Annotated in this window: 51 protein-coding genes and 1 riboswitch (2 of these 52 cut by a window edge); of the genes, 23 read left to right on the top strand and 28 right to left on the bottom strand. The window is 73.7% G+C overall.

The features are described 5' to 3' along the window. A protein-coding gene (ypfJ, locus tag ACZ51S_RS25880) for a KPN_02809 family neutral zinc metallopeptidase (protein ID WP_468479767.1) crosses the window boundary here: on the top strand, positions 1-308 show its final stretch. Its footprint begins 583 nt before the window's first position; 308 of the gene's 891 nt are visible here — the last part of the coding sequence; its start codon lies beyond the left edge, outside the window; it ends in the stop codon at positions 306-308. Positions 309-368: 60 nt separating this feature from the next. After that, positions 369-764, top strand: coding sequence for a VOC family protein (locus ACZ51S_RS25885; protein ID WP_467888494.1), 396 nt, complete (start codon positions 369-371; stop codon positions 762-764). A 53-nt stretch (positions 765-817) separates the two neighbouring features. On the opposite strand, the gene ACZ51S_RS25890 is transcribed toward ACZ51S_RS25885, so the two are convergent. Together ACZ51S_RS25890 and ACZ51S_RS25895 are read right to left on the bottom strand one after the other, a co-directional pair. Beyond that, on the bottom strand, positions 818-2,230 hold the full coding sequence (locus ACZ51S_RS25890) for a hypothetical protein (RefSeq protein ID WP_468479765.1): 1,413 nt from the start codon (positions 2,228-2,230) through the stop codon (positions 818-820). Positions 2,231-2,371: 141 nt separating this feature from the next. Beyond that, complete coding sequence (locus ACZ51S_RS25895) at positions 2,372-3,502, bottom strand: alpha/beta hydrolase family protein (protein WP_468479764.1); 1,131 nt, start codon at positions 3,500-3,502, stop codon at positions 2,372-2,374. Positions 3,503-3,834: 332 nt separating this feature from the next. Here ACZ51S_RS25895 and ACZ51S_RS25900 point away from each other — a divergent pair, with 332 nt between their 5' ends. The 7 genes from ACZ51S_RS25900 (at position 3,835) to ACZ51S_RS25930 (ending at position 12,358) form a co-directional block, all read left to right on the top strand. After that, positions 3,835-5,109, top strand: a complete 1,275-nt coding sequence (locus ACZ51S_RS25900; protein WP_388944584.1) for an inorganic phosphate transporter — start codon at positions 3,835-3,837, stop codon at positions 5,107-5,109. Positions 5,110-5,137: 28 nt separating this feature from the next. Further along, complete coding sequence (locus tag ACZ51S_RS25905) at positions 5,138-5,359, top strand: hypothetical protein (protein ID WP_388944581.1); 222 nt, start codon at positions 5,138-5,140, stop codon at positions 5,357-5,359. Between the two features lie 158 nt (positions 5,360-5,517). Continuing rightward, a riboswitch (cobalamin riboswitch) is annotated at positions 5,518-5,603 on the top strand. Between the two features lie 58 nt (positions 5,604-5,661). Next, the gene (locus tag ACZ51S_RS25910) at positions 5,662-6,636 is read left to right on the top strand and encodes a cobalamin biosynthesis protein (protein WP_468886910.1); all 975 of its coding nucleotides are present in this window, start codon (positions 5,662-5,664) and stop codon (positions 6,634-6,636) included. Then, positions 6,633-8,153, top strand: a complete 1,521-nt coding sequence (locus tag ACZ51S_RS25915; protein WP_468479761.1) for a cobyric acid synthase — start codon at positions 6,633-6,635, stop codon at positions 8,151-8,153. Before ACZ51S_RS25910 ends, ACZ51S_RS25915 begins: the two co-directional genes overlap by 4 nt. A 121-nt stretch (positions 8,154-8,274) precedes the next feature. After that, complete coding sequence (locus tag ACZ51S_RS25920) at positions 8,275-10,389, top strand: putative cobaltochelatase (RefSeq protein ID WP_468479760.1); 2,115 nt, start codon at positions 8,275-8,277, stop codon at positions 10,387-10,389. Next, positions 10,389-10,988, top strand: a complete 600-nt coding sequence (cobO, locus tag ACZ51S_RS25925) for a cob(I)yrinic acid a,c-diamide adenosyltransferase (RefSeq protein WP_352212342.1) — start codon at positions 10,389-10,391, stop codon at positions 10,986-10,988. Before ACZ51S_RS25920 ends, cobO begins: the two co-directional genes overlap by 1 nt. A 5-nt stretch (positions 10,989-10,993) precedes the next feature. Beyond that, on the top strand, positions 10,994-12,358 hold the full coding sequence (locus tag ACZ51S_RS25930) for a cobyrinate a,c-diamide synthase (RefSeq protein ID WP_468479759.1): 1,365 nt from the start codon (positions 10,994-10,996) through the stop codon (positions 12,356-12,358). A 20-nt stretch (positions 12,359-12,378) separates the two neighbouring features. Here the strand turns inward: ACZ51S_RS25930 and ACZ51S_RS25935 are convergent, their stop codons facing one another. After that, the gene (locus ACZ51S_RS25935) at positions 12,379-13,131 is read right to left on the bottom strand and encodes a ZIP family metal transporter (protein WP_468479758.1); all 753 of its coding nucleotides are present in this window, start codon (positions 13,129-13,131) and stop codon (positions 12,379-12,381) included. A 119-nt stretch (positions 13,132-13,250) separates the two neighbouring features. On the opposite strand from ACZ51S_RS25935, the gene cobC reads away from it, so the two are divergent. After that, the gene (cobC, locus tag ACZ51S_RS25940; protein ID WP_468962145.1) at positions 13,251-14,660 is read left to right on the top strand and encodes an Rv2231c family pyridoxal phosphate-dependent protein CobC; all 1,410 of its coding nucleotides are present in this window, start codon (positions 13,251-13,253) and stop codon (positions 14,658-14,660) included. A gap of 360 nt (positions 14,661-15,020) precedes the next feature. Beyond that, a complete protein-coding gene (locus ACZ51S_RS25945) occupies positions 15,021-16,220 on the top strand; it encodes a CapA family protein (protein WP_388944566.1) in 1,200 nt (399 codons plus the stop codon). 3 nt (positions 16,221-16,223) lie between these two features. Here ACZ51S_RS25945 and ACZ51S_RS25950 read toward each other — a convergent pair whose 3' ends face one another. Both ACZ51S_RS25950 and ACZ51S_RS25955 read right to left on the bottom strand, forming a co-directional pair. After that, positions 16,224-17,114: an SCO1860 family LAETG-anchored protein gene (locus ACZ51S_RS25950; RefSeq protein ID WP_468478728.1), complete on the bottom strand. Its 891-nt coding sequence runs from the start codon at positions 17,112-17,114 to the stop codon at positions 16,224-16,226. A 204-nt stretch (positions 17,115-17,318) separates the two neighbouring features. Further along, entirely contained in the window at positions 17,319-18,413 is a 1,095-nt protein-coding gene (locus ACZ51S_RS25955) for an amidohydrolase family protein (protein ID WP_468962096.1), read from the bottom strand. A 67-nt stretch (positions 18,414-18,480) separates the two neighbouring features. Between ACZ51S_RS25955 and ACZ51S_RS25960 the strand changes: the two genes are divergently transcribed. Further along, a complete protein-coding gene (locus ACZ51S_RS25960) occupies positions 18,481-19,554 on the top strand; it encodes an aminotransferase class V-fold PLP-dependent enzyme (protein WP_468886930.1) in 1,074 nt (357 codons plus the stop codon). 68 nt (positions 19,555-19,622) lie between these two features. On the opposite strand, the gene ACZ51S_RS25965 is transcribed toward ACZ51S_RS25960, so the two are convergent. From ACZ51S_RS25965 to ACZ51S_RS26005, 9 genes are all read right to left on the bottom strand, one after another. Then, entirely contained in the window at positions 19,623-20,690 is a 1,068-nt protein-coding gene (locus ACZ51S_RS25965; protein ID WP_468962098.1) for an aminotransferase class V-fold PLP-dependent enzyme, read from the bottom strand. Positions 20,691-20,785: 95 nt separating this feature from the next. Then, positions 20,786-22,678: a DNA/RNA non-specific endonuclease gene (locus tag ACZ51S_RS25970; RefSeq protein WP_468962100.1), complete on the bottom strand. Its 1,893-nt coding sequence runs from the start codon at positions 22,676-22,678 to the stop codon at positions 20,786-20,788. 266 nt (positions 22,679-22,944) lie between these two features. Next, the gene (locus ACZ51S_RS25975; protein ID WP_468886936.1) at positions 22,945-23,652 is read right to left on the bottom strand and encodes a DsbA family oxidoreductase; all 708 of its coding nucleotides are present in this window, start codon (positions 23,650-23,652) and stop codon (positions 22,945-22,947) included. 61 nt (positions 23,653-23,713) lie between these two features. Further along, complete coding sequence (locus ACZ51S_RS25980; RefSeq protein WP_468478704.1) at positions 23,714-24,205, bottom strand: GNAT family N-acetyltransferase; 492 nt, start codon at positions 24,203-24,205, stop codon at positions 23,714-23,716. Positions 24,206-24,267: 62 nt separating this feature from the next. Then, on the bottom strand, positions 24,268-25,716 hold the full coding sequence (locus tag ACZ51S_RS25985; protein WP_468478705.1) for a peptidoglycan D,D-transpeptidase FtsI family protein: 1,449 nt from the start codon (positions 25,714-25,716) through the stop codon (positions 24,268-24,270). Between the two features lie 62 nt (positions 25,717-25,778). Further along, on the bottom strand, positions 25,779-26,444 hold the full coding sequence (locus tag ACZ51S_RS25990) for a response regulator (RefSeq protein ID WP_468478706.1): 666 nt from the start codon (positions 26,442-26,444) through the stop codon (positions 25,779-25,781). Then, complete coding sequence (locus ACZ51S_RS25995; protein WP_468478707.1) at positions 26,441-27,778, bottom strand: sensor histidine kinase; 1,338 nt, start codon at positions 27,776-27,778, stop codon at positions 26,441-26,443. The genes ACZ51S_RS25990 and ACZ51S_RS25995 overlap by 4 nt, the downstream gene beginning before the upstream one ends. Positions 27,779-27,884: 106 nt before the next feature. Beyond that, on the bottom strand, positions 27,885-28,976 hold the full coding sequence (locus tag ACZ51S_RS26000; RefSeq protein WP_468478708.1) for a hypothetical protein: 1,092 nt from the start codon (positions 28,974-28,976) through the stop codon (positions 27,885-27,887). Positions 28,977-29,070: 94 nt separating this feature from the next. Continuing rightward, on the bottom strand, positions 29,071-29,871 hold the full coding sequence (locus ACZ51S_RS26005; RefSeq protein WP_468478709.1) for an IclR family transcriptional regulator: 801 nt from the start codon (positions 29,869-29,871) through the stop codon (positions 29,071-29,073). Between the two features lie 136 nt (positions 29,872-30,007). Between ACZ51S_RS26005 and ACZ51S_RS26010 the strand changes: the two genes are divergently transcribed. The 4 genes from ACZ51S_RS26010 (at position 30,008) to ACZ51S_RS26025 (ending at position 33,346) form a co-directional block, all read left to right on the top strand. Beyond that, complete coding sequence (locus ACZ51S_RS26010; protein WP_468962102.1) at positions 30,008-31,534, top strand: aldehyde dehydrogenase (NADP(+)); 1,527 nt, start codon at positions 30,008-30,010, stop codon at positions 31,532-31,534. 41 nt (positions 31,535-31,575) lie between these two features. Beyond that, entirely contained in the window at positions 31,576-31,797 is a 222-nt protein-coding gene (locus ACZ51S_RS26015; protein ID WP_388945499.1) for a hypothetical protein, read from the top strand. Positions 31,798-31,850: 53 nt separating this feature from the next. Then, on the top strand, positions 31,851-33,056 hold the full coding sequence (locus tag ACZ51S_RS26020) for a TerD family protein (RefSeq protein WP_468478711.1): 1,206 nt from the start codon (positions 31,851-31,853) through the stop codon (positions 33,054-33,056). A 113-nt stretch (positions 33,057-33,169) separates the two neighbouring features. Then, positions 33,170-33,346 (top strand): hypothetical protein, encoded by a 177-nt coding sequence (locus ACZ51S_RS26025; protein ID WP_467888425.1) that lies wholly within the window; start codon positions 33,170-33,172, stop codon positions 33,344-33,346. Between the two features lie 91 nt (positions 33,347-33,437). Here ACZ51S_RS26025 and ACZ51S_RS26030 read toward each other — a convergent pair whose 3' ends face one another. After that, positions 33,438-34,895, bottom strand: coding sequence for an alkaline phosphatase PhoX (locus ACZ51S_RS26030; protein WP_468962104.1), 1,458 nt, complete (start codon positions 34,893-34,895; stop codon positions 33,438-33,440). Positions 34,896-35,160: 265 nt separating this feature from the next. Then, positions 35,161-36,654, bottom strand: a complete 1,494-nt coding sequence (locus ACZ51S_RS26035) for a hypothetical protein (RefSeq protein ID WP_468478713.1) — start codon at positions 36,652-36,654, stop codon at positions 35,161-35,163. A 342-nt stretch (positions 36,655-36,996) separates the two neighbouring features. Here ACZ51S_RS26035 and ACZ51S_RS26040 point away from each other — a divergent pair, with 342 nt between their 5' ends. Beyond that, positions 36,997-38,838 (top strand): endonuclease/exonuclease/phosphatase family protein, encoded by a 1,842-nt coding sequence (locus ACZ51S_RS26040; protein ID WP_468962106.1) that lies wholly within the window; start codon positions 36,997-36,999, stop codon positions 38,836-38,838. 237 nt (positions 38,839-39,075) lie between these two features. After that, the gene (locus tag ACZ51S_RS26045) at positions 39,076-39,330 is read left to right on the top strand and encodes a hypothetical protein (protein WP_388945515.1); all 255 of its coding nucleotides are present in this window, start codon (positions 39,076-39,078) and stop codon (positions 39,328-39,330) included. A gap of 186 nt (positions 39,331-39,516) precedes the next feature. Here the strand turns inward: ACZ51S_RS26045 and dapD are convergent, their stop codons facing one another. Beyond that, positions 39,517-40,497 (bottom strand): 2,3,4,5-tetrahydropyridine-2,6-dicarboxylate N-succinyltransferase, encoded by a 981-nt coding sequence (gene dapD, locus ACZ51S_RS26050; protein ID WP_388945519.1) that lies wholly within the window; start codon positions 40,495-40,497, stop codon positions 39,517-39,519. Positions 40,498-40,506: 9 nt separating this feature from the next. Continuing rightward, positions 40,507-41,793 carry an MFS transporter gene (locus ACZ51S_RS26055; RefSeq protein ID WP_468478715.1) on the bottom strand — a complete coding sequence of 429 codons (1,287 nt, stop codon included), beginning with the start codon at positions 41,791-41,793 and terminating at the stop codon, positions 40,507-40,509. 74 nt (positions 41,794-41,867) lie between these two features. Between ACZ51S_RS26055 and ACZ51S_RS26060 the strand changes: the two genes are divergently transcribed. Continuing rightward, on the top strand, positions 41,868-42,743 hold the full coding sequence (locus ACZ51S_RS26060) for a winged helix-turn-helix transcriptional regulator (RefSeq protein WP_468478716.1): 876 nt from the start codon (positions 41,868-41,870) through the stop codon (positions 42,741-42,743). Between the two features lie 269 nt (positions 42,744-43,012). On the opposite strand, the gene ACZ51S_RS26065 is transcribed toward ACZ51S_RS26060, so the two are convergent. The 8 genes from ACZ51S_RS26065 to ACZ51S_RS26100 all read right to left on the bottom strand — a co-directional run bounded on the left by ACZ51S_RS26065 (position 43,013) and on the right by ACZ51S_RS26100 (position 49,596). Beyond that, positions 43,013-43,357: a metal-sulfur cluster assembly factor gene (locus ACZ51S_RS26065; RefSeq protein ID WP_007263433.1), complete on the bottom strand. Its 345-nt coding sequence runs from the start codon at positions 43,355-43,357 to the stop codon at positions 43,013-43,015. After that, on the bottom strand, positions 43,354-43,815 hold the full coding sequence (gene sufU / locus ACZ51S_RS26070; protein ID WP_388945526.1) for a Fe-S cluster assembly sulfur transfer protein SufU: 462 nt from the start codon (positions 43,813-43,815) through the stop codon (positions 43,354-43,356). Before sufU ends, ACZ51S_RS26065 begins: the two co-directional genes overlap by 4 nt. Before the next feature lie 22 nt (positions 43,816-43,837). Continuing rightward, positions 43,838-45,094, bottom strand: coding sequence for a cysteine desulfurase (locus ACZ51S_RS26075; protein WP_388945530.1), 1,257 nt, complete (start codon positions 45,092-45,094; stop codon positions 43,838-43,840). Further along, on the bottom strand, positions 45,091-45,858 hold the full coding sequence (gene sufC, locus ACZ51S_RS26080; RefSeq protein ID WP_007263436.1) for a Fe-S cluster assembly ATPase SufC: 768 nt from the start codon (positions 45,856-45,858) through the stop codon (positions 45,091-45,093). The genes ACZ51S_RS26075 and sufC overlap by 4 nt, the downstream gene beginning before the upstream one ends. A 7-nt stretch (positions 45,859-45,865) precedes the next feature. Next, entirely contained in the window at positions 45,866-46,183 is a 318-nt protein-coding gene (locus tag ACZ51S_RS26085; RefSeq protein WP_427716286.1) for a bifunctional 3-phenylpropionate/cinnamic acid dioxygenase ferredoxin subunit, read from the bottom strand. Continuing rightward, complete coding sequence (sufD, locus tag ACZ51S_RS26090) at positions 46,183-47,361, bottom strand: Fe-S cluster assembly protein SufD (RefSeq protein ID WP_468478717.1); 1,179 nt, start codon at positions 47,359-47,361, stop codon at positions 46,183-46,185. Before sufD ends, ACZ51S_RS26085 begins: the two co-directional genes overlap by 1 nt. A gap of 85 nt (positions 47,362-47,446) precedes the next feature. Continuing rightward, complete coding sequence (gene sufB, locus ACZ51S_RS26095) at positions 47,447-48,862, bottom strand: Fe-S cluster assembly protein SufB (protein WP_030846245.1); 1,416 nt, start codon at positions 48,860-48,862, stop codon at positions 47,447-47,449. Next, positions 48,859-49,596 (bottom strand): helix-turn-helix transcriptional regulator, encoded by a 738-nt coding sequence (locus tag ACZ51S_RS26100; RefSeq protein ID WP_388945542.1) that lies wholly within the window; start codon positions 49,594-49,596, stop codon positions 48,859-48,861. Before ACZ51S_RS26100 ends, sufB begins: the two co-directional genes overlap by 4 nt. Positions 49,597-49,970: 374 nt before the next feature. Here ACZ51S_RS26100 and ACZ51S_RS26105 point away from each other — a divergent pair, with 374 nt between their 5' ends. The 4 genes from ACZ51S_RS26105 to ACZ51S_RS26120 all read left to right on the top strand — a co-directional run bounded on the left by ACZ51S_RS26105 (position 49,971) and on the right by ACZ51S_RS26120 (position 53,865). Beyond that, positions 49,971-50,897 (top strand): ABC transporter ATP-binding protein, encoded by a 927-nt coding sequence (locus ACZ51S_RS26105; RefSeq protein WP_388945545.1) that lies wholly within the window; start codon positions 49,971-49,973, stop codon positions 50,895-50,897. Further along, positions 50,894-51,661 carry an ABC transporter permease gene (locus ACZ51S_RS26110; RefSeq protein WP_468478718.1) on the top strand — a complete coding sequence of 256 codons (768 nt, stop codon included), beginning with the start codon at positions 50,894-50,896 and terminating at the stop codon, positions 51,659-51,661. The genes ACZ51S_RS26105 and ACZ51S_RS26110 overlap by 4 nt, the downstream gene beginning before the upstream one ends. A gap of 73 nt (positions 51,662-51,734) precedes the next feature. Next, positions 51,735-52,871, top strand: coding sequence for a hypothetical protein (locus ACZ51S_RS26115; protein WP_468962109.1), 1,137 nt, complete (start codon positions 51,735-51,737; stop codon positions 52,869-52,871). Between the two features lie 4 nt (positions 52,872-52,875). Then, the gene (locus ACZ51S_RS26120) at positions 52,876-53,865 is read left to right on the top strand and encodes a COX15/CtaA family protein (protein ID WP_468803170.1); all 990 of its coding nucleotides are present in this window, start codon (positions 52,876-52,878) and stop codon (positions 53,863-53,865) included. A 65-nt stretch (positions 53,866-53,930) separates the two neighbouring features. Here ACZ51S_RS26120 and ACZ51S_RS26125 read toward each other — a convergent pair whose 3' ends face one another. Then, a complete protein-coding gene (locus ACZ51S_RS26125) occupies positions 53,931-55,025 on the bottom strand; it encodes an amidohydrolase family protein (RefSeq protein WP_468478720.1) in 1,095 nt (364 codons plus the stop codon). Between the two features lie 105 nt (positions 55,026-55,130). Continuing rightward, positions 55,131-55,280, bottom strand: partial view of a hypothetical protein gene (locus tag ACZ51S_RS26130; protein ID WP_468478721.1) — the 3' end only. 219 nt of this gene lie beyond the right edge of the window; 150 of the gene's 369 nt are visible here — the last part of the coding sequence; the start codon falls outside the window, past its right edge; the stop codon is at positions 55,131-55,133.

The following is a 55,280-nucleotide window of genomic DNA, read 5'->3' on the forward strand; positions in this document are numbered from 1 at the left end:
AGGGCGCGAACAGCAACGCGGTGAAGGTCGAGCTCCAGGCCGACTGCTACGCGGGGGTGTGGGCGCACAACGCGACGAGGACGCCGGACGAGTCCACCGGGCGGCCGCTGATCACCAGCCTCACCGAGCAGGACATCAGGGACGGGCTGGACGCGGCGGCCGCGGTCGGCGACGACCGGATCCAGGAGAGGCTCCAGGGCCGGGTGACCCCGGAGTCCTGGACCCACGGCTCGGCCGAGCAGCGCCAGCAGTGGTTCCACCAGGGCTACCGCACGGGCGACATGGCCCAGTGCAACACCTTCCGCTGACTGCCGGCGGCGCCTGCCATGCTGTGACGTGGGTCACCGTCACGAGAGGGAGTGATCGTCATGGCAGGCGTTCCGTCCATCTGCCCCGCGCTGGTCTACCGCGACGCGAAGGCGGCCATCAAGCTGCTGACCGAGGCCTTCGGCTTCAGCCAGGTCGCGGTGTACGAGGGTGAGGACGGCTCGGTGGTGCACGCGGAGCTGGCGTACGGCAACGGCGTGGTGATGCTGGGCAGCAAGGGCACCGGCGGGGTCTTCGACAAGGCCATGGGCGACGCGGGGCCCTCGGGGGTCTACGTCGTGGTCGAGGACGTCGACGCCCACCACCGGCGGGCCGTCGAGCACGGCGCGGAGGTCCTGATGGAGCCCACCGACCAGGACTACGGCTCCCGCGACTACATGGCCCGGGACGCCGAGGGCAACATCTGGAGCTTCGGGACGTACGCGCCGCAGGTCTGAGACCCGCGGCGGGCACGCCGCCGCCCTTGCCGCCGCTCCCGCTCCCCCGCGGGCTACGCGCCGCCGGTGTGGACCTGGAAGGCGGCCCGGCGGACCGCCTTGGCGAGGGCCGGGTCGGGGTGTGCTGCGGCCAGCGCGACCAGGACCTGCACGGTGCGCGGGTGGCCGACCGCGCGGACCTCGTCCAGCAGCCGGGGGACGGTGGTGCGGACGGCGGAGTCGAGGTGCCGGGCCAGCAGGCCGGCCTCGCCGTGGTCGGCGATGGCGGCGGCCGTGTCGACCCAGAGCCAGGTCGACTCCTCGGGGGTGAGGACGTCCTGGGCGTCGTCGGGGTCGGCCCCGTCGTGCTCGGCGAGCCAGAGCAGGGCGTACGGCCGCAGCGCGGGCTCGCGCAGGGCCGCGCGCACCTCGGGCTCGGCGGGGGCGCCGACCACGCGCAGGGCCTCGAAGGCCAGGCCGCGCAGCAGGGCGTCCTCGCCGCGGGCGGCGTGCAGGAGCTCGCTGACGGCGTGGCCGACGGGCCGGGCGGCGAGCCAGGCCTGGTACTCGGCGCGGGCCGGTCCGGGGGTGAGCCGGGCGCAGCCGTGCAGCATGGCGGCGGCGGACTGCTCGATGTTCCCGGCCGGGCTCTGCGCGGCGACGCAGATCTGCTCGAGCTTCACCCACACGGCCCAGCTGCCGAGTGGGGTCAGGGTGGCCCGGGCGGGACCGAGGGTGACGGCGTCCACGGCGGCGAGTCCCCCGAGGGCCCAGCGCAGCAGCCGGGCGAGCGGGAGCGGCCGGGGTTCGGCGGTGGCTGAGCCGGTGGCGGGCTCCGGGCCGTAGGGGATCTCGCAGCGCTCGCCGCGCAGCTCGGTGACCCGCTGGCCGAGGAGGTCGAGGAGGTCCGGGACGGACACCGGGCCGGCGGACAGCTGGAGCAGCGACAGCAGCTGCGGCATGGCCTCGACCACTTCGGCGACGGCCGAGGGGGCGATGTCCGCGGGGGCCGGGTGGACGAGCGACCAGGCGTCGAAGAGCGCGACCCAGCCGCGCAGCACGGCGGTGTCGTCGCGGCCCCAGGCGCGCAGCCGCCAGCCGGGCCGGGCGTGTCCGCCGTGCACCTCGACGAGGCCGGAGAGGCGGGCGCGGTCCCAGCCGACCTGGATCTGGCCGTGCGTCAGCCCCAGTTCCGCGGCGGCGCGTTCGACGTCGGGAGCGGGCAGCGCGCCCGCCGGTGCGGGGCGGCCGCCGTCGCCCGCGCCGAGGTTCAGCTCGGCCCAGCGGGCCAGCCGTACCGCGTCGGCGAGGGAGGCGCGGGCGCGGTTCGCCAGGTCTGCCGTGGCGGGGGTGCCCGCCGGGGGCCGGGTGGCCGGCCGGGTTCGCCGGTCGGTCACCGCCTTGCGCGCCGTGGCGACGGAGCGCTGGGAGACGAGTCGGAGTCTGGAGTCGCGAGCCAACTGCTCATCAGGCTTTCGGGACGTCACGGAAGCAGTCTCGCCCGTCACTGGCCGAAAGCCCAAACGGAACCGGTCATTTCCACAGGTCACGGGGCGGAGGAACCGGGATGAATCACCCACCCCGTCCCGTCCGCCCCAGGGCCCTTCACCGTGGCGCCGCGCCGCACGTCACATAAGCGGGGTCAGGAAGCGCCGCAGCGCCTCCTCGTACCGCAGCGGGTCGGCGTTCCACATCGCCCCATGCCCGGCGTCCATGACGGTGTGCAGGGTGACCAGGTCGGGCCGGGCGGCGGCGAGCCGGCGCGAGGGCTCCCAGGGGGCGATCGCGTCGGCGGGCCCGTGGAAGACCAGGACGGGCACCCGCAGCGCGCCGGGGTCGGCCCCCGGGGCGAGGTGGTCGGCGCGCAGCCCGGCGCGGCCCTCGGCGGCCCGGACCGCGAGCGGGAGCAGCGGGGCCGGGGTGCGGCGGCCGGCCGCGAGGGCGCGGAGGGTGGCGTGCCAGTCCAGGACGGGCGAGTCCAGCACCACCCCGGAGACCCGCCCGGCCAGGGCGGAGCGCTCCAGGACGCGCAGGGCCATGGCCGCCCCGGTGGACCAGCCGTACAGGACCACGCGGCGGGCCCCGTAGCGCACGGCGTAGCGGATGGCGGCGTCCAGGTCCCGCCACTCCGACTCGCCCAGGTGGCCGAGGCCGTCCGGGGAGGCGGGGGCGCCCAGGTCGCCCCGGTAGCCGAGGTCGAGCACGGGGAGACCGTGGCGGTGCAGGAAGGGCATGACCACCATCGGGTGCTCGCGGCCGGTGCCGAGCCCGTGGACGGTGATCACCCAGGTGCCCCGGGCGCCGGGCAGGAACCAGGCGGGGAGCGGGCCGAGCTCCCCGGGCACGTCCACGTCGGCGTGGTCGAGCCCGAGGGCGGTGCGCGGGTCGCCCCGGTGCACCTGAGGGGTGAGGGCGACCCGCGTGCCGGGGGTCAGGCTGCCGTGGGTGACGGCGAGGAGGCGGCGTACGACGGTGTCCGCGTCGTGCGGGACGTCGGTGAGGACGGAGCCGACCACGGCGTGCGCCCCGGGCGCCTCCAGTCCGTGGACGCCGGGGCGCAGGGAGGCCAGCGAGCGGGTGAGGACCACCCGGCCGGGGCCGGTGGAGTGGACGGTGAGGCGGGGGCCGCCGGGCAGCGGGCGGCCGGGTTCGGGCCGCAGGGCGGCGTCGGCGGCGTACCGGCCGGCCGCGACCGCGGCTGCTCCGGCACCGATCAGGGTCGTGGTGACGGCCGCTGCCGTCGCTGTGGCGGTACGCACCGTTCCAGTCTCGGCGCGCGACGGCGCGGGGGCCACCGGAGGAGATCGTTCCGCGAATGGCGCACCCCGAGCCGGGGGCGGCCCCGGGAGGAGTGATCTACCTCTCTTCCGGGGGCCGGCGGGCGGTGCTCCGCGGGGCGTCCGATCGGCCCGGAGGGATCCGTTCACCCCCCTTTGACGTGCATGAACCGGGATGGCTGCGAAAGAATCGGGACGAATGGCCTGATGGTGTGGCGCGTGGGGACACCGTGCCGCCCGCGTCAGTTCATCTTCCGTTCACCCAGGTTGCCTACGGTCGCCGTGCCACTGACGCCAAACAGAAGCCTGGGTAAATGGAGCACATAACGCTTCTCCTCGGGATCGTGATCATCACCGCTCTCGTGTTCGACTTCACGAACGGTTTCCACGACACAGCCAACGCGATGGCCACCACCATCTCGACCGGCGCCCTCAAGCCCAAGACGGCGGTGGCCATGTCCGCCGTGCTCAACCTCGTCGGCGCGTTCATGTCCGTGGAGGTCGCGAAGACGATCTCCAAGGGCCTGGTCAACGAGGAGGGCATTCAGCCGGAGGTGATCTACGCGGCCCTGGTCGGCGCGATCCTCTGGAACCTCGTCACCTGGCTGGTCGGCCTCCCCTCCAGCTCCTCCCACGCTCTGATGGGCGGCCTGGTCGGTGCGGCCGTCGCCTCCGCCGGCCTCGGCGCCGTCAACGGCGGCGTCGTCGTCACCAAGGTGCTCATTCCCGCCGTCGCCGCCCCGATCGTGGCCGGCGTGGCCGCGATGCTGGCCGCGAAGCTCACGTACAAGCTGAACGGCCACGTCGGCGAGAAGACCTCCGCCAAGGGCTACAAGGCCGGCCAGATCGCCTCCGCCGGACTGGTCTCCCTCGCGCACGGCACCAACGACGCGCAGAAGACGATGGGCATCATCACCCTGGCCCTGGTCGCCGGCGGCGCGCTCGCGCCCGGCTCCAACCCGCCGGTCTGGGTCATCGTCTCGGCCGGTGTGGCCATCGCCCTGGGCACGTACCTGGGCGGCTGGCGCATCATCCGCACCATGGGCTCCGGCCTGACCGACCTCCAGCCGCAGCAGGGCTTCGCCGCCCAGACCTCGGCCGCGAGCGTCATCCTGGCCTCGTCCAGCCTCGGCTTCTCCCTCTCCACCACGCACGCCTGCTCCGGCGCCGTCATGGGCGCGGGCCTGGGCCGCAAGGGCGGTGTGGTCCGCTGGTCCACCGCCACCCGCATGTTCATCGCGTGGGGCCTGACCCTGCCGGCCGCCGCCCTCGTCGCCGCCGGCGCCGAGCTGGTCATGCGCACCGGTGACGTCGGCGTCGCCGCCGTCACGGTCTTCCTGGTCGCCTCCTGCGTCGCCATCTGGCTCATCTCCCGCCGTCAGGTCGTCGACCACACCAACGTCAACGCCACGGACACCGACCTCGCCGGGGCCGAGCAGCCCGGCGTGGTCACCACCGCCATGGCCGCCGTCGCCGTCCCGCCGGCCGCCGGCACCACCGCCGCGGTGACCGACGAGGACCTCAAGGCCACCATCCCGGCCGCGACGGCCGCTCCGACGACCCCCACGGCTCCGGCCGCGGCGGTCTGAGCCCGAGAACGACAGAGGAAACGGCAGTATGAAGATCGACTGGGCAGCACTCGGCTCCGTCTTCGGGGTCAGCCTCTCCGCCACCGTCGCCCTCGTGGCCCTCTTCACCCTCGGCCTGGTGGGCCTCTCCAAGCACGAGACCGCCACCGAGCAGGGCGGAACGGCCGGCCTGGCCCGCAGCGGCGCCTACGCCTGCTTCGCGCTCTGCGCGGCGGCCGTGGCCTACGGGATCTACCTGATCGTCAGCTGACACCGGCGCACCGCGTACGAAAGCTCCCTCCGGGATTCCGGGAGGGAGCTTTCGCGCACCCGTGCCCCTTCTCCGCCGTCCGTCCCACCAGGTCAACGGCAAGTTGACGGGCGTTCGCAGGCCGTGGTGGACTGCCCGAGCCAATACGGCGGCATGGAGAGGAAGTCCGGTGCGAATCCGGCGCGGTCCCGCCACTGTCACCGAGGAGCTCACGCGACGCGTGCGCCCCGGGAGCCAGGAACTCTCGCCGCCGGACACGTCGAACCAGGGCGCGGACCCTGAGTGAGGACATACCTGCCACCATGCGTGCCGACCGCGTCTTCGCGTACGGCGTCACGGCGGGGCTGATCGGCGACCGGATCCTCGGGGATCCGCGCCGGGGGCACCCCGTGGCCGCCTTCGGACGAGCCGCCGCCGCAGTCGAGGGCGCCCTGTGGCGCGACGACCGCGCGCGGGGCCTCCTGCACACCCTCCTCTGCGCGGGCGGCGCCGCCGCCGCCGGCGCGCTGGGCGCGCGCGCCGTGCGCTCCCGGCCCGCGGCGGCCCGTATCGCCCTGACCGCGGCGGCCACCTGGGCAGTCGTCGGCGGCACCTCGCTGGGCCGGGAGGCCCGCGCGATCGGCGGGGCGCTCGCCGCCGGGGACGCGGAGGTGGCCCGGGAGCGGCTCCCCCACCTGTGCGGGCGCGACCCCCAGGCCCTGGACGAGCAGCAGATGGCGCGGGCCGTCGTGGAGTCCGTCGCCGAGAACACCTCCGACGCGGTGGTCGGGGCCCTGGTGTGGGGTGCCGTCGCCGGGGTCCCCGGGCTGCTGGCCTTCCGCGCCGTGAACACCCTGGACGCCATGGTCGGCCACAAGTCGCCCCGCTACCTGCGCTACGGCTGGGCCTCCGCCCGCCTCGACGACGTGGCGGGCTGGCCCGGCGCCCGGCTCACGGCCCTCGCCGCCGTGGCGGCCGGCCCCGACCGGCGGGGAGCCGTACGGGCCTGGCGCGCGGACGCCGCCGCCCACCCCAGCCCCAACGCCGGGCCGGTGGAGGCCTCCTTCGCCGGGGCGCTCGGTGTGCGGCTCGGCGGGACCCTGTCCTACGGGGGCCGCGTCGAGCACCGCGCGGTGCTGAACGGGGAGCGGGGGCGGCCCGTGGAGGTCGCGGACATCGAACGCGCGGTACGGCTGTCACGGCGGGTGACCTGGCTGGCGCTGGGGGCCTGCGTGGCGGCCCGGACGCTGGCAGCCCGCGCACGCGAGGGCTGCCGCACGAGGAGGGCGGGGAGATGAGCGGCACGAAGCGCGGCGGCGGACTGCTGGTCGCGGGTACGACATCGGACGCGGGCAAGAGCGTGGTCACGGCGGGCATCTGCCGCTGGCTGGCCCGGCAGGGCGTGAAGGTGGCCCCGTTCAAGGCGCAGAACATGTCGCTGAACTCGTTCGTGACGCGCGAGGGCGCCGAGATCGGCCGCGCCCAGGCCATGCAGGCCCAGGCGGCGCGGGTGGAGCCGACCGCGCTGATGAACCCCGTGCTGCTCAAGCCCGGCAGCGACCGCAGCAGCCAGGTGGTGCTGCTCGGCAAGCCGGTGGGCGAGATGAGCGCCCGCGGCTACCACGGCGGCCGGCAGGAACAGCTCCTCGGCATCGTCACGGACTGCCTGGAGCAGCTGCGGGGCACGTATGACGCCGTGATCTGCGAGGGGGCGGGCAGTCCGGCCGAGATCAACCTGCGCCGGACCGACATCGTGAACATGGGCATCGCCCGGGCCGCGCGGTTCCCGGTGGTCGTGGTCGGTGACATCGACCGAGGCGGGGTCTTCGCCTCCTTCTTCGGCACGACGGCCCTGCTGTCCCCCGAGGACCAGTCGCTGATCGCCGGATACCTCGTCAACAAGTTCCGCGGTGACGTTTCCCTGCTGGAGCCCGGCATGGAGATGCTGCGCGGCCTGACCGGACGGGCGACGTACGGGGTGCTGCCCTACCGGCACGGGCTGGGCATCGACGAGGAGGACGGCCTGAGAGTCTCCCTGCGCGGCGCGGTGCGCGAGTCCGTGGTCGCACCGCCGGTCGGCGAGGACGTGCTGCGGGTCGCGGTGTGCGCGGTGCCGCTGATGTCGAACTTCACCGACGTCGACGCGCTGGCGGCGGAACCGGGCGTGGTCGTGCGGTTCGTGGACCGGGCCGAGGAACTGGCCGACGCGGACCTGGTCGTCGTACCGGGTACGCGCGGCACGGTGAAGGCCCTGGAGTGGCTGCGGGAGCGGGGACTCGCGGACGCGCTGGCGCGCCGCGCCGCCGAGGGGCGCCCGGTGCTCGGCATCTGCGGCGGCTTCCAGGCCCTGGGCGAGCACATCGAGGACGAGGTCGAGTCCCGGGCGGGCTCGGTGGCGGGCCTCGGGCTGCTGCCGGTCCGGGTGCGGTTCGCGCCCGAGAAGACCCTGGCCCGGCCGACCGGTACCGCCCTCGGCGAGCCGGTGGACGGCTACGAGATCCACCACGGCGTCGCCGAGGTCCTGGGCGGAGAGCCCTTCCTCGACGGGTGCCGGGTCGGATCGGTGTGGGGCACCCACTGGCACGGCTCGCTGGAGTCGGACGGCTTCCGCCGGGCGTTCCTGCGGGAGGTGGCGGTCGCGGCCGGACGGCGTTTCGTCCCGGCCCCGGACACCTCCTTCGCCGCCCTGCGGGAGGAGCAGCTGGACCTGCTGGGGGACCTGATCGAGGAACACGCCGACACCCGCGCGCTGCTGGCCCTCATCGAAGGGGGCGCCCCGTCCGGCCTCCCCTTCCTCCCGCCGGGTGCCCCGTGAGGGCCTCCGGCGTCCCCCTGCGCGCGGGGACCAGAGAAGCGGTTCGGTCAGGTGCTCGCACTGCGGGCCACTCTCGCTCCATGGGCAGCGGGCGCATTCCACTCGAAGGAGCGATCAGCGGATGAGCATCACCCACTTCCCGTTCACAGCGGTGGTCGGTCAGGACGACCTGCGGCTGGCCCTGCTGCTCAACGCCGTGAGCCCCGCGGTCGGCGGCGTGCTCGTACGCGGGGAGAAGGGGACCGCCAAGTCCACCGCCGTGCGCGCGCTGTCGGCGCTGCTGCCGCAGGTCGACGTCGTCCCCGGCTGCCGGTTCTCGTGTGCGCCGGCCGCACCGGATCCGGCCTGCCCCGACGGGCCGCACGAGCCCGGCCCCGGCCAGGCCAGGCCCGCCCGCATGGTAGAGCTGCCCGTCGGCGCCTCCGAGGACCGGCTCGTCGGCGCCCTGGACATCGAGCGGGCCCTCGCCGAGGGCGTGAAGGCCTTCGAGCCGGGACTCCTCGCCGACGCGCACCGCGGGATCCTGTACGTCGACGAAGTGAACCTCCTCCACGACCACCTGGTGGACGTCCTGCTCGACGCGGCCGCGATGGGCGCCTCGTACGTGGAGCGCGAGGGCGTCTCCGTACGGCACGCCGCCCGCTTCCTGCTCGTCGGGACGATGAATCCCGAGGAGGGCGAGCTGCGCCCGCAGCTCCTGGACCGCTTCGGCCTGACCGTCGAGGTCGCGGCCTCCCGGGAGCCCGAGCAGCGCGTCGAGGTGGTGCGCCGCCGGCTCGCGTACGAGGACGACCCCGCGGGCTTCGCCGCCCGCTGGGCCGCGGACGAGCACGAGGTGCGCGCCCAGGTGGTTGCGGCGCGGGCGCTGCTCCCGCGGGTACGGCTCGGGGACACCGCGCTGCTGCGGATCGCCGCCACCTGCGCCGGCTTCGAGGTCGACGGGATGCGCGCCGACATCGTGATGGCCCGTACCGCGACCGCGCTCGCGGCCTGGGCGGGGCGGACCTCCGTACGCAAGGAGGACGTCCGCCAGGCCGCCCTGCTGGCCCTCCCCCACCGCCGCAGGCGGGCCCCCTTCGACGCGCCGGGCCTCGACGAGGACAAGCTCGACGAGATCCTGGACCGGTTCCCCGACGAGGAGCCCGACCCGGAGCCCGAGCCCGGCCCGGAGCCCGAGGGCCCGGACGACGGCGGTGACGGCGGTGATGGCGGCGGGGGCGGCGGGGTGCCCCCGCAGAGCGGCGGGCCCGAGAGCGGGCCCGAGACCGCGCACGCGCCGGACACCCCGGACGAGCCCGCCGGAGCCGAACCCGCGGGCGAGGCCCCCGAGCCGGAGCCCTCCGCCCCGCGGGGCGGGGCCGGCGGCGCCGAGCAGGCCGCCGTACGGGCCGCCGAGCCGTTCCGCACCAAGATGCTCAGCGTGCCCGGCCTCGGCGAGGGCGCGGCCGGGCGGCGTTCGCGCGCCCGCACCGCGCACGGCCGCACCACCGGCGCCCAGCGGCCCCGGGGGCAGCTGACGAAGCTGCACCTGGCGGCCACCGTGCACGCCGCCGCACCGCACCAGAGGGCGCGCGGGCGCGCCGGGCGCGGCCTCGTCGTGCGCAAGGACGACCTGCGCCAGGCCACCCGGGAGGGCCGCGAGGGCAACCTCGTGCTCTTCGTGGTGGACGCCTCCGGCTCGATGGCGGCCCGGCAGCGGATGAGCGCGGTCAAGGGCGCGGTGCTCTCCCTGCTCCTGGACGCCTACCAGCGCCGCGACAAGGTCGGCCTGATCACCTTCCGCGGGGCCGGTGCCGAGCTGGCGCTGCCGCCCACCTCCTCGGTGGACGCGGCGGCCGCCCGGCTGGAGAAGCTGCCGACCGGCGGCCGCACCCCCCTGGGCCCGGGTCTGCTCAAGGCCCACGAGGTGCTGCGGATCGAGCGGCTGCGGGACCCCTCGCGGCGCCCGCTGCTGGTGGTCGTCACCGACGGGCGGGCCACGTCGGCCGGGACCCTCGGCGGTGACCCGCGCGAGCTGTCGGGGCGCAGTGCCCGGCTGCTGGCGGGCGCGGGGATCGCCTCGGTGGTCGTGGACTGCGAGTCCGGGCCGGTCCGGCTCGGGCTGGCGGGGGCGCTGGCCGCCGATCTGGGCGGGCCGGCCGTGACCCTCGACGGGCTGCGGGCCGATTCGCTGGCCGGGCTCGTGAAGAACGTACGTACCGCAGTGACATCCGAATCCTCCAGGAGGGCCGCGTAATGCCGCAGGGACAGCCGACCGTCGTTCCCGACGACGGGCTCACGACGCGTCAGCGCCGCAACCGCCCGCTCGTGTTCGTGCACACCGGCCCGGGCAAGGGCAAGTCGACGGCCGCGTTCGGCCTGGCGCTGCGCGCCTGGAACCAGGGCTGGCCGATCGGGGTGTTCCAGTTCGTCAAGTCGGCGAAGTGGAAGGTCGGCGAGGAGAACGCGCTGAAGGTGCTGGGCGCCTCCGGCGAGGGCGGTTCCGTCGTCTGGCACAAGATGGGCGAGGGCTGGTCCTGGGTGCAGCGGGACGCGCAGCTCGACAACGAGCAGGCCGCCAAGGAGGGCTGGGAGCAGGTCAAGCGCGACCTGGCCGCCGAGACGCACCGGCTGTACGTGCTCGACGAGTTCGCGTACCCCATGCACTGGGGGTGGATCGACGTGGACGAGGTGATCGAGGTGCTGCGGAACCGCCCCGGCACCCAGCACGTGGTCATCACGGGCCGCAACGCGCCGGAGAAGCTCGTGGAGTTCGCGGACCTGGTCACCGAGATGACCAAGGTCAAGCACCCCATGGACGCCGGCCAGAAGGGCCAGAAGGGCATCGAGTGGTGACGTCCGTGAGCGTGCCCCGGCTGGTCATCGCCGCGCCGTCCTCCGGCAGCGGCAAGACCACCGTGGCGACGGGCCTGATGGCGGCCTTCGCGGAGCGCGGCCTGGCCGTGTCCCCGCACAAGGCCGGGCCCGACTACATCGACCCCGGCTACCACGCGCTGGCCACGGGCCGGCCGGGCCGCAACCTGGACGCCTTCATGTGCGGGCCGGAGCTGGTCGCGCCGCTGTTCGCGCACGGCTCCGCCGGGTGCGACCTCGCCGTGGTCGAGGGCGTGATGGGGCTGTACGACGGGGCCGCGGGGCGGGGTGAGCTCGCGTCGACGGCGCAGGTGGCGAAGCTGCTGCGGGCGCCGGTGGTGCTGGTGGTGGACGCCTCCTCGCAGTCGCGTTCTGTGGCGGCGCTGGTGCACGGCTTCGCCTCCTTCGACCCGCAGGTGCGGCTCGGCGGGGTGATCCTCAACAAGGTGGGCTCCGACCGGCACGAGGCGATGCTGCGGGAGGCGCTGGAGGAGGCCGGGATGCCGGTCCTCGGTGTCATGAGGCGGGCCCCGCAGGTGGCGACGCCGTCCCGGCACCTGGGCCTGGTCCCGGTGGCCGAGCGGCGGGCCGACGCCGTGGCGGCGGTGGCGGCGCTGGCCGGGCAGGTGCGGGCCGGCTGCGACCTGGACGCGCTGATGGCGCTGGCCCGGACGGCCCCGCCGCTGGACTGCGCGGCGTGGTCGCCGCGGGACGCCGTCTCCGCCGTCCCGGACGCGGGGGGCCGGCGGCCCGTCGTCGCCGTCGCGGGCGGGGCCGCGTTCACGTTCTCGTACGCCGAGCACGCGGAGTTGCTGACGGCCTCCGGAGCCGAGGTGGTCACCTTCGACCCGCTCCGGGACGAGGCGCTCCCCGAGGGGGCCTCCGGACTGGTGATCGGCGGCGGGTTCCCCGAGGTGTACGCGCCGGAGCTGTCGGCGAACGAGCCGCTGCGCAAGGCCGTCGCGGACTTCGCGGCGTCCGGCGGGCCGGTCGCCGCCGAGTGCGCGGGGCTGCTGTACCTGGCCCGTTCCCTGGACGGGAAGCCGATGTGCGGGGTGCTCGACGCCGACGCCCGGATGTCGGAACGGCTCACGCTGGGCTACCGGGAGGCGGTGGCGGTGACGGACAGCTCGCTCGCCGCCGCGGGGACGCGGCTGCGGGGGCACGAGTTCCACCGGACGGTGATCGAGCCGGGTGCCGGAGCCGAGCCGGCGTGGGGGTTCACGCATCCCGAACGCCGCGTCGAGGGCTTCGTACGGCAGGGCGTGCACGCCAGCTACCTGCACACCCACTGGGCGGCCCGGCCCTCGGTCGCCCGGCGCTTCGCGGAAGCCGCGGCAGCCCACCGGTGACCGCCCGCCCCGGCCGGCGGTCATTCGGCGAGGCCGACCACGAGCCAGATCCCGGCCACCCCGCCCACCGTGCACATCAGCGTGGACAGGGCGGGGTGCCTGTGGTGCGCCTCGGGGAGGATCTCGGCGGCGGCCAGGTACAGCAGAGCGCCGCCGAAGAATCCGAGGTACGCCCCGAGGGGTTCCTCCGGAAGGGTGAACAGCAGGGTGGACGCGGCGCCCACGACCGGCGCCACGGCGTCCGCGAAGAGCATCAGCAGGGCCTTGCGGCGGGCGTTCCCGTAGAGGCGGGTGAGGGTGTACGTGTTGAACCCGTCGGCGAAGTCGTGGGTGATGACGGCCAGCGCCACGGCCACGCCCATGCCGCCGCCGACCTGGAAGGCCGCGCCGAGGGCCACTCCGTCGGCGACGCTGTGGCCGACCATCGCGGCGGCCGCGGTGAGACCGACCTGCGGGACGCGGCCGCCGCTGGGGCCGTGGGGGTCCTCGCCCGGGGCCGCGGCGCCGTGCGCGGCCTGGCGCACGGCGAGCAGGCGCTCCACCACGTGGGCCGTCAGGAAGCCGCCCACGAAGAGCAGCAGGGCCAGCGGCACGCCGAACACCTCGTCGCCGGCCGCGTGCATCGCCTCGGGCAGCAGGTCGAGGCCCACCACGCCGAGCATCAGCCCGCCGGCGAGGCCGAGCACCAGGTGGCGGCGGTCGGTGACGCGTTGCGCCGTCCAGCCGCCGGCCAGCGTCATCAGGAACGCGCCCAAAGCCACGATCACCGCCATGTGCCCCTGCATACCGACTGGCGGCCGGGCGCGCACTTCCGTGCCCGGGGGGCGGGCGGCAGCGTGTTGACGACGACAGACGGACGACGGACGGAGGAGGGATCGCTGTGGGCGAATACGTGACGCGGCTGGTGGTCGGGGTCGGCGGGCGTGCGGGGGTCTCCGTCGAGGAGGTCTGCGCACTGGTGGAGGAGACGCTCCGGGGGGCCGGGCTGGCCCCCGGGGCGGTGGCGGCGCTGGCCACGGTGGAGTCGAAGACCGGGGAGCCGGGGATCGCCGGTGCGGCGAAACGTTTCGGCGTGCCGTTGGTCGGCTATCCGGCGGAACAGCTCGCGCGCATACCGGTACCGCATCCGTCGGCGGCGGTGCGGGACGCCTCCGGCACGGCCTCGGTGGCGGAGGCGGCGGCACTGGCCGGGGGCGGGGAACTCCTCGTGCCGAAGCGGCGCTCGGTGGCGGCGACGTGCGCGGTGGCCGGCACCGAGGAGCACGACCTGCGCCACCACGGGGACGCGGAGGTGGCGGACGCGGGCGGCGCGCTGGTGGACCTGGCGGTGAACGTACGCGCCGGCACGCCGCCGCAGTGGCTCAAGGAGCGGATCGCGGCCTGCCTGGGCGACCTGGCGGCCTACCCCGACGGGCGGGCGGCGCGGGCGGCGGTGGCGGCCCGTCACGGGCTGCCGGTGGAGCGGGTGCTGCTGACGGCGGGGGCGGCGGAGGCGTTCGTCCTGATCGCGCGGGCTCTGGGGGCGGTACGGCCGGTCGTGGTGCATCCGCAGTTCACCGAGCCGGAAGCGGCCCTGCGGGACGCCGGGCACCGGGTGGAACGGGTGCTGCTGCGGGCCGAGGACGGCTTCCGGCTGGACCCGGCGGCGGTGCCGGAGGAAGCCGACCTGGTGGTGGTCGGCAACCCCACCAACCCGACGTCGGTCCTGCACCCGGCGGGGGTCCTGGCCGAGCTGGCCCGGCCGGGGCGGATCCTGGTGGTGGACGAGGCGTTCATGGACGCCGTCCCGGGCGAGCGGGAGGCGCTGGCCGGGCGGATGGACGTACCCGGGCTGGTCGTGCTGCGGAGCCTGACGAAGACGTGGGGGCTGGCCGGTCTGCGGATCGGCTACGTGCTGGCGGAGCCGGAGGTCATCGCGAAGCTGGCCGGGGCGCAGCCGCTGTGGCCGGTGTCGACGCCGGCGCTGGTGGCGGCGGAGGCGTGCGTTTCGCCGGCGGCGCTGGCGGAGGCGGAGGACGCGGCGCGGCGGATCGCGGTCGACCGGGAGCACCTGCTGGCGGGGCTGGCGGAGTTCGAGGAGGTGCGGGTGTCGGGGGTGGCCGAGGGGCCGTTCGTGCTGGTCCAGGTCCCCGGCGCGACGGAGGTCCGCACCCGGCTGCGCGCGCTGGGCTTCGCGGTGCGGCGGGGAGATACCTTCCCGGGGCTGGACGCGACGTGGCTGCGCCTGGCGGTCCGCGACAGGGCGACGACGGGGAGGCTGCTGCAGGCGCTGGACCACGCGCTGGCGCTGGCCGCGCGGTAGGGAGGGGGCGGGGGCGTGCCGTTGCCGTTGCCCTGGCCGGGCGGGTGGTGGTGCCGTTGCCCCCGTTGGGCGGGTGCCGTTGCCCTTGCCCCCATCGGGCGGTGGCGGTGCCGTTGCCCTGGCCGGCGGGGTGGTGGGGCGGGGTCGGTGCCGGGGTGGGGTGTCGTCCGGGACGGGCTTCGATGTTCGGCGCCTGTCCGGGTGTGAGGTGTGCGGGGTACCGCGCGCCGAATTCATCTCGTTTCAGTCCCGGACGACACCCCACCCCGTCCCCGACCCCTCGCGCCGGTTGTCCGGCTGCGCCGGGTGGGCACGGGACGCCTACCATGGCCGGAACTACGGGATGACGGGGGACGGTCCATGAAGGTGGCGGCGCGGATAGGGGTCGGGCTGGTCGGGCTGGCCGTGGTCGGCGGGGGTGTGTACGCCGCGCCGCGGCTGTTGGGGGACGGCGCCTCCGCCCCCGAGCAGCGGCTCGGGGCGAAGCCGGGGACGGACCGGGCCGCGCCGGGCGGGACGCCGTTCACGCTGGTCGCGACCGGGGACATCATCCCGTACCCCTCGATCATCCAGCGCTCGGCGGACGACGCCGGCGGCAAGGCCGGGGAGTACGACTTCCGGAAGATACTGGCGGGCGTGAAGCCCATCGTGTCGGCCGCCGATCTGGCGATATGCCACCACGAGATACCGTACGGGCGGCCCGGCGGCCCCTACACCGGCTACCCCGCCTTCAAGGCCCCGCACCAGCTGGCCGACGCCCTCAAGGACGCCGGTTACGACAGCTGCTCCACCGCTTCGAACCACACCCTCGACGACGGCTACGACGGCCTCACCCGCACCCTCGACCACCTCGACCGGGTCGGCATCAAGCACGTCGGCTCGGCGCGCAGCGCCGACGAGGCCAAGGCGCCGGCCGTGCTCTCGGCCGGCGGCGCGAAGGTCGCCCAGTTGGACTACACGTACGGGACGAACGGCATACCGCTCCCGGCGGGCAAGCCCTGGGCCGTCAACCTGATCGACCAGGGCCGGATCATCGCCGACGCCCGCGCGGCCCGGGCGGCCGGCGCGAACGTCGTCGTCCTCAGCATCCACTGGGGCACCGAGTGGCAGACGGCGCCCGACCAGCAGCAGCGCGACCTGGCGCAGGCGCTGACGGCCTCGCGCGGGGCGGACGGCCTCCCCGACATCGATCTGATCCTCGGTACGCACAACCACGTGCCGCAGCCCTACGAGAAGATCAACGGCACCTGGGTGGTGTTCGGCATGGGCGATCAGATCGCGAGCTTCTACGAGGCGGAGAAGGCGCGGGGCAACATGTCCTCGATCCCCCGGTTCACCTTCGCCCCGGCGGCGGGGCGCCCCGGCCGCTGGGAGGTCGTCAAGGCCGAGTACTTCACGCAGTACTCGGACATGGGCCCGCCCTTCCGGGTCGTGTGCACCTCCTGCGCGGCGGACGGCGCCGCCCGGCGGTCCGACTACGCCCGGGCCGACAAGGAGATCACGGCGGCCGTCACCTCGCGCGGCGCCGTCGGCCAGGGGCTGGAGCGCGCCTCGCGCTGACGGTCAGCGGGTCCTGCCGCGGCGGGTGACGACGAGGGCGCCCGCGCCGATGCCGAGCAGGAGGAGGGCGCCGCCGGCGACGTACGGGGTCACCGAACCGGCGCCGGTCTCGGCGAGGTTGGCCTGTGGCACGGTCTGCGGCTTGACGTCCGGCTTCGCCGCGGGGCCGGGGCCCGGGGCGGCTCCCCGGGGGGACTCGCAGTGCGCTTCGGCGAGCACGACCTCGCCGTCGACCTCAGCCACGTTCAGGTTCAGCGGGTTGACCGACACCTTCAGGCGCAGCGCGGACGCGGCGGCGGTGGTGGAGGTGGTCCGGGTACCGGAGAGCTCCAGGGAGACCAGGCCGACGCCGGGTACCTCGACCTTGGTGGGGCCGCCGGAGGTGAGGGTGACCTTCTTGCCGAGGGCGGTGACCGTGCCGAGGACGTTCGAGGAGGCGACGGGCTTCTTCCCGGCCTCGCAGACGGCCTTGGAGGTGACCTTCTCGACCTCGATGAGGGAGAGCGCGGGCAGGCCGGGGACGTGCACCTTGGCGTGGGCGAGGTGCGATTCGGCCTCGGCGCGGCTCTTGTCGGCGCTCGCCCTGGCGGTGGCGACGTCCGCCCGCAGGACGCTGACCGGCCGCCCCTGTTCGGCCCCGTCGAGGGTGACGGTGAGGGCCGTCTTCGCGGCGCTGGCGGGGGCGGTGACCTCGTTGAGGGTGGCCTTCAGCGGGACGTGGACGGCCTTGTTGAGCAGGCCCACGTCCAGTCCGGTCCGCAGGACGACGGCGCCGGACGTTCCCTCGCTCCCGGTGCCGCCGCCCGTGGCGAGGGCGGGCGGCGCGGCGAGCAGGGCCACCGCTCCCGTGGCGAGCAGAACGGCCGCGGGCATGCGGAAGGTGTTGCTGTTCAAGATGGTGGAACCCCCGGGGAGTTGGGTGCCGTCGCGGCGCCAATGGGGGACATCGCGCACGCCGACGGCTTCGACGTTCGAATCCTTGCGCACGGGGAGTGAACGGTCAGCAACCTGACGTCACTTCACCCCAAAGGGTGGTTTCCATGCATGTATTCGAATTTCCGCGCATCGCCCGGCCCAGGAGTCCCGCCGGCCCCACAACTAGGCCCGGACCACCCCGTTCACGACGACCCGCTCCGGCTGCGCCAGGGCCCGTACGTCGGCCCGCGGGTCGGCGGCGTAGACCACGAGGTCGGCGGGGGCGCCCTCGGTGAGGCCGGGCCGGCCGAGCCAGTCGCGTGCGGCCCAGGCCGTCGCCGAGAGGGCGTCCAGCGGCGGGATCCCGGCCTTCACCAGCTCCGCGACCTCGGCGGCGACCAGGCCGTGCGGCAGGGAACCCCCGGCGTCCGTGCCGACGTACACCTGGATGCCCGCGTCCCAGGCCGCCCGGACCGTGTCGTAGCGCCGCTCGTGCAGCCGCCGCATGTGCGCCGACCAGCGGGGGAACTTCGCCTCGCCGCCCGCCGCCAGCTTCGGGAACGTCGAGATGTTCACGAGGGTCGGCACGATCGCCACGCCGCGTTCCGCGAACAGCGGGATGGTGTCCTCGGTGAGCCCCGTGGCGTGCTCGATGCAGTCGATGCCCGCCTCGGCCAGGTCCCGCAGCGAGTCCTCCGCGAAGCAGTGCGCGGTGACCCGGGCCCCGAGCCGGTGCGCCTCCGCGATGGCGGCCTCGACCTCGGCGCGGGGCCAGCAGGCCGTCAGGTCACCGGCGTCGCGGTCGATCCAGTCCCCCACCAGCTTCACCCAGCCGTCGCCGCGGCGGGCTTCCCGGGCGACGTACTCCACGAGCTCGGGCGGCTCGATCTCGTGGGCGTAGTTGCGGATGTAGCGGCGGGTACGGGCGATGTGGCGGCCCGCCCGGATGATCTTCGGGAGGTCCTCGCGGTCGTCGATCCAGCGGGTGTCGGAGGGGGATCCGGCATCGCGGATGAGGAGGGTGCCGGCGTCCCGGTCGGTGAGGGCCTGCCGTTCGGCGGTGGGGGCGTCCACCGGGCCGTGGGCGTCGAGGCCCACGTGGCAGTGGGCGTCGACCAGGCCGGGCAGGGCCCAGCCGGTGACCGTGGTGACCTCGCGGGCGGCGGCCGGCCGCTCGAAGGAGACCCGTCCGCCGACGACCCACAGCTCGTCGCGCACCTCGTGGGCCCCGACCAGTACCCGCCCCTTCACATGGAGCACACCGTTGTGATCACTCATGCCCGCACTGTACGTGCGGGCTGGGTAGGCTCGGCCGGTAACCCCGGATGACGAAGAGAGCACCGACGTGACCCACCCCCTGCTGGACCTGCCGCCGCTGACCGCCGAGCACTTCGCGTCGATCGAGCGGGGGGTCGCGCGGCTGCTGGACACCCGCAACGACGTGGTGGTCACCCAGGGCGAGGCGCTGCTCCCGCTGGAGGGGTGCATCCGCTCGGGGGCACGGCCGGGTTCGACGGCGCTGAACATCGTCACCGGGCCGTACGGGACCACGTTCGGCAACTGGCTGCGCGACGCCGGGGCGAAGGTGGTGGACCTGGCGGTGCCCTTCGACACGGCCGTCACCGGTGAGCAGGTCGCCGGGGCGCTGGCCGCTCACCCGGAGATCGATTTCGTCTCGCTGGTGCACGCCGAGGCGGCCACCGGCAACACCAATCCGGTCGCGGAGATCGGTGAGGCGGTACGGGCCCACGGGGCGCTGTTCATGCTGGACGCGGTGGCGTCGGTGGGAGCCGAGCCGCTGCTGCCGGACGCGTGGGGCGTGGACCTGTGCGTGATCGGCGCGCAGAAGGCCATGGGCGGCCCGGCGGGGGTGTCGGCGGTGTCGGTGAGCGGGCGCGCCTGGGAGCGGTTCGCGGCCAACCCGGCCGCCCCGCGCCGTTCGTACCTCTCGCTGCTCGACTGGAAGGAGCGCTGGATCGACGGCGGCCGCAAGGCGCTGCTCCACGCGCCCGCGCAGCTGGAGATGCTGGCACTGGAGGCCTGCCTGGACCGGATCGCGGCCGAGGGGCCCGCGGGCGTGCTGGGGCGGCACGCGGCGGCTGCCCGGGCCACCCGGGCGGGCGCGGCGGCGCTGGGCGTCGCCCCGTGGGTCGGGGACCCGGCTCAGGCGGCGCCGGTGGCGACCACGCTGCGGGTCGCGGACGCCTCGCCGGTGGTGGCGAAGGCGCTGGCGGCGGACCCCTCGGCCCCGCTCGCGGCGGGCGGCGGGGCGCTGGCCCGGGAGATGGTGCGGGTCAACCACTACGGCCCGGCGGCCTCGCCCGAAGCGGTCGGGGCCGCGCTGGGGGCGCTGGCCCGGGCCCTCGGCGCGGATCCGGCGCCGGCCCTGGCCGCGGCTTCGGCGGCCTGGGCGGCGTAGCGGACCGGATCCGGCGCCGGGTCGGTCCGGCTCGGCGGTCCGTTGCCGCGGTCCCGGTCCGGCGCCGGTCAGCCGGACAGCACGTCCAGCAGCCGGTCGACGTCCGCCTCGGTGTTGTAGAGGTGGAAGGAGGCCCGCAGGGCGCCCTCCCGGGCGGAGGTGTGGATCCCGGCGGCCGCCAGGGCGGGCTGGCGGTGGGCCAGGCCCGGTACGGAGACGATCGCGGCGGCGCCGGGGACGGGCTGGTGCCCAAGGCGGGCGAGCCCGGCCCGGTAGCGGGCGGCGAGTGCGATGTCGTGGGCGTGGACGGCCTCGACGCCGATGCGCTCCAGCAGTGCCAGGGAGGGCTCGGCCGCGTAGTAGGGGAGGAAGGCCGCCGACTCGTCGAAGCGGCGGGCGTCGGCGGCGAGTTGCCGCATGGGGCCGTAGACGGCCTCCCACTTGGACTCGGCCGCCACCCAGCCCGCGTGCAGCGGGGTCAGTCCGGGCTGGGCCTCCGCGGAGACCGTCAGGTACGAGGCGCCGCGGCCGCCGAGCAGCCATTTGTAGCCGCCGGTGACGGTGTACTCGTACGGCGAGGCGTCGAAGGGCAGCCAGCCCGCGGCCTGGGTGGCGTCCACGAGCATCCGCGCGCCGTGCGCGGCGGTCGCGGCGCGGACGGCGGCGAGGTCCGCCGTACGGCCGTCGGCGGACTGTACGGCGCTCAGCGCGACCAGGGCGGTGTCCGGGCGGACGGCTTCGGCGAGGGATTCCAGCGGGGCGAAGCGGACCTTGAGGTCGCCGCGCAGCACGAACGGGTTCATGACGGAGGCGAAGTCCCGCTCCGGCACGAGGACTTCGGCGCCGACGGGCAGGGAGGCCGCGATCAGGCCCACGTGGGTGGCGACGGACGACCCGACGGCGACGCGCCGCGGGTCGACCGTGACGAGCCGGGCGAAGGCGGCCCGCACCCGCTCGACGCGGTCGAAGTCGCCGGCTCCGGCCGGGAGTCCGGCGCCGGCCGCCTCGGCGAGCCCACGTACGGCGGCGACGGCGGACCGGGGCAGGACGCCTGCGCCGGCGGTGTTGAGGTAGGTGGTGGAGTGCGCGAACTCGGCGGCGCACGCCCGGGTCACGTCGGAGAGCGGAAGATCCATGCCGTCCACTCTGCGGCGACTCCCTCTAAAAGTCCATTGCCGAGTTTTGCTCACTTTCCCAAAGGCGGGCTTATGGGGGCCGAGGCCCGCTCCGCTCAGCTCCAGTCGATGTCCGCCTGGCTTTCCAGCGGGGCCCGTTCCTCCAGGGATTCCGGTACCACCAGGGTGTCCGCGTCCGTCATCACGGCGGGGAAGCGGATGTGGGCCGCCTTCTGGACCTCCGCGACCTTGACCTGGAACACCCGGAACTCGTCCAGTTCGAGGGCTTCCGGCAGGACGATGTTCTGCGCCAGCAGGAAGGCCTTGGCCTTGAACGTGCCGTGTTCGGAGTAGGCGATGACCTTCCAGAACGCGCGCGGGATCCGCACGTCGCGGAACTCCCGGTCGTCCTCCTGGAAGACCGGCCCGCCGAACACGCTGACCTTGAGGTCGTCGACGTCGACGTCCTCGAACACCGCGTCCTCCAGCCTTCCCCAGATGCCGCCGCGCTTGCTCTGGTTGAAGTCGTCCATCTGCGGGGCGATGTTGGTGTAGAAGAACGAGTCCTTGTTGGCCCGCTGCGCCTCGGGAAGCGGGCCCCAGCAGAGGTCGGCGCGGCGCGCTATGTGGCCCCGGTCGAGGCGGTTGACCTTGCCGCCCTTGTCCTTGTACAGCTCGTTGTCGACCTGGACCCCGGACGGCAGGCGCGGGTCCTTGAAGAAGTCCCTCGGGCGTTTGAGCGCCTTGAGCGCGCCGCCGTCTATGTTCCAGGCCACCCAGATGGCGAAGCGCCGCGGCCTGCTCAGCGCCAGCGAGAAGTGGGTGTACGCGATCACCTCGGAGCCGTCGAGCCGTACCGCGGTGTCCTTGACCGACGGGTTGAGCGACGGCGTGCCGACCGGTACGGCGAGGAAACCCGGGTCGTACCCGGTCAGGGATTCCAGCGAGGCGGTGGACGGCGCCTCCAGGGTGACCTTCAGCTGCTCGAACACCGCGCGCGGGAAGCAGGCGAGCGCCCGGTCCACGGGATCGGATTCGTCCTCGCCGCCGAAGTGCAGGCCGGCCAGTACGTCCGAGGGCCTGCCCGAACGCGTCTTGAACATCCAGGCCGAACCGGAGTCGCCGAAGGTGCTGATCTCACCGCCGGCCGGCGGATGGCGGGGGTCGGGGCCGATCTCGAAGCACTCGATCTCCTTCGTCCCGATCGGCGGGCCGTAGGGGACGCGGACCTTGACGAAGGGACGGGTCACGATCCCGTGCGTGACGCCGGTGGTCCGCCCGGACTTGACGACCTTGTCGCCGATGTGCGGCTCGCCCAGCTGTTTCGGCGTGACCCCGAGGCCGAGGATGTCGGTCTCGACGCCGCGGTCGGTGATCGTCGACACGGCGCAGTCGCCGACCGTGCCGAGGTGGGCGCGCCGCAGGGCGCCGAGGCGGTTCGCGGCGAAGCGGCTGTCGTCGTCCGTGCCCGGCTGGACGATCTCGTCGCCCGCCTGGCCCTCCCGGCCGTTCAGGACGTGCCAGTTGCTCAGCAGGCAGGTGGCACCGTCGTTCTTGTCGAAGACGATGCATCCGAGGGTGCCGGCGTGCAGACGGACGCTCCCGACGCTCACCCCCGGACGGACCGGGTCGACGCGCTTTTGCCGCTCCGGCGTCTGCGGCTCGGCGACGACGAGGAAGTGCGGCTGGTAGCTGCGTTCGATCACGTCGGTGTGCAGCACGAGGCCGTCGCCGATGTCGATGGCCTCGGGTATCTCCGTGGTGCCCAGCGCCCTCATCCCCTCGGGCCGCACCTTGGTGTCGACCGTGAACTGGAGGGTGAGTTCCTTGGTCCGCTTCCCCTTCTCCGTCTCCTTGTAGCCGATGCCGATCGAGGAGATGTTCGGGTCCTTGAGGTACGCGGACCCGTGGGTACGGATGTACTGCTTGGCCAGGACGATGAGCCTGTCCTGCCCGTCCGCCGATGTGGCGGCACGGGGCTTGGCGGACGAACGCTTCTTGGCGGCCATCGGGGTCTCCTTCCGCAAAGGAGTTCGGATCCCCGAGTTGGTTGAAAGCGAAGCGAACTGAGGCGCCCCCAGCTACCGCTGGGAGGTGCCCCGGCGAGCAGGCCGGGGCGCGCGCCATGCGTGTGTACGTCCAGCCTACGGCCGGGCCGCCGGGCGAGCGCGCCGAGCGGCCGTGGGCGCTGCGGGCGCTGCGGGTGGTGCGAGGGGCGGTGCGACGGGGCGCCCGGTACGGGTGGTACGCGGGCGCCCTGGGGAGGGATCGGCGGTCAGGCCCCGGGGACGGCGCAGGCGCCGTCGGGCTCGCAGGCACCGGCGTCCGCGGCCGTCTCCACCGTCTCGCGCCCGGCCCAGGCCTGCTCCAGCGCGCGGGTGAACACCTCGGCGGGCTGCCCGCCGGAGATGCCGTAGCGCCGGTCCAGGACGAAGAACGGCACGGCGTTGGCTCCCAGTTCGGCCGCCTCGCGCTCGTCGGCCCGTACCCGGTCCGCGTAGGCGGAACCGTCGGCGAGGACCGTACGGGCCTCCGCCCCGTCGAGCCCGGCCTCCACGGCCAGCGCGAGCAGCACCTCGGAATCGAAGACGGACCGTTCCTCGGCGAAGTGGGCGCGGAACACCAGGTCGAGGAGCTCCTCCTGCCGTCCCCGGGCGGCGGCCAGGTGCAGCAGGCGGTGGATGTCGAAGGTGTTGCCGTGGTCGCGGCCCTCGGTCCGGTACTCCAGCCCCTCGGCGCGGGCGCCGGCGGCGACGTGCTCCTCCATGCCGCGCGCCTCCTCGAGGGTGCGGCCGTACTTGCGGGCGAGCATCTCCAGAACGGGGGCGGTGACGCCCTTGGCGCCGTTCGGGTCCAGCTCGAAGGACCGGAAGACGACCTCCACCTCGTCGCGGTGAGCGAACTCGGCCAGCCCCTTCGTGAACCGGGCCTTGCCGATGTAGCACCACGGGCAGGCGATGTCGCTCCAGATCTCGACGCGCATGTTCCTTCTTCTCTCCAGGGAGGACCAATCGGTTTGCGATTCAACCAACTGCTGTTCCGTCTCATTCCCCGGACGCCGGGCCCACCTCCAGCCAGAGCGTGCGGTGGGAGCCTGCGGGCCCGCCGTCGGGCTCCGGCCGCCAGCCGCGGGAGGCGTAGAAGGCCTGGGCGCGCAGGTTGTGCTCGTAGACCTCCAGGCGGACCCGCTCGATCCCGGCCCGCCGCCACCCGGCGAGGCAGGCGGCGTGCAGGGCGGCTCCGGTGCCGCGGCGCCAGTGGCCGGGGTCGACATGGAGCTGGGTCAGGGTGGTCACTCCGTCGGCCGTGAGGTAGGCCGCCACCCCGATGACCTCGCCGTCCCGCTCCGCGCACAGGACCCGCCCCTGGGCGGCGGGCCGGGCCACCGCCCGCGACCAGCCCTCGCGGGTGCGGGCGAGCTCGGTCTCGCCCGCGTAGGCCTGTTCGGGGACGCGGCCCCGGTAGTAGGTGGCCCGGGCCCGGGTGTGCAGGGCAGCGATGGCGTCGAGGTCGGAGGCGCGTGCGGTCCGGATCATGAGAAGGGGAACGCGCCGGGAACCGTGTCGGTTCCCGGCGCGCGGGCCCGTGGGCGGGGCGGTTACTTCTTCAGCCAGGCCGCCATCATCTTCTGGGCGATCGGCGCCGCCAGCTTGCCGCCGCCGATCTCGGAACGGTCGGTGTCCGAGTTCTCGATCATCACGGCCACCGCGATCTGCTTGCCGCCCGCCTTGCCGTACGAGGTGAACCAGGCCAGCGGCGGGATGTTGTTGTTGACGCCGCGCTGGGCGGTACCCGTCTTGCCGCCGACCTCGGCGCCCGGGACCTGCGCGGGCTTGCCGCCGCCCTCGGTGGCGACCGTGCGCATGGCGTCCTGGAGCATGGAGGCCGTCTTCGGGCTCATCACCTGCTCCGTCTTCCGGTCCTTGAAGTCCTCCAGCACGTTGCCGTCGGCGTCGGTGACCTCGGAGACCATGTGCGGGGCGACCAGCTTGCCGCCGTTCTGGATCGCGGCGGTCACCATGGCCATCTGCAGGGGGGTGGCCTGCACGTCGAACTGGCCGATTCCCGTCTGCGCGACCTGGTCGACCGACAGCTTCTTCGTGGGGTACGTGCTCGGCGGGTTGGTGCGGACCGGGGTGTCGATCTGCGTGTTGAAGCCGAGCTTCTCCGCCGTCGCCCGCATCTTGTCCTGGCCGAGCTTGGAGGCGAGCTCGGCGAAGACGTTGTTGCAGGACAGCTTGAGGGCGGTGCGCGCCGAGACGTTGTTGCAGGCCTCGTCGCCCGCCTCGCTGGGCAGCTTGGTGCGGGTACCGGGAATGGTGTACGCGCCCGGAACGCCCGTCGGCGTGTCGATGCTGGTCACCAGGCCGTTCTCGATCGCCGAGGCGAGGGTGACCAGCTTGAAGGTGGAGCCGGGCGCCTGGGGCTTGCGCAGCGCCACGTTCTCCATGGCCTTGCCCTTGTCGGCGGCCAGCTCCTCCCAGGCGGCGGAGTCGTTGGCGCCCGTGATCCGGCCCGGGTCGTAGGAGGGGTTGTTGACCACGGCGAGGATCCGGCCGGTCGCCGGGTCGATGGCCACGGCCGCCCCCTGCTTTCCGCCGAGGGCGTCGTAGGCGGTCTTCTGCACACCCTTGTCGATGGTGGTCAGGACGTTGCCCGGATCCGCCCGCTTGTTGGTGAGCATGTCCATCATCGTCTTCAGCCGGGTGTCCGAACCGTTGAGGATGTTCTTGTAGACGCCCTCCAGCATGGTCGTGCCGAAGGCCTGGGAGCTGTGTCCGGTGATCGGGGCGTAGAGCGGACCGTCCACATAGGTCCGCTTGTACGCGAAGTCCTTGCCGCCCGTCTGCGTGGAACCGGTGATCGCCTCACCGCCCACGATGATGTTCCCCAGTGGGTTCTCGTACTGCCCGATGAGGTTGCGCCTGTTGTTCTTGTCGTCTGCGAGGGCCTGGCCTTGGTACGCCTGCACCCAGGTGACCCGCACCATGAGGGCCAGCACCAGAAGCAGACAGAAGACCGACGCACGCCTGATCGTTTTGTTCATCCCCCAGAAGGACGTACGAGCGGCCGTGGGCGTTCCGCCGCGCCCCGATTGTGGCCGGGTTCTCAGCCTTTCCTCATGATGAAGCCCCCCTCGTAGGCGGCTATGACGGCCTGGGTGCGGTCGCGGGAGCCGGTTTTGGCGAGGACCGCGGCCACATGGGTCTTGACCGTCTGCGGGCCGACGCCGAGGTGCTCGCTCATCTCGTGGTTGGACAGTCCGGTGGCCATCAGCCGCAGGACGTCCGCCTCCCGGTCGGTGAGGCGGGCCGCCCAGGCCGGGGCCGCGGGCGGGGCGGGCGGCGTGTGGGCGGCGGCCAGGGAGCGCACGGCCGCCGGGAAGAGCAGCGAGTCCCCCCGGGCGACGAGGCGGACCGCGCCGATCAGCTCGTCGGGGTCGGCCCGCTTGAGGAGGAACCCGGAGGCGCCGGCGCGCAGCGCGTCGTAGACGTAGGAGTCGTTCTCGAAGGTGGTGACGACCACGATCCGGGGCGGGTCGGTCATGGACCGCAGGATCTGCCCGGTGGCGCGGATGCCGTCGATCTCCGGCATGCGCACGTCCATCAGCACCACGTCCGGGGACAGGGAGCGGACCAGCGGGACGGCCTCCGCGCCCGTGGCCGCCTCGCCGACGACCTCCATGTCGGGCTCCGCTTCGAGGATGACCCGCAGGGCGGTACGGACCATCCGCTCGTCGTCGGCGATGACGATGCGCAGCGGCGGCCGGCTCATCGCCCGGCTCCGGTGGCGGCGCCGAGCGGCAGCACCGCGCGCAGGCGCCACCGGCCCTCGTGCGGACCGGCCTCGACGCTGCCGCCGAGCAGGGCGGCGCGCTCGGCGGCGCCGCGCAGTCCGCGGCCCCCGGTGGTGCGCCGCCGTTCGCCCTCGGGGGCGGCCGGGGCCTGGGCCGGCGGGTTGGTCATGGTGATCTCCAGTTCGCGGTGGCGGTCGGGGGTGTGGACGCGGATCAGCAGGGCGACGGGGCCCCGGCCGTGGCGCAGGGCGTTGCTCAGGCCCTCCTGGACGATCCGGTAGGCCTCGCGGGAGGCGATGGCGGGGAGCTGCTCCCAGTCCCCGGCGGGCCCGGGGTCCTGCTGGACGGTGACGGTGGTACCGCCGGCCCGGGTGCGGGACAGCAGCCCCTCGAGGTCGGCTGCGAGGGTCGGCGCGGGTGCGGCGTCGGCCCGGGCGGGGTCGCCGTCCCGCAGCAGGCCGAGCACCGTGTCGAGCTCGCCGACGGTGCGCCGGGTGGTCTCCTCGATCGCGGCGAGCGCCTCCCGTACGAACTCCGGATCGCGGTCGAGCACCCGCCGGGCCGCGCCCGCCTGGAGGGTGACGGCGCTCAGGGCGTGCCCCACGGCGTCGTGCAGCTCCCGGGCCAGCCGGTTGCGTACGGCGAGGTCCGCGGCCCGTTCCTCGGCGGCGGCCAGCCGGTCCGCCGCGGTCGGTCCGAGGAGTACGGGCGCGAGCCGGGCGAGCAGCGCCCCCGCCGCCGCGGAGCTCAGGACGACCAGGGTCAGCAGCCCCACCCCGAGCAGCGGGGAGGCGTAGCGGTACGCCCCGGTGACGAGCCAGCCCGCCCCGACGGACGCCCGGCGCAGGGAGCCGGAGAACGGCAGCAGGATCAGCACCAGCGCGGCGGGCGTCGCCGCGAGGGTCATCCCGCTGATCACCGCCCCGACCCCCAGGTGCAGGGTCCACCAGGCGGAGGCCCGCCACCGCGCCCCCCACGACCGGGCGGGCCCGTCGGCCGGCGGCTCCCCCGGCACCTCGCACAGGGTCCGCACCGCCGACGCCGACAGCGGCCGGACGAGCCCGTACAGCCCGGTGACGGCGACCAGCGGCAGCGCGGCGGCGTACGCGACCAGGGCCAGGGGGAAGGAGGACAGAGCATTGACCCCGCCGGCGGCGATGCCGACCACCACCTGGCTGAGCAGGAAGTACGGCATCAGCAGGGCCCCGCCGAGTACCAGGTGCACCCAGCGCAGCCGGGCCCGCGTCCCCAGCACGATCCCGCACCACCGGCGCACCGCCCCCGTCCCGCGCACCGCTCCGGTCCCGCTCATGCCCTCCCCCTTTCCCCCGCGGGCCGCTCGTCCCGGCCCGCCCGTCCCCCGCCGCAATGCCGCCCCCGGGCCTCCGCCCCGCGCCCCGGGGGCCGCCCGCACCGCCTCAGCGCGCTCGGCGGGAGGGGAGGTGGCGGACGAGGACCGCTGCGGCGAGCAGCCCGGTGATCATCTGGCCAGCGTAGGTCAGGTACGTGACGGCGGTGGCCTGTTCGCCGGTCCCGAAGTCCACCCCGAGAGCGGCGCTCAGCAGCCACGCCCCCCAGCTCAGCGTCGCCGCCGAGCCGATCCAGGTGAGGGCCAGCGGCCACCGCGCCGGGCGCCCGCCCCGGGCCAGCAGCACCGCCCCCAACGCCGCGGCGAGCGCGCACACCGCGTGCGCCGCCGACACCACGCCGGTCTCCGCCGAGTAGAGGGCCACCCGCTGGGCGGGCAGCCCGGCGCTCCCGCCGAAGGCCCAGTAGAGGAACGCCGCGCCCACCGCGCCGCCCGCCAGCGCGGCGGTTCCCGCCACCACCCCCGTGGGAGACGGGAGCCGCCGCTCCGGCGCGCCCTGCCGGCCGTCGCCCCAGCGCTCCCGCGCATAGGAGACGAAGAGACCGGCGAGGGCGATCCCCTGGAGGATGAAACCGCTGTAGACGACGGTGAACACCCAGGGGTCGAGGAAGGGTTCCCGGGCCGCCTCCACGGCTTCCCCGGCCCCCATGCCCAGGGCCTTGACGAGGACTTGGGCCGGGAACCCCAGGGCTATCGGGGTGAGCAGCCCGGAGGCGACGTACGCCGGAACGGCCAGCAGCCATCCCGGCAACCGTCTGCCCCAGGGCATGGTGAGCGCCAGCACGAGCACGATGAGGGTCGCGTCCATGGCCAGCGTCACCGCGTTGCCCACGGTGACCTGCAGGCCGCCCTTGAGCAGTACGCTGCCCGCCGGTATGCCGATGTCGCTCCCGCTCAGCCAGGCCGTCTTGAGCGTCAGGTACGGCAGGGTGGCGGCCAGCGCCACGGCCCGCAGGATCCGCCGCCCGGTCCGCCCGGTCCGCCCGGTCGTCGTGCCCGTCGCGGTGGTCGCGTTCCCCGCGGCCATCGCCGTGGTCGCGTTCCTCGCGGCCGCCGGGTTCGAGGCGTCGGTGGCGTGGATGGGGTCGATGAGGTCGATGGGGCCGGTCGGCTGCTCCGCGTGGACTGCTCCTGTGGTCATGTCCCCACGGTCGCCCGTACCCGCCCCCCGCCACCTCCCCCACGAAGGTGAACCGTCTCCCCCGCACGGGGGAGGCGGTGTCCGGCGCGGCTCCTCACATGCGCCGCGTCACGACCGACAGCCGGTCCCGCGCCTCGAACAGGGCCGCCTTGATGACCCGTTCGTGCCCGTCCGTCAGCCGCGCCACCGGCACCGAACAGCTCACCGCGTCACGCGCCGGCGTCCGGTAGGGGATGGCCACGCCGAAGCACCGCAGGCCCAGCGTGTTCTCCTCCCGGTCCACCGCGTACCCCTGCTCCCGCACCAGCGCCAGCTCCTCCACCAGCTGCTCCCGGTCGGTGATGGTGTGCTCCGTGACCGCCTCCAGCCGCTTCGGCAGCAGCGCGCGCACCTCGGCGTCGGTGTGCGTGGCCAGCAGGGCCTTGCCGAGCGCGGTCGAATGGACGGGCAGCCGCCGCCCCACCCGGGTGAAGGGCCGCAGGTAGTGCTGGGACTGCCGGGTGGCCAGGTAGACCACGCTCGTCCCGTCCAGCCGCGCCAGGTGGATGGTCTCGGTGGTGTCGTCGGAGAGCCGGTCCAGGGTGGGCCGGGCCGCCGCCACCACCTCGTCCCCGTCGATGTACGAGCTCCCGACCAGCAGGGCCCGTACGCCGATGCCGTACCGCGTACCGGTGGCGTCGGTCTCCACCCAGCCCAGGTTCACCAGCGTGCGCAGCAGCATGTAGAGGCTCGACTTGGGCAGCGAGAGGTCGTTCTGGATGTCGGCGAGGCTGTGGAGGCCGGGCCGTGCCGCGAAGTGCTCCAGGAGCATGACCGTGCGCACCGCCGACTTCACCGGCGCCGCCGTCGCGGGCACCCCCGGCTCGGCCGGCCCGGCCGTCTCGGCTGTCGTCATACGCCTCTTCCCCTCTGGTCGGCTCTGATCGCCTCTTGTCACCCGGTGGGCGCGGAAATAGAGTCCGCAACAGAAGTGATCATTCATCCACCGGAACGCCGTTCAGAATACTGAACGGTCCAGGAGGTAGCGGGCCATGGCAGCGACACCAATCTGGAGTGTGGACCCCCGCACCGGGAAGCAGCGCGAACCGGTTGCGGTGGAAGCCACACCCGAGGACGTGGACCGGGCCGTACGCGCGGCCCACGCCGCCCGCGGCTCCCTGGCCGACGCCGCCGTCCGGGCCCGCTTCCTGCGCACGGCCGCCGGGCTGCTCGACGAGGCCGGCCCGCTCGTGGTGGAGACGGCCGACGCGGAGACGGCGCTGGGCCCCGGCCGCCTCAGCGGCGAACTGGCGCGCACCACCGGCCAGCTGCGCGCCTTCGCCGACGCCGTCGAGGAGGGCTCCTACCTCGACGTCCGGATCGACCGCGCCGACCCCACCCTCAGCCCGCCGCGCCCCGAGCTGCGCCGCTACAAGGTGCCGCTCGGCGTCGTCGCCGTGTACGCCGCCTCCAACTTCCCGCTGGCCTTCTCCGTGCCCGGCGGGGACACCGCGAGCGCGCTGGCCGCGGGCTGCCCGGTGGTGGTCAAGGCCCACCCCGACCATCCGGCCACCTCGGAGCTGTGCGCCTCGCTGCTGCGCCGGGCGGCGGTGGCGTGCGGGCTGCCGGCGGAACTGGTCGCCCTGGTCCACGGCTTCGACGCCGGGCTGGAGCTGGTCCGCCACCCGCTGGTGGCCGCCGCCGGGTTCACCGGTTCCCTCCGCGGCGGGCGGGCACTGTTCGACGCGGCCGCCGCGCGGCCGGTGCCGATCCCCTTCCACGGCGAGCTCGGCTCCCTCAACCCCGTCGTGGTCACCCCGGCGGCCGCCGCCGAGCGCGCCGAGGAGATCGGTGCCGGACTCGCGGGCTCGGTCGCCCTGGGCGTCGGCCAGTTCTGCGTCAAGCCCGGCCTGGTCCTGGTCCCCGACGGCCCCGACGGCGACCGGCTCACCGGCGCGCTCGCCAAGTCCCTCGCCGAGACCGGCCCCGGGGTCCTGCTCGACCACCGGATGCGGGACGGCTTCCTCGCCGGCGTCCGGGAGCGGGCCGCCCTCCCCGGTGTCACCGCGCCCGTCACCCCGGGCCCGCACGGCGAGCACGCCGTCGGCGCCGGTTTCCTGAGCGTGCCCGCGGCCGCCCTGCTGGCGGACGGCGCCCACGAGGTGCTGCTGGAGGAGTGCTTCGGCCCGGTGACCGTCGTCGTCCGGTACGCCGATCCGCGGGAGGCCGCCGGAGTGCTGGGCCGGCTCGGCGGGAACCTCAGCGCCACCCTCCAGCTCTCGCACGCCGAGACCGAGGGCGCACCCGGGCCGGCCGCCGCGCTGATCGCGCAGGTCACGGGGCTGGCGGGGCGGATCGTGGTGAACGGCTGGCCGACCGGCGTCGCGGTGGCCCCGGCCCAGCACCACGGCGGCCCGTACCCGGCGGCCACCTCGCACTCCACCTCCGTCGGCGGCACCGCGATCGAGCGGTGGCTGCGCCCCGTGGCCTACCAGTCGGTGCCGGACGCGCTGCTTCCGCCCGAGCTGCGCGAGGCCAACCCGCTGGGCGTGCCGCGCCGCGTGACCGGCGCCGGGTAATTGCGTTGCCGCCCCGCTCCCGGCGGGGCAGGCTGCGCTCCATGCCAAAGCCGCAGGGGTTCACGTACGAGGTGCACGGCGACCGCACCGTCCGCATCACGCACCGGGGCCGCGCCGCGGGCACCCTTCGGGGCGCCCGGGCCGACAGGTTCCTGGCCGAGGTCGAGTCCGGCGACGCGCAGCTGGTGATGGCCCGCTGGACCGGCGCCTACAAGTTCGGCAACGAGCGCACCGCCCGGAACCACCCCCGCAACCGGCGCTGAAATCCGGGCCGAGGGTAAGGGAACGGCAAAGGGCCTCCGGTCGTTCTCCGGGCATGACCGCTATGACCCCTGGTTCCAACCTGCCGCTCGACACCGCCCGTGTGACGGTGGACGTGGCTGCCCCGGTGCGTCTCGACGTGTCGGGGCTGCTGCTCACGGCCGACGGCAAGGTGCGCTCCGACGCCGATTTCATCTTCTACAACCAGCCGTCCGGGCCCGGTGTCGAGTACCGGTCCGGCGGCGGTTCGGCGCCTGACTCGATCACCGTGGACACCGGCGCGCTGCCGCCCGGCATCGAGCGGATCGTGGTCACCGCCAGTCCCGACGCGGCCGGGCAGACGTTCCAGGGCGTCGAGCCCACCGCCACCGTGCGGGACGCGGCCGGCGGTGCGGTGATCGCCACGTTCACCCCGCCGCGGCTGGGGTCGGAGACCGCCCTCGTGGTCGTCGAGATCTACCAGCGCGGCGGTGTCTGGAAGGTGCGCGCGGTCGGCCAGGGGTACGCCAACGGCCTCGCGGGCATCGCCACCGACTTCGGGGTGTCCGTGGAGGAGGAGCCGGCCCCGCCCGCGGCCGCCGCCCCGGCCGCCCCCGCCCCCGTGACCCCGGCCGCGCCCGTGACCCCGGCCGCCCCGCCGGTGCCGGCGGCGCCCCCCGCCGCGCCCGCGCCCCTGGGCGCCGGGAAGATCAACCTCGACAAGGGCCGGGTCAGCCTCCAGAAGAACCAGACCGTCTCGCTGGTCAAGGGCGGCCGCCCGCTGCTGTCCCAGGTGAAGATGGGGCTGGGCTGGGAGCCGGCCTTCCGCGGCCGCGACATCGACCTCGACGCGTCCGTCATCGCCTACGGCCCGCAGCGCAACCACATCGACAGCTGCTACTTCGGCAAGCTGTCGATCCTGAACGGCGCCATCAAGCACTCCGGGGACAACCTCACGGGTGAGGGCGCCGGGGACGACGAGGTCATCGTCGTGGACCTCGGCCGGCTGCCCGCCGACGCCACCGGGCTGGTCTTCACGGTGAACTCCTTCTCCGGCCAGAAGTTCACCGAGGTCGCCAAGGCCTACTGCCGGCTGATGGACGCGGCGAGCGGGGAGGAGCTGGTCCGCTTCGACCTGACCACGGCCGAGCCGCAGACCGGGGTCATGATGGCCAAGCTCATCAAGCAGTTCTCCGGCGAATGGGAGATGACGGCCATGGGCGAGTTTGTGAAGTCCCGCACAGTGCGCGGCATGGTCAAGCCCGCCTCGCAGGCACTCTGAGCAGGTGGGCGGGCATATGCCGGCACCGGTGAGCCGGGCGGCGGCGATCCGGGTGATGGATGCCACGCGTAATCCGGAGGTGGCTGTCAGTGCCCGCCCGTAGCCTTGGAACCATGCAGAACACACTCCGGCCCGCGGGTCCCGCGCGTCCGTCCGCCGCCGAGGCGAACGAGGCGATACGGCACCTGGTCGAGACCTGGGACGGTGAGTGGCCCTCGGAGGCGTACGAGTTCCTGCTCGAGGAGTGGGCAGCGGCCTCGCGCGCCGAGGAGATGGCCACCGTCCGGTGAAGCGTTCCCGGGGCACAGGGGTGCCCCGGGACGCCGTCCTGCCCTTACGGGAGCGCCACTTCGGCCGGGGCGCGGCCGCCAGGCGTCCGCGTCAGCGCGGGGAGCGCCGCCAGGGGCCGGTGATGGCCACCATGACGCCCGGGTCCTGGATGCAGGCGTACAGGGTGCGCCCGTCCGGGGAGAAGCAGACCCCGGCGAATTCCGAGTACTCCGGCTCCTCGGCCGTCCCGATGTTGAGCTCGTTGCGCGCCAGCGGGTAGACGCGGCCCGACTCCGTGGCGCCGAGCAGGTGTTGGCGGCCCTCGCCGTCCTCGGCGATGACCAGACCCCCGTACGGCGACACGGTGACGTTGTCGGGGCCGTCGTGGCCCCCCTCGGCGGACGGGTCCCGGTTGACGCCGATCAGGACGACGAGGCGGACCGTGCGCCGCTTGGGGTCGTAGAACCACACCTGGCCGTCGTGCGCGGCGCCCGGGCTCTCCTCCCGCGCGTAGGAGGAGACGAAGTAGGCACCCCCGTCGGCCCACCACATCCCCTCCAGCTTGCGCCCCCTGGTGACGGCGCCGGCCGCGAACTGCTTGCGCACCGGAAGGCCGCGCGCGTCGCGGTCGGTGACCTCCACCCAGTCCACCCCGTACACGGTGCCCGTCTTCGTGGCGCGCGAGAGGTCGTCCACGAACCGGCCGTGGCTGTCGAAGCACTTGGCGGCCGCGAGCACTCCGGCGTCGTCGGCGAGGGTACGCAGCCTGCCGCGCCCGTGCCGGAAGCCGTGCGGCGGGGTCCAGCGGTAGAGGAGCCCGTTGGGGCCCGAGGCGTCCTCGGTCAGGTAGGCGTGGCCCTGGCGCGGGTCGATGACGACGGCCTCGTGCGCGTACCGGCCGAACGCCTTGACGGGCCGCGGGTCGCGGTTGGCCCGGCGGTCGTGCGGGTCGACCTCGAAGACGTAGCCGTGATCCTTGGTCATGCCGTTCTTCCCGGCCAGGTCCTCGGTCTCCTCGCAGGTCAGCCAGGTGCCCCAGGGGGTGGCGCCGCCGGCGCAGTTGGTCGACGTACCGGCGATGCCCACCCATTCGGCGACCTCACCGCCGCGCCGGACCTCCACGACGGTGCAGCCGCCGGACGCGGCCGGGTCGTAGACGAGGCCCTCGGCGAGCGGTACGGGGTGCGCCCAGCGGCTGCGCGGTCCCTTCAGTTCGTGGTTGTTGACGAGCAGGGTGACTCCGCGGTGCCCTTCGAAGGCGGCGGTCCCGTCGTGGTGGGACGGGGTGCTCTCGCCGGAGTCGAGGGTGGTGACGCCGGTGCGGGTGATCACGCGGTAGCCGAAACCGGCGGGCAGGGCCAGCAGTCCGTCGGGGTCCGCGACGAGCGGTCCGTAACCGGGGGCGTGCGGGCCGCCGTGTGCGTCGGGGGTGTCGGTCCCGTCGGTGCGGGGGTCGTCGGCGGCCAGGGCCCCGGGGGCGGTGGCGAGGGCGCCGACCGTCCCGGTGAGCGCGACGCCCGCACCGGCGAGTGCGGTGCGGGCGGTGAAGTCTCTGCGGCTGAGGGGCATCGGGTCTCCAGGGGTGGGGAGGTGGTGCGCCTGACGTACGGTCGCAGGCGCACACGCTCCCGCCCGTACGTGAACGGCGGCTGAACTACCCGCGAATGCGGACCGAGCCCTTGCCGGTCGGCGGAATGGCGAGCTCCGGCCCCGGATTCGGCCTGTTGTCCACCACCGGCGGACCCCGGCGGACACCCCGGCCCGCCCGGTCCCACGGCGCGACGCGCGCCGGATCCCCCGTCCGGCCGCCCGCCCCCACCACAGCCCCGCCGGGTCAGGGCTGCCGGGAGCGGGCCTTGAACGCGGCCTTGCGCGCCTCCTTCGCGGCCTTCTTGTCCGGGTGCAGCCGTCCCATCGCCTCCAGGACGTACGCGGTGGCGGGGTGCTCCACCCGCCACGCCTGCTCGAAGAAGCCGGTGTGGTGCTCCGTCAGGCTCCGCATCAGCAGCGGCAGCTCCTCGGTCTCCCCGTCCGCGGCGAGCTGCGCCGCGATCGTGTCCACCGTCAGCCAGAACACCATCTCCCCGTCCGGCGCCGGTACGCCGGTCACCCCGTGCTCGGCGAGCCAGACCCGGGCGAGCCCGCCCAGCTCCCGGTCGTCCAGGACGGCGCGGACCGCCGGCTCGGCCTCCGGCCCGGCCGGGGCGAGCGCCTGCTGGCAGCGCAGCCGGCGCAGCGGGGCGCCCTCGTCGTCACCGCGGGCGGCGGCCAGCAGTTCGGCGACGGCGTCCGGCAGTTCGCGCCCGGCCAGCCACTGCTCGATCTCGGCTTGGGCGGCCTCCTCCGGGTAGAAGGAGACGGCGTCGAGCAGCGCGTCGGCGCCCTTGTCGGCCAGCTCGCCGACGGCGGGGGCCTCGACCCCGGCTTCGAGCATCCGGGCGCGGACGCCGTACAGGCCGAGCGGGGTCAGCCGTACCATCCCGTACCGGGACACGTCCTCGTCGTCCTCCTCCCCCGGCCCCGCGGCGGCGGTGTCCCCGAGCTCGTCCGCCTCGGCCAGCAGCGCCTCGTCCACGGGGCGGTACTCGACGAGCCCGATGGGCTCCAGCTGCCGGAACTGGTCGTCGAGGCGCATCATCGCGTCCGACACCTGTTCCAGCACGGCGTCGGTCGGGTCGCCCATCTCGTCCGGCACGATCATCGACGCGGCGAGCACCGGCAGCGGCACCGGGCCGTCGCCCGCCCCGCCTTCGGTGACGGTGAGCAGGTAGAGGTTGGCGAGCACTCCGTCGAGGAAGTCCGCTTCGCGCTGGGGGTTCCAGTCGAGGCGGTCGAAGTCGATCTCGCCGCCCGCGTCGAGGGCGTCGACGAGGTCGTCCAGGTCGGGTACGGCCGCGTCCGCGAGGACGGTGTCCAGGGCGGCCAGCCACAGGTCGAGCACGTCGCCGGGCGCCCCGCCGGCCAGCAGGGCGAGGTCCTCGCCGGGGGTCGCGGTGCCGTATTCGGGCTCGCCCGCCTCGGCTCCGTCGCCGCTGTCCTCCTCCGGCTCGGTCACGTCGACGAGGCCGGTGTCGACGGCCACCCGCCAGGCCTGGCTCGCGTGCACGGGGGAGTCCTCGTCGGCAGCGTCGAGGCCGAGCACCTCGGCGGCCTCGGGCAGCTGGTCGGGGGCGAGTTCGCCGCCGACGTCCACACGGGTGTCGGGTCCGGCCCAGCGGGCGAGGCGGACGGCGCGGGCGAACAGCGGGGCGACGAGGGCGTCGCGGGCCAGCTCCGCATCGGAGTGCAGCCGTACCGGCGGCAGCGTGGGGTGCGGCTCTGCGGACATGGGGTGGTTCTCCTCGGACGGGACGCGCGGGGCGGTGGGGCGGCTGAACGGTGGGCGAGCGGTGGGACGGACGGGGTGGCGGCGTCCGCCTGGCGGGATGCCATTCGGACGTGTGGCCGAAAACACACGCGGACGGGCCGTCAGGCCCGTTGCGGCGACCCAGCGTAGACGCAATCGGGGCAGGCCCGGCGGCCATGGCCTTTGGTTCATCCCACAGTCAGCCTCCGTATCCCCTGGAGGCCTTGACAACGTCCGTGGTCACCCAGGAAATTGACGCGCGTAGATGTACATGGGCCGTCAAGAGCCCGCACCCCCCTCCTCCACACACCGGAGTTCCCGCCCATGCGCTCCTCGCATCCCCGTTCCGCCGCCGTCGCCGCCCTCGTGGCCACCGCCCTGGCCACCGGCCTGCTCGTGGGCACGGCCGACGCGGCCGAAGGCGCCGTGTCCGCCGATCCGATACGCATCCACGACATCCAGGGCACGACCCGGATCTCCCCCTTCAACGGCAAGCAGGTCGCCGACGTCGAGGGCATCGTCACGGGCGTGCGCACCTACGGCTCGCGCGGCTTCTGGATCCAGGACCCGGACGCCGACGACAACCCGGCGACCAGTGAGGGCGTCTTCGTCTTCACCGGCTCCGCCCCGACCGTCTCCGTCGGCGACGCCGTCAAGGTCTCCGGCACGGTCGGCGAGTACGTCCCCGGCGGCGCGAACTCCGGCAACCAGTCCGTCACCCAGATCAGCAAGCCCGCGGTGACGGTCGTCTCCTCGGGCAACGCGCTGCCCGCCGCCACCGCGATCACCGAGTACACCGTCCCCGCGGAGTACGCCCCGGCCGGCGACCCGGCCGCCGGCGGCAGTGTCAACGGCCTGACCCTGGAGCCGTCCCGTTACGCCCTGGACCACTACGAGTCCCTCGAGGGCATGAACGTCCGCATCGGCACCTCGCGCGTGGTCGGCGCCACGTCCCCGCACGCCGAGCTGTGGGTGACGGTGAAGGGCTGGGAGAACGCCGCCAAGCGCGGCGGGACCGTCTACGGCTCGTACGAGTCCCAGAACACCGGCCGCCTCCAGATCCAGCAGCTCGCGCCGCTCGCGCAGCAGCCCTTCCCGGTGGCCAACGTCGGCGACCGGCTGACCGGCACCACCGAGGGCCCCCTCGACTTCAACCAGTTCGGCGGCTACACGCTGGTGGCGCGCACCCTCGGCACGGTGAAGGCCGGCACCCTGGCCCCCGAGAAGACCAAGCCCCAGTCGCCCGGCGAGCTCGCGGTGGCCACGTACAACGTGGAGAACCTCGACCCGACCGACCCGCAGGAGAAGTTCGACAACCTCGCCAAGGCGGTCGTGACCAACCTGGCCTCGCCCGACATCGTGACCCTGGAGGAGATCCAGGACGACAACGGCGCGAAGAACGACGGCACCGTCTCCGCCGAGCAGACGCTGACGAAGTTCACCGACGCGATCAAGGCGGCGGGCGGCCCGGCGTACCAGTGGCGCTCCGTCGCCCCGGAGAACAACAAGGACGGCGGCGAGCCCGGCGGCAACATCCGCCAGGTGTTCCTGTTCAACCCGGCGCGCGTCTCCTTCACCGACCGCGCCGCGTGCGACGCGGCGACGGCGACCGGTGTGACGACGGAGAAGGGCAAGGCCGCCCTGACCCACTCCCCCGGCCGGATCGACCCGGCGAACCCGGCGTGGGCCGACAGCCGCAAGCCGCTGGCGGGTGAGTTCGTCTTCCGCGGCCGCACGGTCTTCGTGATCGCCAACCACTTCGGCTCCAAGGGCGGCGACGAGGCCCTGACCTCGCACCACCAGCCGCCGGTGCGGAAGTCGGAGGAGAAGCGGCTCCTGCAGGCGCAGGCGGTGAACGGCTTCGTGAAGCAGCTCCTGGCCGTCGACAAGAACGCGTCCGTGCTCGCGCTCGGCGACATCAACGACTTCGAGTTCTCCGCGACGACGCAGGCGCTGGAGGACGGCGGCGCGCTCTACTCGGCGATCAAGTCGCTGCCGAAGACGGAACGCTACTCCTACGTCTTCCAGGGCAACGCGCAGGTGCTGGACCAGATCCTGACCAGCCCGTCGATCAAGAACTTCAGCTACGACAGCGTGCACATCAACGCCGAGTTCGCCGCGCAGAACAGCGACCACGACCCGCAGGTGCTGCGCTTCCGCCCGTAACCCGCACCCCAGGGGCCCGGCCGTCCTCCCGGCGGCCGGGCCCTGGTGGAGGCGGTACGGATCCGCGCGGACCGGCGGGGCGGTGGCCCGCCGCGGCTTCGCGCGCAGGGGAGTCGGGGCTTTCGGCCCTGGCGTGACGCTGGACACACCGGGGCCAAAATCTTCCGGTTGTGGTGTTGAGTGTCCCCACGCCCGAACTTGCCCTCCTTGTACCCCCGCACTCCGGGAGGACCGCTCGTGTTCCCCTCCATCTCGCTCGTCCAGGAGATCGGCCTCGCCGTCCTCGCCGTGGCCGCCCTCGTCTGGGTCTTCGGTCTCGGCCACATGCTGTGGGACAGCCGCTTCCACCAGCCCGAGCCGGCCGTCCACGAGGGCCTGCCGGTGATCCCGGCCCAGCGCCGCGCGGACACGCACCCGATGGAGTCGGTGCAGCTGACCGAGGCGGAGGAGCAGGCCTTCGCGGGCCTGATCCGCACGATCGCCCCGAGCTGACGGGCCCCGCCCGAAGCCTTCCGGAACGCCCCTCGCCCCTTTGGCGCGAGGGGCGTTCCGGCATGTGCACGCGGCGCCGACCGCAGCCCGGCCGGGGGCGGCCCGCCGGACCAACGGCGAGTGCCCTCCCGCGTCCGGCGGGAGGGCACTCGGTGGTGACGGACGGCGGGCGCGGCCGGCCGGGCGTCAGTTGTGGCTGTGCAGGACCTCGTTGAGGCCGCCCCAGTTCGCCTTGTACGGGCGGGCCTCGACGGCGCCGGTGACCGAGTTGCGGCGGAAGAGGATGTTGTCGGCGCCGGAGAGCTCCAGGGCCTTGACGATCTGACCGTCCGGCAGGGTCACGCGGGTGCCCGCGGTGACGTAGAGGCCGGCCTCGACGACGCACTCGTCGCCCAGCGCGATGCCGATGCCCGCCTCGGCGCCGACCAGGGTGCGCTCGCCGATCGAGATGATCTGCTTGCCGCCGCCCGAGAGGGTGCCCATGGTGGACGCGCCGCCGCCGATGTCGGAGCCGTCGCCGACCACGACGCCCGCCGAGATGCGGCCCTCGACCATGGAGGTGCCCAGGGTGCCGGCGTTGAAGTTGACGAAGCCCTCGTGCATGACGGTGGTGCCCTCGGCGAGGTGCGCGCCGAGGCGGACGCGGTCCGCGTCGGCGATGCGCACGCCCTTGGGGGCGACGTAGTCGGTCATGCGGGGGAACTTGTCGATCGAGGTGACCTGGAGGTGCAGGCCCTCGGCGCGCGCGTTCAGGCGGACGGTCTCGACCTGGTCGACGGCGACCGGGCCCAGGGAGGTCCAGGCGACGTTGGCGAGCAGGCCGAAGACCCCGTCCAGGTTCTGGCCGTGCGGCTTGACCAGGCGGTGGCTCAGCAGGTGCAGGCGCAGGTACGCGTCGTGCGCGTCCAGCGGCTTGTCCTCCAGGGAGGCGATGACGGTGCGGACGGCTACGACCTCGACCCCGCGGACCGCGTCCGAGCGGATGGCCTTGGCCGCGGCCGCGCCGAGGAGCTCCACGGCCTGCTCGGCGGTGAGGCGCTCGGTGCCGGCCGGGCCGGGTTCGGCGGCCAGCTCGGGGGCGGGGAACCAGGTGTCGAGGACGGTGCCGTCGGCGGCGATGGTGGCAAGTCCGGCGGCGACGGCGCCGGTGGTACGCGTAGCAGTCATGCCCGAAACCTAACCGGCGACGGGCCGCGGTCGCGAACCGGTCTCAGGTGCCGGGCGCGCGGCGTGCGGCTGCGCGCCCTCCCCGGGGGGCCCGGCGGCCGGGCGCCGCTGCCGTACCGACAGCCGGAGCAGCACCGCCCCGGCCCCCGCCGCCAGCGCCGCGCACAGCGGCCACAGCAGCCAGGGCGCCGCCGTGTAGAGGGCGCCGCCGGCCGGCGGGCCGAGGACGACCCCGCTGACGGAGACCCCGGCGTACAGGCTCTGGAACCGTCCGACGGCGTGCGCGGGCGCCTGGTCGGCGACGTACGCGGTGGCGGTGCTCTTGTAGAGGATCTCGCCGACGCTCAGCAGCACCATCATGGCGACGCCGGTCGCCACCCCCGCGCCCAGCAGCAGTGCCGCGTACCCCGCGCCGACCAGCACCAGCCCCGCCCCGACGACCGCCAGCGGCGGGCGGGACCGCAGGGCGACGGCGGCGGGCAGCTCCAGCAGCAGGACGACGGCCCCGTTGAGGGCGATGACCAGCCCGAAGGCGCGGGCGTCGAGGCCGTGGTCGGCGAGGAACACCGGGAAGGTGTAGTAGTGCTGGCGGTAGACCACGTCCGCGACGAGGATCGCGCCGAGCAGCACCAGGACCGCGGGCCGCGCCCGCAGCTCCGCCCACACCCCGCCGCGGCCCAGACCCCCGTCCGGGGCCGCGGCGGGCGTGCGGGAGGCTCCGCGCGCGGGGACGACGCGGGCCGTCCAGAGGGCCAGCAGCAGGGTGCCGAGGCCTTCGCCGAGGAAGAGCCAGTCGTACGAGAGCCCGGCCGCGACCAGGGCGCCGAGCGGCGCGCCGAGGGTGAAGCCGCCGTTGGCCGCGCTCCGCACCAGGGCGAAGGCCTGGCGGCGCGCTCCCCCGGGGACGGCGACGGCCACCAGCGCGGAGTTCGCCGCCCGCACCGTGCCGGAGGCGTACTGGGCCAGCGGCAGGGCCGCGTACAGCAGCGCCGTCGGCAGCGCCGGGAGGACCGTGAGGGTGAGGCCGCCGAGGGCGGAGGCGGTGAGCAGCACCCGGCGGTGGCCGAAGCGGTCGCCGTACCAGCCGCCGGTGAAGTTGCCCGCGACGAGGCCGATGCCGCCGATGCCGGTGACCACGCCGGCCTGCACGGCGCCGAGGCCGCGCGGACCGGTCAGGTAGAGGAAGACGAAGACGAAGGTGCAGCTGACGACGGCGTTGACGAAGACCCCCGCAGCCAGCAGCCGCACGACCCTCGGTATGTCCTTGAACCCCTGCAGCACACCGTTCCCCCGCACCCTCGTAGTAAGTTCCTTTTGGGAACGGACTATGTCACCATGACAGCCTTGGGTCAACGGACAAAGGAGTTCCCATGGCCCAGCGCACGCACCTCGGCGATGCGGACTGCTCCATCGCCCAGGCCCTGGACGTCGTGGGCGACTGGTGGACGCTGCTGATCGTGCGCGACACCGCGCGCGGCCTGTACCGCTTCGACGAGCTCCAGCGCGAGCTCGGCGTCTCCCGCAAGGTGCTCGCCGAGCGGCTGAAGCTGCTGGTCGAGGCCGGGGTGCTGACGCGCGAGCCGTACCAGGAGCGCCCGGTGCGGCACGAGTACCGGCTGACCCCGCGCGGGCGGGGGCTGCTGCCGGTCCTGGTGGCCCTCCAGGACTGGGGCGACACCTGGGTCCTGGGAGAGGGAGAGATGACGGCGACGACCGAGGAGGCCTCGAAGGAGGCCGTACGCGTCCACGCGCTGCGCGGCACCCGGCTGCCGGAGCTGCTGCTGCCGGACCGGTTCGGCGAGCTCCGCGACCCGGTGGCGGACACCCCGTTCACCGTCCTGTACTGCTTCCCCGGCGCGTACGCCCGGGCCGAGTCCTACCCGCCCGGCTGGGCCGGGATCCCGGGCGCGAAGGGCTGCACGCTCGAATCGTGCACGTTCCGCGACCAGCTCGCGGAGTTCACCTCCGCCGGCGCCACCGTCCACGGAGTCTCCACGCAGCGGCCGGACGAGCAGCGGGAGTTCGCCGAACAGGAGCGGCTGCGCTTCCCGCTCCTGTCGGACGCCGGACTGGACCTGGTGACGGCGCTGCGGCTGCCGACGTTCCGCGCGGCCGGGGTGAGCCGCATCAAGCGGCTGACGCTGGTCGTGGACCGGGACCGCACGGTGCGCGAGGTGATCTACCCGATCACGGACATCGGCGCGAGCGTGACGGCGGCCCTGGAAGCGGTCCGCGGCACCGCCTGACCCTTCCGGCCGCGCCCCGGTGCACCGGGGCGCCGTACGGGCGCCGGACCGGTCCAAGCCCCAGACCGCGCAGGAGGACCTGTCGATCGGCCCGGTCACCGGCGAGGCGAGGCCGCCCTCCGGCACCAACCGTAACCACTGGGTGGGCTACGCCGACAAGGGCGCCGGGGCGACGACGGTGCCCGTACCACCCCGGGAACGGGGAGGGCCCCCGGCACGACCGTGCCGGGGGCCCTCACGCGTACGCGTACGCGTCCGCTCAGCGGTTCTCAGACGTTGAAGCCGAGCGCGCGCAGCTGCTCACGGCCATCGTCCGTGATCTTGTCCGGGCCCCACGGGGGCATCCAGACCCAGTTGATGCGGAGCTCGTTGACGATGCCCTCCGTCGCCGACTTCGCCTGGTCCTCGATGACGTCCGTCAGCGGGCAGGCCGCCGACGTCAGGGTCATGTCGAGGGTGGCGATGTTCGCGTCGTCGATGTGGATGCCGTAGATCAGGCCCAGGTTGACGACGTCGATGCCCAGCTCGGGGTCGACCACGTCGTAGAGGGCCTCGCGGACCTCCTCCTCGGTGGCCGGCTTGATCGACGCCTCGGGCGTCGCGTTCTCGGTCATGCCGTCTTCCTCTCCGCGTCGCCCAGCACCTGGGCGGTCGCGTCCTTCCACGCCATCCAGCTCAGCAGAGCACACTTCACGCGCGCCGGATACTTGGAGACACCGGCGAACGCGACCGCGTCCTCCAGCACCTCCTCCATCTCCTCGTCCGGCTCCAGCTTGCCCTTGGACTGCATGAGCTCCAGGAACACGCCCTGGATCTTCTGCGCCTCGGAGAGCTCCTTGCCGACCAGCAGCTCGTTGAGCACGGACGCGCTGGCCTGGCTGATGGAGCAGCCCTGACCCTCGTAGGAGACGTCGGTGAGCGTCTGCCCGTCGTATTTCACGCGCAGCGTGATCTCGTCGCCGCACGTCGGGTTGACGTGGTGCACTTCGGCGTCGCCTTCGCGAAGGCCGCGCCCGTGCGGGTGCTTGTAGTGGTCCAGGATCAGTTCCTGGTACATCGAATCCAGCTTCACAGCCTCGTCCTCGTCGCCTTCGTCAGCCGAAGAAGTTCCGTACGTGCTCCAGCCCGTCGATCAGCGCGTCGACCTCGGCGGGAGAGGAGTACAGGTAGAAAGACGCTCGCGTGGTCGCGGGAATTCCGTACCGCAGGCAGACGGGACGCGCGCAGTGGTGTCCCACGCGGACCGCGATGCCCTGCTCGTCCAGCACCTGGCCCACGTCGTGCGGGTGGATGTCACCGAGCGTGAACGAGATCGCGGCGCCGCGGTCCTCGGCCGTGGTCGGGCCGATGATCCGCAGGTCGGGCACCTCCAGGAGGCGCTTGACCGCGTACTCGGTGATCGCGTGCTCGTGCGCGGCGATGTTCTCCATGCCGATCGAGGTCAGGTAGTCCACGGCCGCGCCGAGGCCGACGGCCTGGGCGATCGGGGGCGTGCCGGCCTCGAACTTGTGGGGCGCCGGGGCGTACGTCGAGGCGTGCATCGACACGGTCTCGATCATCTCGCCGCCACCGAGGAACGGGGGCAGGTCCTCCAGGAGCTCCTGGCGGCCCCAGAGGACGCCGATGCCGGTCGGACCGCACATCTTGTGGCCGGTGAAGGCCACGAAGTCGGCGCCGAGCGCCTGCACGTCCAGCGGCATGTGCGGAGCGGCCTGGGAGGCGTCGATGAGGACCAGGGCGCCCACGTCCTGGGCGCGCCGGACGATCGCCTCGACCGGGTTGACGGTGCCCATGATGTTGGAGACCAGCGTGAAGGAGACGATCTTCGTCTTCTCCGTGATGACCTCTTCGATGTTGGACAGGTCGAGCCGGCCGTCGTCGGTGAGGCCGAACCACTTCAGCTTGGCGCCGGTGCGCTGCGCGAGCAGCTGCCACGGCACGATGTTGGAGTGGTGCTCCATCTCCGTGATGGCGATCTCGGTGTCGCTGTCGACCCGGTAGGGCTCGTCCGCCCAGCCGAGCATGTTCGCGACCAGGTTGAGCGACTCCGAGGCGTTCTTGGTGAAGATCACCTCGTCGCGGCTCGGCGCGTTGATGAAGGCGGCGACCTTGTCGCGGGCGCCCTCGTACAGCGCCGTGGCCTCCTCTGCGAGCACGTGCACGCCGCGGTGGACGTTGGCGTTGTGCTGCTCGTAGTACTCGTTCAGCGCGTCGAGCACCTGGCGCGGCTTCTGCGAAGTCGCCGCGTTGTCCAGGTAAACGATCTTCTTCCCGTCGTGGACCACACGATCCAGCAGGGGGAAGTCCTTGCGGATCGCCTCGATGTCGAGGAGGCCAGGCAGCTGTGTCACGCGGTCGCGCCACCCTTCGTGCTGTACGACTCGTAGCCTTCCGCCTCCAGCTTGTCGGCGAGCTCGGCGCCGCCGGACTCGACGATGCGGCCTTCCGAGAAGACGTGGACGAAGTCGGGCTTGATGTAGCGGAGGATCCGCGTGTAGTGCGTGATCAGCAGCGTGCCGACCTCACCGGTCGCGCGGACGCGGTTGACGCCCTCGGAGACCTGGCGCAGCGCGTCGACGTCCAGACCGGAGTCGGTCTCGTCGAGGATCGCGATCTTCGGCTTGAGGAGCTCCAGCTGGAGGATCTCGTGGCGCTTCTTCTCACCGCCGGAGAAGCCCTCGTTGACGTTGCGCTCGGCGAAGGCCGGGTCCATCTGGAGCTGCTCCATCGCGGACTTGACCTCCTTCACCCAGGTGCGCAGCTTGGGGGCCTCGCCGCGGATGGCGGTGGCGGAGGTGCGCAGGAAGTTGGAGACCGAGACGCCGGGGACCTCGACCGGGTACTGCATGGCGAGGAAGACGCCGGCGCGGGCGCGCTCGTCGACGGACATCTCCAGGACGTCCTCGCCGTCGAGGGTCACGGTGCCACCGGTGATGGTGTACTTCGGGTGACCGGCGAGCGAGTACGCCAGGGTGGACTTGCCGGAGCCGTTGGGGCCCATGATGGCGTGCGTCTCACCCTGCTTGACGGTGAGGTCGACACCCTTGAGGATCTCGCGGGCGCCGTTCTCGGCCTCGACGGAGACGTGCAGGTCGTGGATTTCAAGCGTTGCCATGGGTACCTCAGGACTCCTGGGCGAGGGAGACGAGCACGTCGTCCCCTTCGATCTTGACGGGGTAAACGGGGACGGGGCGCGTCGCGGGCAGACCGGAGGGCTTGCCGGTGCGCAGGTCGAAGGCCGACCCGTGCAGCCAGCACTCGATCATGCAGTCCTCGACCTCACCCTCCGAGAGTGAGACGTTCGCGTGCGAGCAGATGTCGTTGATCGCGAACACCTCCCCCTCGGTGGAGACGATGGACACCGGCGTGCCGTCGAGTTCCACCCGCTTGGGGGTGTTCTCCTCCAGCTCGCTCAGCGCACAGGCCTTGACGTACGTCATCAGACGGCCGCCGCCAGCTCGGCCTCGATCTTCGCGATCAGGCGCTCCTCGATGTCCGTGACACCGATCTGCTGGACGAGCTCGGCGAAGAAGCCGCGCACGACCAGGCGGCGGGCCTCGTCGGCCGGGATGCCGCGGGCCTGGAGGTAGAAGAGCTGCTCGTCGTCGAAGCGGCCGGTCGCGGAGGCGTGGCCGGCGCCGACGATCTCGCCCGTCTCGATCTCCAGGTTCGGCACCGAGTCGACGCGGGCGCCGTCCGTCAGGACGAGGTTCCGGTTCATCTCGTAGGTGTCGGTGCCCTCGGCGGTCTTCTCGATGAGCACGTCACCGATCCAGACGGCGTGGGCGTCCTGGCCCTGGAGCGCGCCCTTGTAGACCACGTTCGACTTGCAGTGCGGGGCGTCGTGGGTGACCAGGAGGCGGTGCTCCTGGTGCTGGCCGGCGTCCGTGAAGTACACGCCGAGCATCTCGGCCTCGCCGCCGGGGCCGGCGTAGCTGACGCGCGGGTGCAGGCGGACCAGGTCGCCGCCGAAGGTCACGACGACGGACTTGAAGCTGGCGTCGCGGCCGATGAGGGCGTTGTGCTGCGAGGTGTGCACGGCCGTGTCGTCCCAGTCCTGGACGGACACGAAGGTCACCTTGGCGCCGTCGCCGACGAGGATGTCGACGTTGGCGGCGCGCACGCCGTCGCCGGTGTGGTCGATCACGATGATCGCCTCGGCGAAGGGCTTGATGTCGAAGACGGTGTGCCCGAAGGTCGTGCCGCCCTCACCGTGGAGCGCGACCCGGATGGGCTCGGCGAGCACGGTCTCCTTGGGCACGGTGACGACCGTGGCCTTGGCGAACGAGGAGAAGGCCTGCGCGGAGACGCGGTCGACGGGGGCGCCGGCCTTGCCGATCCGCTCGTCGCCGCGCTGCACGGACTCGACCGTCACGCCCTCGGGGGCATCGATCTGGGCCTTCATGGTGCCGTTGGCGACCGCGGTGCCGTCGTGCAGACCCTTGAGGCGGGCCAGCGGGGTGAACCGCCACTCCTCCTCGCGGCCGTGCGGAACGGGGAAGTCGGCCACGTCGAAGGACGGGGGCGCGCTCATCCGGGTGGCGACGGTGGACTCTGCGGCCACCGCGATCGCGCCGGCGGTGGTGGAGCCCGCCGGAATGTTCTGAGCCTCAGCCATGGCTGTCGTCTTGCTCTCTTCCTACGTACGTCTAACGAATGTGCTGCGGGGCGGGGGCGGCCGGCGGGGGCCGGCCGCCGTCGGACTAGCCGACCGAGCCCTCCATCTGCAGCTCGATGAGCCGGTTCAGCTCCAGCGCGTACTCCATCGGCAGCTCCTTCGCGATCGGCTCCACGAAGCCGCGCACGATCATGGCCATGGCCTCGAACTCGGTGAGCCCGCGCTGCATCAGGTAGAAGAGCTGGTCGTCGGAGACCTTGGAGACGGTGGCCTCGTGGCCCATCGTCACGTCGTCCTCGCGGACGTCGACGTAGGGGTAGGTGTCCGAGCGGGAGATGGTGTCGACCAGGAGCGCGTCGCACAGCACGTTGGACTTGGAGCCCGCGGCGCCCTCGCCGATCTCGACCAGACCGCGGTAGGAGGTGCGGCCGCCGCCTCGCGCCACCGACTTGGAGACGATGTTGGAGGAGGTGTTCGGCGCCATGTGGACCATCTTGGAGCCGGCGTCCTGGTGCTGGCCCTCGCCCGCGAAGGCGATGGACAGGGTCTCGCCCTTGGCGTGCTCGCCCATCAGGTAGACGGCCGGGTACTTCATGGTGACCTTGGAACCGATGTTGCCGTCGATCCACTCCATGGTCGCGCCCTCGTACGCCACGGCGCGCTTGGTGACCAGGTTGTAGACGTTGTTCGACCAGTTCTGGATGGTCGTGTAGCGGCAGCGGCCGCCCTTCTTCACGATGATCTCGACCACGGCGCTGTGCAGCGAGTCCGAGGAGTAGATCGGGGCGGTGCAGCCCTCGACGTAGTGGACGTAGGCGTCCTCGTCGACGATGATCAGCGTCCGCTCGAACTGGCCCATGTTCTCCGTGTTGATGCGGAAGTAGGCCTGGAGCGGGATGTCCACGTGGACACCCTTGGGGACGTAGATGAAGGAGCCGCCCGACCACACGGCGGTGTTCAGCGAGGCGAACTTGTTGTCGCCGACCGGGATGACCGTGCCGAAGTACTCCTGGAAGAGCTCCGGGTGCTCCTTGAGCGCGGTGTCCGTGTCGAGGAAGATGACGCCCTGCTCCTCCAGGTCCTCGCGGATCTGGTGGTAGACGACCTCGGACTCGTACTGGGCCGCGACACCGGCGACGAGGCGCTGCTTCTCCGCCTCCGGGATGCCGAGCTTGTCGTACGTGTTCTTGATGTCCTCGGGCAGGTCCTCCCAGGAAGCGGCCTGCTTCTCGGTGGAGCGCACGAAGTACTTGATGTTGTCGAAGTCGATGCCGGAGAGGTCGGAACCCCACATGGGCATGGGCTTCTTGCCGAAGAGCTTGAGGCCCTTGAGCCGGAGGTTCAGCATCCACTCCGGCTCGGACTTCTTCGCCGAGATGTCGCGGACGACGTCCTCGGACAGACCCCGCTTGGCAGCGGCACCGGCCGCGTCGGAGTCGGCCCAGCCGTATTCGTAGGTGCCCAGGCCATCGAGCTCAGGGTGAGCAGTCTCCGTGGTCATGCGGGGTTCCTCCCGGCCGTACTTGCAGATGCTGATGTGTCGGTCTGTGTGGCGCTTCGCGGAATGAACGTGGTGCACACCCCGTCGCCATGGGCGATCGTGGCGAGGCGCTGCACGTGCGTCCCGAGCAGGCGGGAGAAGACCTCGGTCTCCGCCTCGCAGAGCTGCGGGAACTGCTCGGCGACGTGTGCGACCGGGCAGTGGTGCTGACAGAGCTGTTCACCGCTGTGCGGACCGGGAGCGCTCTTCGCCGTAGCAGCGTACCCGTCCGCGGTCAACGCCTTGGCCAGGGCCTCGGTGCGGGCCGCGGGGGCGGCCGCCTCCACGGCTTCCCGGTAGGTCTGTGCCTGCGTCTCCATCCGCGCCCTCGCGAATGCGGCGACGGCCGCCTCGCCCTTCTCGCCCCCGCCGACGGACTGCGCGATCCAGCGCAGGGCGTCCGCGGCGAGGGTGTCGTAGGACTGGTCGAAGGCGTCGCGGCCGCAGTCGGTCAGCGCGAAGACCTTGGCGGGCCGGCCCCGGGTGCGCGTTCCGTACACGCGCTGTTCCCGGGGTGCGACCACGTCGTCGGCGACGAGCGTGTCGAGGTGGCGGCGGACGGCGGCCTGGGTGAGGCCGAGACGCTGAGCGAGGTCGGCGACGGTGGAGGGGCCGTGGTCCAGGATGGAACGCGCGACCCGGTTGCGGGTGGACCGCTCCCCGGTCGCGAGCTCCCCCTGGGGGGCCTCGCTCATCCGTTCGCTGTATTTCACAACGCCATTGTTGCGTAATTAAGCGAGCCCCGACAAGCCGCGACGGAGGCCGCGCCCGGTGGCGTCCATCACTAAGGGTTACCTTATTTATCTACGGAGAGTTAATTGGTCGATGGAATTCCGTTTCCATTCCGAGCCCCTCCAGTGGGCCCCGCAGCCCCTCCCACCAGCGGACCTCCGCCCACGGCCCGCGTACAGGCGCTGAACATCAGCTTCCGCGAAAGTCACCGAAAGCCGCCGGACCGCCCGGGGCCACACGGCTGAAAAGAACGTCTTCCGCGAGACGGCTTCCGTGTGCGGCGCCCTCCCACCCCGGGGCCGAGGCCCCCTTCCCGGGCTCCGTAGACTCAGTCACCATGAGCAACGACCCCGCCGTGGAGATCCGCGGACTGGTGAAGCGGTACGGCCCCAAAACGGCGGTGGACGGCCTGGACCTCACCGTCCCGCGCGGCTCCGTCACCGCGGTCCTCGGCCCCAACGGCGCGGGCAAGACCACCACCGTCGAGACCTGCGAGGGCTACCACCGCCCCGACGCCGGTACCGTCCGAGTCCTCGGGCTCGACCCGGTCGCCGACGCCGAGCGGCTGCGCCCGCGCGTCGGTGTGATGCTCCAGTCCGGCGGGGTCTACTCCGGCGCCCGCGCCGTCGAGATGCTGCGCCACATGGCCAGGCTGTACGCCGACCCCCTCGACGTCGACGCCCTCGTGGAACGCCTCGGCCTCGGCGGCTGCGGCCGCACCGCCTACCGCCGGCTCTCCGGCGGCCAGCAGCAGCGGCTCGCCCTGGCCATGGCCGTCGTCGGCCGCCCCGAGCTGGTGTTCCTGGACGAGCCCACCGCCGGCCTCGACCCGCAGGCCCGCCGCGCGACCTGGGACCTCGTACGCGAACTGCGCGCCGACGGGGTCACCGTCGTCCTCACCACCCACCACATGGACGAGGCCGAGCAGCTCTGCGACGAGGTCGCCATCGTCGACGCCGGCCGGGTCATCGCCCACGGCAGCCCCGAGCGGCTGTGCCGGGGCGGCGCCGAGAACACCCTGCGCTTCACCGGCCGCCCCTCCCTCGACCTCGCCTCCCTGCTGAAGGCCCTGCCCGACGGCACGCAGGCCGCCGAGCTCACCCCCGGCGCCTACCGGGTCACCGGCGACGTGGACCCGCAGCTGCTGGCCACCGTCGCCTCCTGGTGCGCCCAGCACGGGGTGATGCCCGACAGCCTCTCCGTGGAGCGGCACACCCTCGAAGACGTCTTTCTGGAGCTCACGGGCAAGGAGCTGCGCGCATGAGCGCCGGTACGTTCACCCCCCGGCCGGGGGCCGCGCCCGTGTCCCGGATGATCTGGGCGCAGACCGCGCTGGAGACCCGGATGCTGCTGCGCAACGGGGAGCAGCTGCTGCTCACCGTGATCATCCCGGCGCTGCTGCTGACCCTCTTCTCGGCCGTCGACATCGTCGACACCGGCGAGGGCGAGGCCGTCGACTTCCTCGCCCCGGGCGTCCTCGCGCTCGCGGTCATGTCCACCGCCTTCACCGGCCAGGCCATCGCCACCGGCTTCGACCGCCGCTACGGCGTGCTCAAGCGGCTCGGGGCCTCCCCGCTGCCGCGCTGGGCGCTGATGGCCGCCAAGACCCTGTCGGTACTGGTCACCGAGGTGCTCCAGGTGGTCCTGCTGACGGTGATCGCCCTCGCGCTGGGCTGGTCCCCGCAGGGGAACCCGCTGTCGGTCGCGGCGCTGCTCCTGCTCGGTACAGCGGCCTTCTCCGGGCTCGGGCTGCTGATGGCGGGCACCCTCCGGGCCGAGGCGACCCTGGCCGCGGCCAACCTGGTGTTCCTGCTGCTGCTGGTCGGCGGCGGGGTGATCGTGCCGCTGGAGAAGTTCCCCGGTGCCGTGCAGGACGTGCTCGGCCTGCTGCCGATCTCGGCGCTGTCGCACGGGCTGCGGGAGGTGCTCCAGCACGGGGCCGCGCTGCCGTGGGGCGACGCGGCCGTGCTGGGCGGCTGGGCGGTACTGGGCCTGGGGGCCGCGGCGAGGCTGTTCCGCTGGGAGTGAATCGCCGCTCCTGATCGTTGCCCCGGCGGGAGGATGACCAGCCTCCACACATCGGAACGCCGGGGGGCGCGGCATGGCGCAGCGGGAGGCCGCTCTGCGGCTGGACGGGGAATGGGCGCGGATCCGGTCGGGGGCCGCGGCGGCCGGGCCCGCCGAGAGCGAGCGGCTGCTGCGGGAGCTGATCGGCGCGCTGCGCGGGCCCGCCCTGACCGATCCCGAGTGCGCCGCCCGGCTGGGGCTGCGCCTGGGCGACCTCGCCGCACGCCGGTTCGGGGGCGGGGACCGGGCCGGGGCGCTGGCCGCCGTCGAGGAGGGGCTCGGCCACGCGCGGCGGGCCGCGCCGCACGCGCCGGAGTACGCCCGGTGGTACGCCCGGGGGCTCATCAACCAGGGGGTCTGGCTGGCCTGGCCGCTGAGCGACGGCGCCCGGCTGCCCCGGCACCCGCTGGGCGGCGGCGCCGGGAGCGGCCCGGGCGCGATGGAGCGGGCCGCCGGCGAGCGCGCCCGTGACGTGACGCGGGCCGCCGTCGAGGTCTGGGCCGGCCTGGACCAGGAGGACCCGGTCAACCGGCGGGGGCTCGCGCAGGCCAAGGTGTTCCTCGCGGACCGGCTCGCGGAGCTGGGCTCCGCTTCGCAGGCGGTCGCCTGGGCGGTGGACGCCGAGTCCGGGTTCCGCCGGCTGCTCCTCGCGGACCCGGGGCCCGAGGTGGCGCGGGAGACCGAGGAGGCCCTGGACCACGTCGGCCGCCAGCTGGAGCTGCGGCTGCGCTTCCTGGACCTGGACGCGCTGGCGGGGCTCCGGGCCGACGGGCTGCTGCCCGAGCGGCTGCTGCCGCAGGCGGTGGTGGCCGCCCGGATCCAGGGCGTGCCCGAGGCGGTGATCGCGGACCGGCTGGGGCTGGACGCCGAGCAGGTCGCCACGATGCTGGAGGTGACGCCGTGGCTCGCGGTGTGGCGGGTCGAGGTGCGGGGCGCCGACGGGCTGTGGACCGTACAGCCGGATCCGTGGCGGGGGTCGGCGCAGGTGCGGGGGCTGACCGCCGAGGAGGTGGGGGACGGGCTGGTGCGGGGGTTCGCGCGGTCCCCGGCGCGTCCCGGCGGGGGCGGCCTGTGGCGGGTGCTGGTGTGGTGGCACGAGGAGGGGGATCCGGCCGGGGCCCGGTTCCGCCGGACCGTCGGACCCGGCGCCCCCGCCGGGGCCCCCTCGTGAAACTTTGCACAAGGCGCCGCATACGATAGGCGCCGTGTTGAACCCATTCGCATACATCGCCGACCGCTGGACGCCGTCACCCCGGACCCTCCGGCGGGCCGCGTCCGCCGCGCTCCTGATGAGCGTGGCCATCATCGTCACCGGCGGCGCGGTGCGGCTGACCGGATCCGGTCTCGGCTGCGACACGTGGCCCAAGTGCACCGACGACAGCCTGGTCGTCACGCAGGCCCAGGGCTTCCACGGGGTCATCGAGTTCGGCAACCGGATGCTGACGTACGTGCTGAGCGCGGCCGTCGGCTGGTTCATCCTCGCGGCGCGCGCGTCGAAGCCGTGGCGGCACTCGCTGACGAAGCTCGGGTGGACCCAGTTCGCCCTCGTGATGGCCAACGCGGTCCTCGGCGGCATCACCGTCCTGACCGGGCTCAACCCGTACAGCGTCGCCGGGCACTTCCTGCTCGCCACCGGCCTGATCGCGGTCACCACCGTCTCCTGGCAGCGCACCCGCGAGGGCGACGGCACGCCCCGGCCGCGCGTGCCCGGGCCCGTGCGCAAGCTGGCCTGGGCGCTGATCGCCACCACCCTCGTACTGATCGCGGCGGGCACGGTCGTGACCGGCTCCGGTCCGCACGCCGGTGACAAGAGCGAGATCAAGCGGATGCCGTTCGACTGGGCGGCCACCGCCCACGTGCACGCGATCGCCGCCTGGCTGGTCTGCGCGCTCGCCGTCGCGATGTGGCTGGTGCTGCGGGTGGTGGACGCCCCCCGCGACACCCGGGCGCGCGCCCGCGACCTGCTGGTCGTCCTGCTCGCCCAGGGCGCGATCGGCTACGTCCAGTTCTTCACCCAGCTGCCCGAGGTACTGGTCGCCGCGCACATGCTGGGCTCCTGCCTGGTGTGGATCGCGGTGCTCCGCCTGGCCCTCGCCCTGCGCGAGCGCTCCGGCGACCGGGTGGACGCCCCGGCGCGGGACGAGGAGCAGCTCTCGGCGGTCTGACCCGCCGCACAGCGGTCCGGCCGGCGTACGCGCCCGGCCGGCCGCGCACGCCGCGCACCCGGCCGTCAGCCGCGCTCGTCGAGCCGGTAGACGCGCCGGGCGTTGCCCGCCGCGAGCATCCCCGCGACGCGCTGCGCGTCCTGCCAGGACCAGGCGCCCTCGGCGACCCAGCCGCCCAGGACCCGGCCGAGCGCCTCGCGGAACACCAGTGCGCCGACCGCGTGCAGTTCGGGCAGGTTCCGGCCGCCGCTGGAGAACAGCAGCTTGCCGAAGGGCGCGAGCTCCAGCAGCTCCGCCAGTACGGCGGCGGCCCGCGCCCCCGTGCGGGCGAGGGCCGGGCCGACGTCGGCGTGGAGGTGCGGGTGCTCCGCCGCCAGCCGGGCCGCGTTCCGGTGGTACGGATACCCGCCGCTGAGCACCAGCTGCGCGCCCAGGCCCGCGGTGGCCCGTACGAACCCGGTCAGCGGCTCCGGATCGGCCCCGCCGGTGTGCAGCTGGAGCGGCAGCCCGGAGCCCGCCGCGCTCCACATCAGGTGCCGCAGGAGCACGGGGTCCCGTAGCTCCCCTCCCCTGGTCCGTGCGGCCAGCCACCGCCCGGCCGCCGCCCGTACCTCGCCCGGCGCGGGCGGCTCCGGGGCTCCGGCCAGGGCGGCCGCGCAGCCGGTGCGGGCCCCGCAGGTGAAGGCGACGGCCGAGGCGGCGGCGTGGTGGACGGCTCCGGCGAGATTGGCGAGGAAGGCGACGACGGTCCCGGAGGTGTCGGCGGCCTGCTCGGCGAGCAGCTCCAGCCGGACCACCTCGAAGGTCTCGGCGTCCCCGGCCAGGGCCAGCTCCTTGACCCCGGTGAGGTCCCCGGGGGCTCCCGTGTCGACGAGGTACGCGCCCGTCCCCGAGCCCCTCAGCAGCCGTCGGGTGCTCTCCGCGGCGCCGAGCTCGCGGCGCCGGGCCAGGTACCTGGCGGGCGCGCAGTGCGGCTCCAGGCCCAGCAGGGGCGGGCACCAGCGGCGCACGGCGAAGCCGGTCTGGGTGTCGAAGAAGGTGGTCCCCGGGGCGGGCGGGCCGGCCGGGTGGATCAGCTGGGCCTCGAAGGTGGCGATCCCCAGCTCCGTGCGGAGCACTCCCTGGCAGTGCTGGTCCACCAGGGGCGGCGTTTCGATCATCCGGTCATCCCGTTGCGGACGTGAGGAAGCGGCTTCCGCACGTCCTAACGGGTGAGCGGGGTGTGAAGTATTGCCCGCTCTGTTGACCGACCCGCGTTCGAGGCCTCAGGCGGCCGGGTTGGCGGGACCGCCGACCTGGATGCCGGCCATCCGCGTCCACTCGTACGGGCCGGTCCTGACGCGGGCCGCGAACTCCCCGTCGAACTCCTCGTGGAGGGTCAGCCCGGCCTGCTCGGCGGCGAGCCGGGCCACGGC

This window comes from Streptomyces sp. NPDC034043 (assembly GCF_055575675.1).

Excerpts from the sequence above, each read along its gene's own strand:
- ACZ51S_RS25990 (WP_468478706.1), bottom strand. The coding sequence starts at position 26,444 with ATGAGCCGGCCGCCGCTGCGCATCGTCATCGCCGACGACGAGCGGATG.
- ACZ51S_RS26105 (WP_388945545.1), top strand. The coding sequence starts at position 49,971 with ATGAGCAACGACCCCGCCGTGGAGATCCGCGGACTGGTGAAGCGGTAC.
- ACZ51S_RS26085 (WP_427716286.1), bottom strand. The coding sequence starts at position 46,183 with ATGACGTACGTCAAGGCCTGTGCGCTGAGCGAGCTGGAGGAGAACACC.
- ACZ51S_RS26040 (WP_468962106.1), top strand. The coding sequence starts at position 36,997 with ATGCGCTCCTCGCATCCCCGTTCCGCCGCCGTCGCCGCCCTCGTGGCC.
- ACZ51S_RS26025 (WP_467888425.1), top strand. The coding sequence starts at position 33,170 with ATGCAGAACACACTCCGGCCCGCGGGTCCCGCGCGTCCGTCCGCCGCC.
- ACZ51S_RS26005 (WP_468478709.1), bottom strand. The coding sequence starts at position 29,871 with ATGACGACAGCCGAGACGGCCGGGCCGGCCGAGCCGGGGGTGCCCGCG.
- dapD (WP_388945519.1), bottom strand. The coding sequence starts at position 40,497 with ATGACTGCTACGCGTACCACCGGCGCCGTCGCCGCCGGACTTGCCACC.
- ACZ51S_RS26030 (WP_468962104.1), bottom strand. The coding sequence starts at position 34,895 with ATGCCCCTCAGCCGCAGAGACTTCACCGCCCGCACCGCACTCGCCGGT.
- ACZ51S_RS25945 (WP_388944566.1), top strand. The coding sequence starts at position 15,021 with ATGAAGGTGGCGGCGCGGATAGGGGTCGGGCTGGTCGGGCTGGCCGTG.
- ACZ51S_RS26115 (WP_468962109.1), top strand. The coding sequence starts at position 51,735 with ATGGCGCAGCGGGAGGCCGCTCTGCGGCTGGACGGGGAATGGGCGCGG.
- ACZ51S_RS26020 (WP_468478711.1), top strand. The coding sequence starts at position 31,851 with ATGACCGCTATGACCCCTGGTTCCAACCTGCCGCTCGACACCGCCCGT.
- ACZ51S_RS26010 (WP_468962102.1), top strand. The coding sequence starts at position 30,008 with ATGGCAGCGACACCAATCTGGAGTGTGGACCCCCGCACCGGGAAGCAG.
- ACZ51S_RS26100 (WP_388945542.1), bottom strand. The coding sequence starts at position 49,596 with ATGAGCGAGGCCCCCCAGGGGGAGCTCGCGACCGGGGAGCGGTCCACC.
- ACZ51S_RS25905 (WP_388944581.1), top strand. The coding sequence starts at position 5,138 with ATGAAGATCGACTGGGCAGCACTCGGCTCCGTCTTCGGGGTCAGCCTC.
- cobO (WP_352212342.1), top strand. The coding sequence starts at position 10,389 with ATGCCGCAGGGACAGCCGACCGTCGTTCCCGACGACGGGCTCACGACG.
- ACZ51S_RS25900 (WP_388944584.1), top strand. The coding sequence starts at position 3,835 with ATGGAGCACATAACGCTTCTCCTCGGGATCGTGATCATCACCGCTCTC.
- ACZ51S_RS26065 (WP_007263433.1), bottom strand. The coding sequence starts at position 43,357 with ATGACCGAGAACGCGACGCCCGAGGCGTCGATCAAGCCGGCCACCGAG.
- ACZ51S_RS25985 (WP_468478705.1), bottom strand. The coding sequence starts at position 25,716 with ATGAACAAAACGATCAGGCGTGCGTCGGTCTTCTGTCTGCTTCTGGTG.
- ACZ51S_RS26015 (WP_388945499.1), top strand. The coding sequence starts at position 31,576 with ATGCCAAAGCCGCAGGGGTTCACGTACGAGGTGCACGGCGACCGCACC.
- ACZ51S_RS25975 (WP_468886936.1), bottom strand. The coding sequence starts at position 23,652 with ATGCGCGTCGAGATCTGGAGCGACATCGCCTGCCCGTGGTGCTACATC.
- sufB (WP_030846245.1), bottom strand. The coding sequence starts at position 48,862 with ATGACCACGGAGACTGCTCACCCTGAGCTCGATGGCCTGGGCACCTAC.
- ACZ51S_RS26125 (WP_468478720.1), bottom strand. The coding sequence starts at position 55,025 with ATGATCGAAACGCCGCCCCTGGTGGACCAGCACTGCCAGGGAGTGCTC.
- ACZ51S_RS25910 (WP_468886910.1), top strand. The coding sequence starts at position 5,662 with ATGCGTGCCGACCGCGTCTTCGCGTACGGCGTCACGGCGGGGCTGATC.
- ACZ51S_RS26060 (WP_468478716.1), top strand. The coding sequence starts at position 41,868 with ATGGCCCAGCGCACGCACCTCGGCGATGCGGACTGCTCCATCGCCCAG.
- ACZ51S_RS25935 (WP_468479758.1), bottom strand. The coding sequence starts at position 13,131 with ATGGCGGTGATCGTGGCTTTGGGCGCGTTCCTGATGACGCTGGCCGGC.
- ACZ51S_RS25970 (WP_468962100.1), bottom strand. The coding sequence starts at position 22,678 with ATGGCCGCCAAGAAGCGTTCGTCCGCCAAGCCCCGTGCCGCCACATCG.
- ACZ51S_RS25995 (WP_468478707.1), bottom strand. The coding sequence starts at position 27,778 with ATGAGCGGGACCGGAGCGGTGCGCGGGACGGGGGCGGTGCGCCGGTGG.
- ACZ51S_RS26110 (WP_468478718.1), top strand. The coding sequence starts at position 50,894 with ATGAGCGCCGGTACGTTCACCCCCCGGCCGGGGGCCGCGCCCGTGTCC.
- ACZ51S_RS25885 (WP_467888494.1), top strand. The coding sequence starts at position 369 with ATGGCAGGCGTTCCGTCCATCTGCCCCGCGCTGGTCTACCGCGACGCG.
- ACZ51S_RS26000 (WP_468478708.1), bottom strand. The coding sequence starts at position 28,976 with ATGACCACAGGAGCAGTCCACGCGGAGCAGCCGACCGGCCCCATCGAC.
- ACZ51S_RS25915 (WP_468479761.1), top strand. The coding sequence starts at position 6,633 with ATGAGCGGCACGAAGCGCGGCGGCGGACTGCTGGTCGCGGGTACGACA.
- ACZ51S_RS25965 (WP_468962098.1), bottom strand. The coding sequence starts at position 20,690 with ATGGATCTTCCGCTCTCCGACGTGACCCGGGCGTGCGCCGCCGAGTTC.
- ACZ51S_RS25955 (WP_468962096.1), bottom strand. The coding sequence starts at position 18,413 with ATGAGTGATCACAACGGTGTGCTCCATGTGAAGGGGCGGGTACTGGTC.
- sufC (WP_007263436.1), bottom strand. The coding sequence starts at position 45,858 with ATGGCAACGCTTGAAATCCACGACCTGCACGTCTCCGTCGAGGCCGAG.
- ACZ51S_RS26035 (WP_468478713.1), bottom strand. The coding sequence starts at position 36,654 with ATGTCCGCAGAGCCGCACCCCACGCTGCCGCCGGTACGGCTGCACTCC.
- sufD (WP_468478717.1), bottom strand. The coding sequence starts at position 47,361 with ATGGCTGAGGCTCAGAACATTCCGGCGGGCTCCACCACCGCCGGCGCG.
- ACZ51S_RS25980 (WP_468478704.1), bottom strand. The coding sequence starts at position 24,205 with ATGATCCGGACCGCACGCGCCTCCGACCTCGACGCCATCGCTGCCCTG.
- ACZ51S_RS25920 (WP_468479760.1), top strand. The coding sequence starts at position 8,275 with ATGAGCATCACCCACTTCCCGTTCACAGCGGTGGTCGGTCAGGACGAC.